Source organism: Leclercia adecarboxylata, from assembly GCF_035787115.1.
Taxonomy (GTDB): domain Bacteria; phylum Pseudomonadota; class Gammaproteobacteria; order Enterobacterales; family Enterobacteriaceae; genus Enterobacter; species Enterobacter adecarboxylatus_E.
The window spans coordinates 114,938-171,933 of record NZ_JALKTL010000004.1 but is presented as its reverse complement, the minus strand read 5'-3'; the positions used below and the strand labels follow the sequence as shown (position 1 = coordinate 171,933).

Below are 56,996 nucleotides of genomic sequence, written 5' to 3'. Positions count from 1 at the left end.
GATGGATAATGCCGGGATACAAGAGACCCGACTCTTTTAATCTTTCAAGGAGCAAAGAATGCTGATTCTGACTCGTCGAGTTGGTGAGACCCTCATGATTGGGGATGAGGTCACCGTGACAGTTTTAGGGGTAAAAGGCAACCAGGTACGTATTGGTGTGAACGCCCCTAAAGAAGTCTCTGTTCATCGTGAAGAGATCTACCAGCGTATCCAGGCTGAAAAATCCCAGCAGTCCAGTTACTGATATTATCGCGTCTCGCTGTCTGGCGAGACGCAACCTCTCTGATTCTCCCTTCTTAAAGTTACCCTTTTGTTTCGTTTGCTCTGTTTTTAACCACTCTCATATCCTTTACTTCGGCAAAATCCATCGTTCTTACTGTAGAAGAGTGCGGAAATAGGCGTAAAATCCGTTTATAAAACACCCTCTTTGCGGGTTTTACATGCGAATTGCCTGCGATTTGTGCAAACGATAAAAGCTTGTGGAAAATTGTTTGACTTATAAGTCCCAGAAAGTAATATATGCGCCACGCAGCGACGAGAAGCTCTTAACGAGTTACTCGAAGCACTCGAAAGAGGCGTTGTGTGGTGAGGTGGCCGAGAGGCTGAAGGCGCTCCCCTGCTAAGGGAGTATGCGGTCAAAAGCTGCATCCGGGGTTCGAATCCCCGCCTCACCGCCATTTTGCATCCGTAGCTCAGCTGGATAGAGTACTCGGCTACGAACCGAGCGGTCGGAGGTTCGAATCCTCCCGGATGCACCATATTATCCGAGATAACAGTCGTGCTGTTGTTTCATGGCTTGCGAGATAATCGCAAGCACCAGGGAGGATAACGTTGCTTCAGCAACGGCCCGAAGGGTGAGGCGCAGCCGAGTAATCCTCCCGGATGCACCATCTATTACTTCATATTGCTTTCGAAGTGATATGAGTATCGAGTAGTACAGTAGTAATCCTGATGCATCCGTAGCTCAGCTGGATAGAGTACTCGGCTACGAACCGAGCGGTCGGAGGTTCGAATCCTCCCGGATGCACCATCTTTTACTTTGTGTTGCTTATGAAGCAATACCGAGTATCAGCAGTAACAGCAGTAAATCCCGATGCATCCGTAGCTCAGCTGGATAGAGTACTCGGCTACGAACCGAGCGGTCGGAGGTTCGAATCCTCCCGGATGCACCATATTCTCCGAGATAACAGCTAAACTGTTGTTTCATGGTCTGCGAGTCAATCGCAACCACCAGGGAGGATAGCGTTGCTTTAGCAACGACCCGTAGGGCAAGGCGCAGCCGAGTAATACTCCCGGATGCACCATCTTTTACTTTGTGTTGCTTATGAAGCAATACCGAGTATCAGCATTAACAGCAGTAAATCCCAATGCATCCGTAGCTCAGCTGGATAGAGTACTCGGCTACGAACCGAGCGGTCGGAGGTTCGAATCCTCCCGGATGCACCATCTTCTCCGAGATAACAGCCAGACTGTTGTTTCATGGTCTGCGAGATAATCGCCAGTACCAGGGCGGATAACGTTGCTTCAGCAACGGCCCTAAGGGCGAGGCGTAGCCGGGTAATCCTCCCGGATGCACCATCTTCTCCCTCATTGTTTATTCCTTCAACGTTCCGTCAGCAATCCTCTTCTCTTCCAGCGACAAAATCCCTTGTTTACGATAAAGTAACGCTTTGTAATCCTTTCGCGAGAGCACGATGTACGCACAGTATGACGGTTTGATTTTCGACATGGATGGCACCATCCTGGATACCGAGCCAACGCATCGCAAAGCCTGGAGTGACGTTCTGGGTCGTTACGGTATGCGTTTCGACTTACAGGCCATGATTGCCCTTAACGGATCTCCAACCTGGCGTATTGCGCAGGCCGTGATTGAACTGAATCAGGCCGATCTCGACCCGCATCTGCTCGCGCGGGAAAAAACCGATGCGGTAAAAGCCATGCTGCTGGACACCGTGCGTCCTTTGCCCTTAATCGATGTGGTGAAAGCCTGGCACGGGCGTCGTCCTATGTCCGTCGGGACCGGCAGTGAAAGCGCTATCGCCGAGGCACTGCTCAATCACCTTGGCCTGCGCCACTATTTCTCTGCCGTAGTCGCGGCCGATCATGTTAAAAATCATAAGCCTGCACCAGACACCTTCCTGCTTTGTGCAGAACTGATGGGAGTGCCGCCCGCGAAGTGCGTCGTGTTTGAAGATGCCGATTTCGGCATTCAGGCGGCGCGTGAGGCCGGTATGGCTGCGGTGGATGTTCGCCTACTGTGAGTGACGCGCTGTCACTCGCTTCATTATTCGCCAGCAGTTTCTTAAGCGCCACGATCCTTCCGGGAAATTCGGAAGTGGTGCTGGTGGCGATGCTGTTGTCCGGCGTGAGTCAGCCGTGGTTGCTTGTGTTAATAGCAACAATGGGTAATAGCCTTGGGGGGCTGACTAACGTTATTCTTGGGCGTTTCTTTCCGCTACGCAAAACGTCGCGCTGGCAGAAAAAGGCAGTCGGCTGGCTAAAACGCTATGGCGCTGCCACGCTTTTACTAAGCTGGATGCCGGTAATCGGTGATTTACTGTGCCTGCTGGCGGGATGGATGCGCATCTCCTGGGGGCCCGTGCTCTTTTTTTTATGCCTGGGCAAAGCGTTGCGCTACATTCTTGTAGCGGTTGCAACTTTGCAGGGCATGACGTGGTGGCACTAATTGGACTGTTTGTGACCAGAAACCATTACAATTATGCTAAATAAAATGATTTTGACAGGCGGGAGGTCGAATTGATCCCGGACGTATCACAGGCACTGGCCTGGCTGGAAAACCATCCTCAGGCTCTGAAGGGTATTCAGCGCGGTCTTGAGCGAGAAACGCTGCGCGTTAACGCAGATGGCAGTCTTGCAACGACGGGCCATCCACAGGCGTTAGGTTCAGCGCTGACCCATAAATGGATCACCACTGATTTCGCCGAAGCGTTGCTCGAGTTCATTACGCCAGTAGACGGCGAAATTGACCACATGCTGAAAATCATGCGTGACATTCATCGCTACAGCGCCCGCAATCTGGGTGATGAGCGGATGTGGCCGCTGAGCATGCCTTGCTATATCGAGCAGGGGCAGGATATTGAACTGGCGCAGTACGGCACGTCCAATATTGGCCGTCTGAAAACGCTCTATCGCGAAGGGTTAAAAAATCGCTATGGCGCGCTGATGCAGACCATTTCTGGCGTGCACTATAACTTCTCATTGCCGATGGCATTCTGGCAGGCGAAGTGCGGCGAAACGGATAAAGAAGCGATCTCCGCAGGCTATTTCCGCCTGATTCGCAACTACTATCGTTTTGGTTGGGTCATCCCGTATCTGTTTGGCGCATCGCCGGCGATTTGCTCTTCTTTCCTGCAGGGCAAACCCACTACGCTGCCGTTTGAGAAAACCGACTGCGGCATGTATTACCTGCCGTACGCCACCTCCCTGCGCCTCAGCGACCTGGGTTATACCAATAAGTCGCAAAGCAATCTCGGAATCACGTTTAACGATCTGCACGAGTATGTGGCAGGATTGAAGCGGGCGATCAAAACGCCGTCAGAAGCTTACGAAGCGATCGGTCTTGAGAAAGAGGGTAAGCGCCTGCAAATCAACAGTAACGTTCTGCAGATTGAGAACGAACTGTACGCGCCTATCCGTCCGAAACGCGTTACGCGCAGCGGTGAAACCCCGTCAGATGCCTTACAGCGCGGCGGCATTGAGTACATTGAAGTGCGTTCCCTGGATATCAACCCGTTCTCGCCGATTGGCGTGGATGAGCAGCAGGTACGCTTCCTCGATCTGTTTATGGTCTGGTGCGTACTGGCGGATGCGCCGGAAATGAGTGCTGACGAACTCCTCTGTACCCGCACGAACTGGAACCGGGTGATCCTCGAAGGGCGCAAACCAGGTCTGACGCTGGGCATTGGTTGTCAGACGGCACAGTTCCCGCTGCAGCAGGTAGGTAAGGATCTGTTCCGCGATCTCAAACGCGTCGCTCACACGCTGGATAGCGTGTACGGTGGCGATGACTATCAGCAGGTATGCGATCGGCTGGTCGAAAGTTTTGATAATCCGGACCTGACATTCTCGGCACGCATTCTGCGTTCTATGATTGATCAGGGAATCGGCGGAACCGGACGTGCGCTGGCGGCAGAGTATCGCGATATACTGCTGCAGGAACCGCTGGAAGTGCTTACCGAAGCTGATTTTGCTGCTGAGCGCGAAGCGTCACTGGTGCGTCAGAGTGAGATTGAGGCGGAGGATACAGAGTCGTTTGCTGAATATCTGGCGAAACACGGCTGACAGAAAAGAAAAAGGCCACATCGCTGTGGCCAAAATAACATCTCTGAAGAACAGAGATGATGATAACAAATGCGCGTCTTTCATAGAGTCAGACTCGCGTTGAACAGAAGAGTTCATTATTTTTTAAAAAAATCACTATCGGAGGTGACGTATGCCGTTATTAGATAGCTTTACTGTCGACCATACCCGTATGGAAGCACCTGCTGTACGCGTTGCGAAGACCATGCATACCCCGCACGGCGACACGATCACCGTTTTCGACCTGCGTTTCTGCGTACCCAACCAGGAAGTGATGCCGGAAAAGGGCATTCATACTCTGGAACATCTGTTTGCCGGTTTCATGCGCGATCATCTGAACGGTAACGGCGTTGAGATCATCGACATCTCGCCGATGGGCTGCCGTACCGGTTTCTATATGAGCCTGATTGGTGTGCCTGAAGAGACGCGTGTGGCCGATGCCTGGAAAGCGGCCATGGCTGACGTGCTGAAGGTAAAAGAGCAGAACCAGATCCCGGAACTGAACGTATACCAGTGCGGCACGTATCAGATGCACTCTCTGGAAGAAGCGCAGGATATTGCGCGTCATATTCTTGAGCGTGACGTTCGCGTTAACAGCAATGAAGCGCTGGCGCTGCCTAAAGAAAAACTGCAGGAACTGCACATCTAGCAAATTACCCGGCCCTCAGCAAGGAGTGTGCCGGGTAATATTACTTTCTTTATAAATTCCTAAATGCCTGTCTCTCGTTGTGCATCCCTCTCTTTGTCTTTATTATTGAAACAACGCATGATAGTTATTTATATATATTATATCTATGGATGATATGTTGACGTTCATTCACTGTAATTATGAATGCGTTAATATTTCATGGAATGGATAATAATTCAGAGGGATTTATGAAACTTTATTTTAGTGGCGCCGCGATTCTTTTTTCCGCTCTTCTTTTGTCTGCATGTAGCTCTAAACCCGTCACGACCCCTATCGCTAAAGCGCCTGCGGAGCGCAAGCAGGAGGTGCAGTGCTATCAGGAGTTTTCGGCGCTGCAAAAGCTCGACCCGGTAGCTTATGAAGCCTACCGTAAGCAATTCGATAACATTAATAAAAACTATAAAATCTACGAGGCGAATAAATCTCTTGTTGATGAAAATGCATCGGAAGTTATGCTAACGGAAATCAACAAAAAGCTTTCGCTGGTATGCGTAAGGATCCGCAATACGGTTTATACCAACATGATGAACCGTGCCAATGAAATGAATAAGTTATGAATAAATATTTTAGCGCAGCACTGTACTGCGGATTGTTATTATCGGGCGGCAAAACCTTTGCAGCCGGAACGGATTTGTTGGAACGTTTGAATAATGAAAAAATTATCGGCAACGATTCAATAAATCCTTTTATCGCCTCTGAAACTTCTGCAACGCCTCCTGCTGCGGCAGCGGGTGAATCTCTCACGCAGGGGACAAAGCCTGCTCAACCAGTGCCCCGTACTGTTTCCGCGAAAAACGACAAGGCGACCGGGACAAACAAGGTAAAAATTGCTCGCCTGACCGAGGCGCTAAGCCAGGCCAATGCCACTATCGCCGGATTAGATAAGCAGCTAAGCGCAGTGGAGAGCGAAAAGGCACAGCTGGAGCAGGCGGTGGCCCACGAAAAAGATCGCGTGGCAGAAAAGGAGCAGGCGCTCGCCCGGCTTAAATCGCAACCAGATGGCAGCGCGCAAAAGCTTGCTCTCGAAAGCCTGATTGCGACGTTGCCGAAGACGGCTGGTATCGATCAACAAAAGCACGCCGAGCTGGCGGAACAGCTTAGTCAGGCTAACGCGCAACGCGCTGCGCTGAGTAAAGCATTGACCGACCTGCAGACGCAGAAGAACGCGCTGGATGCGCAACTCGCCGCTCTCAAGGCAAGCAGCGACAAGAGCAGCAGCGCGGCAAAAGAGATCGTTGCCTTAAAAGCGCAGCTCTCCACCCTGAATCTGCAAAAAGCCACCGCCGAAACCCGGGTGGCTGAACAGGAGAAGCAACTCAACAGCGAAAAGGCTAAATCTGAGAGTACGCAGAAACAGCTTGAGGACGCCAAAAAAGCGATTGCCTCGCAGGAGTCCCTGCTGGCAGTGCAGAAGAGCAGCGGCGAAAGTGGTAAAGCACAACTCGTCAAAACCCTGACCGACCTGCAGACGCAGAAAAAGGCGCTGGAAACCCAGCTGACCGCACTGAAAGAGACCGGCGAGAAAAACGCTACCCTCACAAAAGCATTGACCGAACTGCAGACGCAGAAGAACGCACTGGACGCTCAGTTGGCCTCCCTGAAAGCAGCCAGTGAGAAAAACGCGGTCCTTACCAAAGAGCTGACAGATTTACAGACGCAGAAAAAGGCGCTGGAAACCCAACTGGCCGCGCTGAAAACGGCTAATGAGAAAAGCGCCACGCTGTCCAAAGAGCTGACAGATTTACAGACGCAGAAAAAGACGCTTGAAACCCAACTGGCCGCACTGAAAACGGCTAATGAGAAAAGCGCCACGCTGTCCAAAGAGCTGACAGATTTACAGACGCAGAAAAAGGCGCTGGAAATCCAACTGGCCGCAATGAAAGAGACTGGCGAGAAAAATGCTGCACTGACCAAAGCACTGGCCGATATGCAGACGCAGAAGAACGCGCTGGATGCGCAGCTCGGCGCCCTTAAGGCAAGCAGCGATAAAAGTGGCAGTGTGGCAAAAGAGGTCGACGCCTTAAAATCACAGCTTTCAGCGCTGAATCTGCAAAAAGCTAACGTTGAAACCCGGCTGGCTGAACAGGAAAAGCAGCTCAGCAGCGAAAAGGCCAGAGCTGAAGTTGCGCAGAAACAGCTTGAGGACGCCAAAAATGTGATTGCTTCTCAGGAATCCCTGCTGGCGATGCAAAAAAATAAGACCGGCATTGAGAAAGAGCAGAGCAGTGCACAGCTGGCAAGCGTCGGGAAAGAGGCTGCGGAGCTGAAAAAGCAACTGGAACAGTTACAGACGCAAAGCGCTTCGCTTGAGGAAAAGCATAAAACGCAAAGTGCCACGCTGGCAGCGCTGACGGCCGAAAACCAGAAGTTAAAGGAGAGTCAGGCCGCGGCAGGAAAAGAGGTTGCGGATACGAAGCAGGTGAAGATCGATAAGACGGCGTCAAAAGATACCCTGACAAGCTACGCCATCGGCACCTGGTACGGTGATATGGCAGGGCATGAGAAGACAAAGCTGGATGGCCTTAAGAGAAAACTCGATCTCCACGCCTTTATGCAGGGCTTTAACGATAAGGTGACTAATAAGCTCCAGCTTGCACCAGCCGCACTGTCGAAAGAGCTGACCGGGCTCGATCAGCTGCAGAAAAAACAGTTTGACGCGCTGCAAAGCCAAAACGATAAACAGAGCAAAGCGATCATGTCGAAGGCTGCCAATGAGAAGGGGGCCAGGAAACTGCCTGATGGCGCTATCTATAAGATCGTTAAGCAGGGAGAAGCGCCTCTGATCAACAACAAGAGTGAAATCATTACCGAGGTGGATGAAGTGCTTGGCACCGGGAAAGTGATGTCCAGTAATGAAGTGCGTGCCAGCCGGGTGAAAGATTTACCGCCGCTGTTCCAGACGGTAGTGAAAAAGCTGGGGCTTGGTGGGGAGGCAAAAATCCATATTCCGGCGAAGCAGGCATACGGTGAATCGGGGGTGCCCGGTTTAGTGCCGCCCGGCACGGTCTCTATCATTACGATTAAAATTATCGGCATTAAGTAGCCTGACCCCCGACATAAAAAAACGGATCTGCATGCAGATCCGTTTTTTCTTTTCAGGCGCTTAGTGCGCGCCACCGCCTCCGCCACCGGCGCCAAACGGCGGTTTAGCAAGCCAGATTAGCCCCAGCAGTACGAGGAATACGCCAGCCGATAACCAGAAGATCTCATTGGCTGAAATAATCAGACCCTGAGCGGTGATCTGCTGTGCTATCCAGCCCGAAGCCTGCTGTTCGGTCATGCCCATTCCCTGCAGCTGGCTATAGACTTCCTGTGCCTGGGGATTGAACACGTTCACCGACTCGGTCAGCTGCGCATGGTGCAATGATTCCCGGTTGGTCCACATGGTGGTGGTCATCGAGGTGCCGATGGAACCTGCCAGCGTACGCATAAAGTTCGACAGGCTGGAGGCCGCCGCCATTCGTTCCGGCGGCAGGCCAGAGAGCGTAATAGTGGTAAGCGGCATAAAGAAGCAAGCCACCGCAAAGCCCTGAATAAACTGCGGCCACGCGGAGGCGCCAAAGTCCATGCCCGGCTCAAAGGTATACGCACGCCAGTAGAAGCACACCGCATACATGATGAAGCTGAAGGTCACCAGTCGGCGCATATCAAGCTTGTGGGCAAAGCGGCCAATAATCGGCGACAGCAGAACCGGGATCACCCCGACGGGGGCCGATGCCAGCCCCGCCCAGGTGGCGGTATAGCCGTATACCTCCTGCAATAGCTGCGGCAGCAGAACAATGGCGCCGAAGTAGAGCATATAAGCCAGGCTGATACATAAACAGCCTATGGTGAAGTTGCGCGACTTAAACAGAGACAAATCAACTATCGGATTATCGTCGGTTAGCTCCCAGACAATCAGGAAACTTATCGCCACCACCGCTACGACCGTCAGCACGATGATCTCCTGGGAGGCGAACCAGTCCAGCTCTTTCCCGCGGTCGAGCATGATTTGCAGACTGCCGATACCCAATACCAGCAGCGCCAGCCCCACGCCATCGATGCGCCGTTGCTCGGTGCGGGTTTCCCGGCCACGCAGCGACTGCAGGGTCAGCAGCACCACCACGGCTCCGATCGGCACGTTGATGAAGAAGATCCAACCCCAGTGATAGTTATCGCTGATATAGCCGCCCAGAATCGGGCCACAAATCGGTGCGACAATTACCGTCATCGACCACAGCGCCAGAGCAATTGAGCGCTTGGCTGGTGGGTAGTTGTTCAGGAGCAGACTTTGCGATAACGGGATCAGCGGCCCGGCGACAACCCCCTGAATCACGCGGAAGAAGATCAGCATGTTCAGGCTGCTGGAGACGCCGCACGCCCACGAAGCAAGCACGAAGGCGATGGTAGACCAGAGGAAAAGTTTCACTTCCCCGACGCGCTTTGCCAGCCAGCCGGTGATGGGAATAGAGATGGCATTCGCCACCCCAAACGAGGTAATCACCCATGTTCCCTGGCTCAGTGACGAGCCAAGGTTCCCGGCGATAGTCGGGATCGCCACGTTTGCGATGGTGGAGTCCAGCACCTGCATGAATGTCGCCAGCGACAGCGCAATGGTCATGATGACCAGCTGCGCTCCCTCCAGCGGTTTTTGCGGTTTTTGCTGCTGCATAACGCTCACCTTCGGATTAACCGGCGTTCGCTTTCACGATGTCGTCGATCAGCTTATTCACAGGCTCAAGGCTGATCTCGCGGGCATTACTTTCATAGGCCGGGTTCGAACGCGCCTGATTCGCCAGCATCTGACCGTCACGGTTAGCGGTGTCGACCGTCACCAGCGTGGAGAGGCCAATACGCAGCGGATGATCCGCCAGTTGTTTCTCATCCAGCTCGATGCGCACCGGCAGACGCTGAACCACTTTGATCCAGTTCCCGGTGGCGTTCTGCGCAGGCAGCAGGGAGAAGGCGCTGCCGGTACCCATATCCAGACCGACGACTTTACCGGTGTATTTCACCTCGTCGCCATAGATATCGCTGACCACGGTTGCGGTCTGGCCGATACGCATATGCGCCAGCTGCGTCTCTTTGAAGTTGGCATCAACCCACAGATTGGTCGCCGGCACGACCGCCATCAGCGGCGTGGTGGAGCTAATCTGTGCGCCAGGCTGTACGGCGCGACGGGAAACGTAGCCGGTCATCGGGCTGACAATTTTGGTACGCTCCAGCGCCAGCCAGGCGTTGCGCACTTCGGTCGCCGCCTGTTTTACCGCCGGTTGCTGATCGAGAGTGGTATCCAGCACCATCGCCTGGTTGGCGTTGTACTGCTGAAGGGCTACATCCAGCTGGGCCTGCGCGCTGGCTACGGCGTCACGGGCGTGTTGCAACTCTTCACGGCCAATCAGATTGGCGGTACCCAGGGGGACACGGCGATTGAGGTCGCTCTGAGCCTGGGCCAGGGCGGTTTTCTGCACGTTAATACTGGCCTGCAGCTGTTTGCTGTTGATCATCAGCTGACGGGTCTGACGCACGCTGGAGGCCAGCTCGGTCTGCGCTTTTTCAAACGCCTGCTGAGCATCGGTTGGATCCAGCGTCACCAGCACGTCGCCTTTTTGCACAAAGTCGGTATTGTCAGCCCAGACTTTCGTCACGCTGCCCGACACCTGCGCCATAATCTGAACCTGGTTCCCTGCCACGTACGCGTCATCGGTCTCTTCAATATGACGCAGTACTAAAAACCAATAGATCCCATATGTCACGGCAATGATAATAAAGAGCAAGGTCAGCAGCAGAAGGGCGCGCTTGCGTTTGCCTTTCTTATTGTTGACCGGTTGCTGCGGGGTTGTGTTCTCCGCATTTGCGCTCATGTTGTTCTCCACGATCTTATTATTTCACATCGGCTGAGCCGACCTGTTATCAGAAAGGCCAGCAGTATGACGTGCTGGCCTGACGGTTTTCTTATTAATCTGGATTTTGGAGCGTGTCGTCGCGTTAGCGCAGCGCCTCAAGAACAGCGCCATCTTCATCCATCTGATCCAGACGGGTGAGCAGCTTGCGGGTGATTTGCTCGAGCTGATCTTTCTCGGTGCTACTTAAAGACGACCAGAGTTGATGCAGACAATTGTGCTGAGGTGGGAGCACCTCGCGCAGGAATTCGTGACCTTTTTCGGTCAGTTGCAGGTGCAGACAACGGCGGTCGTTGTCGCTTTCGCGGCGCTCAATCCAGCCACGTTTTTCAAGCTCATCAGCAATACGGGTCGCATTGGTACGAGACGAACCCAGCGCGCAACTCAGCTCTGAAGGCTGAATGCTGTGATTTTCCTGAGACTCCAGCGTAATCAACGCCATAAACAACGTCTCGTTAATCCCTTGAGCTTTCAGCATTTTATTGCGATTTTCCAGCAGCTTACCCTGCATGTGCATGCAGAGACGCGTTAACAGGATCTCCTGATACGGGAAATCTGCATAGCGACTGGCGCGGAACTTAAGCATTTGTTCAATGGGCGTAAACGAACTATCCATTTGGGCATAACCTCATTAATTACAGCCGATATAGTAACGACAGTGACAAATAATGTAAATGAATTATTTGTGCGGATAAAATCCACAAGACAAATTTCACCGTCATCAAGAGCCGGGTTGATCCGTGACCCGGTAAGCACAGAAAAAGGGGGGAGGGCGCTGGCAAAACGGGGGTGAGTCATCAGGCGTAAGCTATTCATGCGGTATTCTAATATATTACCCACATAAAAATTTTCGGTAGAAATGATTTCTTAACCTTAACAGACTGAGGGGCTTCTTAACACCCTGAGAAGCCCCAATCTTATGTAAACCTTATTGTATCGCTTCCTGACGATGGTATCCGCGCCACCAGACCAACAGGTTAAGCAGCGCCATTACCGCCCCGACCGCACACACGCCCGTCCAACCGGCATGTTGCCACGCCGAGGCTGAAATGAGTGACCCGGCCGCACCGCCAATAAAGTAGCTGGTCATATACCCGGCCGTCAGGCGGTTACGGGCATCCGGCTTGACACGGTAAATCACGGTCTGATTGGTGATATGCACCCCCTGGACAGTCAGGTCGAGTACCAGGATCCCGACAATCAGCGCCAGTACCGAGATGTGCCCGTACCAGATAGCCGCCCAGGAGAGCAGCAGCATCACCAGCCCGGTGGTGGTGGTGAGATGAGATTTCCCCTTATCCGCCAGTCCCCCTGCTGGGCGTGCGCCCAGCGCACCGGCAGCCCCGGCCAGACCAAACAGGCCAATCACCCCTTCGGAATAGTTAAACGGTGGAGAGGCCAGCAGGAAGGCCATTGAGGTCCAGAGAATGCTGAAGTTAGCGAAGGTAAAACAGCCAAGCAACGCCCGGGTACGCAGCAGTTTATCCTGAGTGAACAGGCTAAAAACGGAGCCCAGCAGTTGCGGGTAGTTGAGATGCGTTTCCGATTTCACCTTAGGCAGGCCGCGCCACAGCGCCAGGGCCATCACTACCATCAGCACCGATGCTACCCAGTAAACAGTGCGCCAGCCGCCGATGCCCGCCAGCAAGCCCGCAACGGTACGCGCCAGTAAAATCCCCAGCAGCAGGCCGCTCATAATAGTGCCGACCACCTTGCCGCGCTTATCCGGTGAGGCGAGGGTGGCGGCAAGCGGCACCAGAATCTGCGCCACTACTGAGAACAGGCCGGTCAGGGCGGTACCAAGGATCATCATGGTCAGCGACTGGCTGGAAGCGGTGATTAACATCCCGCCCGCGGCCAGTAGCGTCATGGAGACAATCATGGCCCTGCGCTCGAACATATCCCCCAGCGGCACGAGGAACAGCAGGCCAACGGCATACCCCAGCTGGGCGGCGGTAACGATAAAACCGGCCGAACTTGCCGAGAGCGAGAAATTGCGGGCAATGGTTTCCAGCAGCGGCTGGGCGTAGTAATTACTGGCGACTGCCAGGCCGGTTGCCACAGACATCAGCAGGATAAGTGCTGGGCTAAGTCCTTGAGTTGTTTTTGTCATTAGGTTTTTGAAATCATTAGTTGAGTGATTATTTTTTCAGAAAACATAATAACGGATGAAGAAGAAAGGAGGGGAGTTGTTGAGTGATGGATTGTGCGGTCTAAGAAACAGAACCCCTCACCAGGCCCTCTCCCCAAAGAGGAGAGGATGTCATCGTTCCCTCTCCCCTTTGGGGAGAGGGTGAGGGGACACAGCGCGCAATGACTTACTTCTGCGCGGCCAGCGCCTCATTTACCCACGCATCAAACTGCTGCTGGTGGGCTTTGATCCAGCCATCGATATGACCCTGCACATCGGCCTCAGATGACTTACCGGCATGCATCATCGCGTTCTGCGCATTGATATCCGCCAGCGGCAGCTTCATAACCGAGAACAGCTTCGCCGCCGCCGGGTTTTTCTCGGCCCAGTCTTTGTTGGCCACAATGTGCATGGTGTTCACCGGGAAGCCGTAGTTCATGCCGTTAGGCAGTTTGGTGTCGATATCCTTCTGCTCGCCCGGCAGGGAGGAGAACGGCACCTGCAGCCAGACCACATCTTTACCCGGCTTCAGCACGTCACTCACCCAGTACGGCGTCCAGGTGTAATAGATAACCGGCTTGCCCTCTTTAAAGCGCGCGATAGTGTCTGCCATCATCGCCGAGTAGTTGCCATGGCTGACATCTACCGTTTTCGCCAGGTCGAAGGCTTTGTTCTGATGATTAATCACCGCTTCGCAGCCCCAGCCCGGAGAGCAGCCCATCATGTCGGCTTTGCCATCCCCGTTGGTATCGAACAGTTTGGCAATCTTCGGATCTTTCAGCTGCTCAATATTGGTGATGTGATACTGGTCGGCGGTTTTCTTGTCGATCAGGTAACCCTGAGCCGCACCGGTCACGAAGGTGCCCTGGCGGTAGAACTTCTTATCGCCGCCCGCGGCGCTATACATATCGTCATGCAGCGGCTGCCAGTTCACGGCGGTAAAGGTGGCATCGCCAGACGCAATCGAGGTATAGCCAACGTTATAATCTACTTCGCTGGGCTTATTAACCGTATAACCCAGCTTCTCCAGCGCCCGGCTGACCAGCCCGGTCTGGAATGACTCTTCGGAGATGGTGCTCTGGACCGGTTGCACGGTAATGCCGGTACCTGGCAGATCGGCAGCAAAGGCGCCGGTGGAGGCAAGGGTGGCAAACGCTGTGGCAAAAATAATGTTATGTCGCATCGTTGTTCCTTATTTTGATTTTGTGAATGGGCGGGTAAGCAACCCGACAGGGCCGGTGGTGTACCAGCGACGGTTGCCGCGACTGCGTGAATCACGACCGACAGCCTGGGTCAGGCGGTCAAGGATGATGGCGAGGATCACGATCCCGACGCCGCCGACGGTCGCCAGGCCCATATCGAGACGGCCAATGCCGCGCAGTACCATCTGACCCAGACCGCCCACGGCGATCATCGAGGCGATGACCACCATCGACAGGGCCAGCATCAGGGTCTGGTTCACCCCCGCCATAATGGTGGGCATCGCCAGCGGCAGCTGAACTTTAAACAGCATCTGGCGCGGGCTGGCGCCGAACGAGCGCGAGGCTTCGATCAGATCAGCAGGCACCTGATTGATTCCCAGAATGGTCAGACGCACAATCGGCGGCAGGGCGAAGATAATGGTCACGACTACGCCCGGCACGTTACCGATGCCGAACAGCATCACAATTGGCACCAGATAAACAAACGCCGGCGTGGTCTGCATCGCATCCAGCAGCGGTCGGATAATTTTTGCCGCCCGCGGGCTGCGCGCCAGCCAGATCCCCATCGGCAGGCCGATCACGACGCAGAAGAGCAGGGCGGTCAGCACCAGGGCCAGGGTGATCATCGCCTGCGACCACGCGCCAATGGCACCGATGGCAATCAACGAGATCAACGTAGCAATCCCCATCCCCGCGCTGCCAAACTGCCAGGCAATCAGCGAGAACAGCACAATGGCGACCGGGGCTGGCATCCCCAGCATCAGCTGCTGGAAGCCATTGAGGATATAATCCACCGGCACGCGGATCCCCTGGAACACCGGACGGAAGTGGGTTACCACCCAGTCGATCCCCTCTGTCACCCAGCTGTCGAGCGGGATCAGGGTTTTATGGAACGGATCCATAATGTTGAAATGTTCCGGGGCAGGCGCCGGAGCGCTGGTCAGCCAGTCAGCCGCGCCGCCGTCGGTGGGAGCTGGCGTGGAGGAACCCCACGCATCAGCGGATTGCGCCGCGCTGTCCGCGGCCTCGGTGGTACCCCACGGGTTAGATTGATCAGCCATTGTTTGCCCCCTCGCGATCTAAAGCCTGCAGCAACATGCGTTTTGAAATGATGCCGACGTACTGTTGTTCCTCTCCGACTACCGGCACGGCGCACGGCGCCTGGCCAACGTGGGAGAGCAACTCGCTGAGCGGCGTTTCGGCGTCCACGGCAAGTGGCGCGTCAATTAACGCCGCATCGATCCCCTGATTTTCGCCGAGGGCGGTTTTCAGGGAGTCGATGGAGACAACGCCGACAAATTTATTGCCGCGTTCAACCAGATAACCGTATTCACGGTCTTCGTCCTGCAACAGCTTCAGCGCCGAGCGTGGGCCGAAACCTGGCGTTTTACGGATAATGCCGTTTGGCGTCCGGCGGGCAATGTCTTTGGCGCTAAACACCTGGCTAATATCCACGCCGCGGAAGAAGGTGCGCACATAATCGTTCGCCGGATTATTGAGAATTTCATCCGGGGTGCCCACCTGAACCACTTCGCCGTTTTGCATAATGGCAATGCGATCGCCAATTCGCATGGCTTCATCGAGGTCATGGGAAATAAAGACAATGGTGCGCTGATGTCGCGACTGCAGTTTTACCAGCTCATCCTGCATCTCGGTACGAATTAATGGGTCGAGGGCCGAGAAAGCTTCATCCATTAATAATATATCGGGGTTGATCGCTAATGCGCGGGCTAATCCCACGCGCTGCCGCATACCGCCGGAAAGTTCATCCGGATACGCGTGAGCGTAATTTTCCAGCCCCACCTGACGCAGTGCATCGAGCGCTTTTTCCTGGCGCTCATTCGCGGGTACGCCCGCTAATTCCATACCAAAGGCGGTGTTATTTAACACCGTCATATGCGGCATCAGAGCGAATGACTGAAACACCATCGCAATCTTTTTTCTGCGCACCTCGCGGAGCTCGGCGTCCGATATTTTGGCAATATCAACGCCGTCAATCAGCACCTGCCCGCGGGTGGGTTCAATCAGGCGATTGAGAAGGCGAACCATAGTGGATTTACCCGAACCGGATAACCCCATGATGACGAAAATCTCGCCTTCTTCAATGGCCAGACTGGCGTCTTTAACGCCAAGCGACAGCCCGGTTTTTTCCAGAATTTGTTCTTTTGACAGACCTTTTTCAATATATTTGAAAGCTCTCTGCGGATGCTCGCCAAATACTTTGTAGAGATTTTTCACTTCTAATTTAATTGCCATGCAATAAAGATTGTCCCGTTATTTATTTATGTCGATATCGTTACCAGTAAAATAATAAGCAGGCCATACCCTATCATACTCAGGCTCTGAGACAACCCTTGCGCCGCGCGTGGCGGGATTTTTGTCGTGATTTGAATGTATGTAATGCCGCTGTATTTCCCATGAGATAAGGGCTGAGCGGGAAATGAATTTTTTTGATATTTTTACGCTGCGGATGGGAAATTTCGCCTGAATCGCAATGATTCAGGCGAATATGACCACAGAATTACAGCGTAGATCACACAGAAATATTTGTCAGAAATTCAGGAAATATATATTGCAGTACCTGCCCGCCTGTTCCACTTAAAAATCCCAGTCTTCATCTTCGGTCTCAACCGCTTTGCCCATGACATAGGACGATCCTGAGCCTGAGAAAAAGTCGTGGTTTTCATCACCATTCGGCGAGAGCGCGGCGAGGATCGCCGGGTTTACCTGGGCCATCTCCGGCGGGAACAGCGCCTCGTAGCCAAGGTTCATCAGCGCCTTGTTGGCGTTGTAGCAAAGGAACGCTTTAACATCCTCTTCCCAGCCCGTTCCGGCATACAGCTCTTCTGTGTAGCTGAGCTCGTTATCGTACAGATCCATCAGCAGATCCAGCGCAAAGTTTTTTAACGACTCGCGCTCCGCTTCGCTGATTTTCTCCAGCCCTTTCTGGTACTTATAGCCAATGTAATATCCATGCACCGCTTCATCGCGGATGATGAGCCGAATCAGATCGGCGGTATTGGTCAGCTTGCCGCGACTGGACCAGTACATCGGCAGCCAGAAGCCGGAATAGAAGAGAAACGACTCCAGAAATACGCTGGCAATTTTCTTTTTTAATGGCTCATCGGCGCGATAATGTTCCAGCACCCGCTGGGCTTTGCGCTGCAACGAGACGCTCTCTTCGCTCCAGAGATAAGCCGCATCCACGTCTCGGGTCTGACAGAGAGTCGAGAAAATTGAGCTGTAGGATCGGGCATGCACCGCCTCCATAAAGCTGATATTCGACATCACCGCCTCTTCGTGGGGCGTCAGCGCATCGGCAATAAGTGCCGGCGCCCCCACCGTATTCTGTACCGTGTCGAGCAGCGTCAGCCCGGTAAAAACGCGGATGGTGAGCTGCTGTTCGGTGTGGCTTAAGGTCTCCCACGCCGGAACGTCGTTCGACAGGGGCACCTTTTCCGGCAGCCAGAAGTTGCTGGTCAGGCGATTCCACACCTCCAGATCTTTATCATCTTCAATCTTGTTCCAGTTAACGGCGTGAACCCGGGACAGTTTCATGCTCTCTCCTTACAGCGCGCAGGACACGCAGCCTTCTGTTTCGGTACCTTCCAGCGCAAGCTGGCGCAGGCGGATGTAGTACAGGGTCTTGATCCCTTTTTTCCACGCGTAGATCTGCGCTTTGTTGATGTCGCGGGTGGTGGCGGTATCCGGGAAAAACAGCGTCAGCGACAGCCCCTGGTCGACATGTTTTGTCGCCTCGGCGTAGGTATCAATAATTTTTTCCGGACCAATGTCATAGGCGTCCTGATACAGGGCCAGATTTTCATTGGTCATAAAGGGGGCGGGGTAGTAGACGCGCCCGGTTTTTCCCTCTTTGCGGATCTCAATTTTCGACACAATCGGGTGAATGCTCGAGGTGGCATGGTTGATGTACGAGATCGAACCGGTGGGCGGCACCGCCTGCAGGTTCTGATTGTAGATGCCGTAGTGCATCACGTCGTCACGCAGCTGCTGCCACATCGCGCGCGTCGGCAGAGTAACCCCGGCGCGGGCAAACAGCGTGCGCACTTTTTCGGTTTTCGGCTGCCAGTCACCGCTAAGGTACTGGTTAAAGTACTCTCCGCTGGCGTAGCGCGACTGCTCAAAGCCCGCAAAACGCTGCCCCTTTTCCCGCGCCAGCATCATCGAGGTATGCAGGGCATGCCAGGTAATGGTGTAAAAATAGAGGTTGGTGAAGTCCAGCCCCTCCGGGCTGCCGTAGGCAATCCCTTCCCGCGCCAGGTAGCCGTGCAGATTCATCTGCCCCAGACCAATGGCGTGGGATGCGGCATTACCGGCCTCGACCGACGGCACGCTACGGATATGGCTCATGTCCGATACCGCCGACAGGCCGCGCACTGCGGTTTCGACGGTGCGGCCAAAGTCAGGAGAGTCCATGGTATGGGCAATATTCAGCGAGCCCAGATTGCAGGAGATATCGTGCCCGGTGCGGGCATAGTCCAGATTCTCGTCATAGGTTGATGGGCTGTTAACCTGCAAAATCTCCGAGCACAGGTTGCTCATGTTGATGCGCCCGGCAATCGGGTTGGCGCGGTTGACCGTGTCCTCAAACATAATGTACGGATAGCCGGACTCAAACTGGATCTCGGCCAGTCGCTGGAAGAAGTCGCGGGCGTTGAGGTATTTCTTACGAATACGCGTATCTGCCACCATCTCATCGTACAGCTCGCTCACCGCCACATCGCCAAACGGCTTGCCGTAGATGCGCTCGACATCGTAAGGAGAAAACAGCGCCATCGCGGCATTCTCCTTTGCCAGCTGGAAGGTGATATCCGGGATCACCACCCCCAGGGAGAGAGTTTTAATGCGAATTTTTTCGTCGGCGTTTTCACGTTTGGTATCGAGGAAGCGAAGAATGTCCGGGTGGTGAGCATTCAGATAGACCGCCCCCGCCCCCTGGCGCGCGCCCAGCTGGTTGGCATACGAGAACGCATCTTCCAGCATTTTCATCACCGGGATCACCCCGGAGGACTGGTTTTCGATGCGCTTGATGGGCGCTCCCGCTTCCCGCAGGTTCGAGAGCAAAAAGGCCACCCCACCGCCGCGTTTTGAGAGCTGCAACGCGGCGTTCACCGCCCGGCCAATCGACTCCATGTTGTCTTCAATGCGCAGCAGAAAACAGGAGACCAGCTCCCCGCGCTGCGCCTTGCCGCAGTTGAGGAAGGTAGGCGTGGCGGGCTGAAAACGCCCGGCGAGCATCTCATCCGTCAGCTGGCGGGCCAGAATTTCATCCCCCTGCGCCAGGGTCAGGGCGACCATCACCACCCGATCCTCAAAGCTTTCCAGGTAGCGCTTGCCGTCAAAGGTTTTCAGCGTATAGCTGGTGTAAAACTTCCATGCGCCGAGGAAGGTCTGGAAGCGAAAGCCGCTGGCATGGGCGTGGGCAAACAGCGCCAGCACAAAGCTGGGATCGAAGCGCGCCAGCACGCGGGGATCGTAATATCCCTCGCTCTGCAGGTAGTCAAGACGCGCCTGCTGGCTGGCAAAGGACACGCTGTTTGGGCGCACGTGGGCGTTAAAAAAGGCGTCCACCGCCTCATGATCTTTGCTGAACTGGATCTTCCCGTCACCATCGTACAGGTTGAGCATGGCGTTCAGGGCATGGTAATCCTGCGAGCCCTGCATTACGCGTTCTGCGGTTGTCGTTGCCAAAATTCGTTCACTCCTTTACGCACGTTGTCGACGTCCTGCTGGGTCCCCATCAGCTCAAAGCGATAGAGGTAAGGCACGCCGCACTTTTGTGAGATGACATCCCCGGCGCGGCAGAACGCATCGCCGAAATTACGGTTACCGGCGGCAATCACTCCGCGGATAAGCTGCCGGTTATGCGGATCGTTAAGAAATCTGATCGCCTGGCGGGGTACAGCCCCGGCCGTTCCGCCGCCGCCGTAGCTGGGCACCACCAGAATAAAAGGCTCGTCCACCTGGATCCGCTCCCGCTCGTTCAGCGGGATCCGCACGGCGGGAAGCCCGAGGCGCACGATAAAGCGGTGCGTATTTTCCGAGCTGCTGGAGAAGTAGACGAGCAGGCTCATGCGCGGGCGGCCTGCGCAGGCTGCGGCAGCCGGTTGATCAGGTCCGGTCGGAACCCCGACCAGCTGCTCTCCCCGGCAACTACCACCGGCAGCTGGCGGAACCCCTGGGCTTTGAGGGTCTCTGCTGCGTCCGGAACCAGATCCACGTTCACCAGTTCGAAGCTCACGCCGCGGCTCTCCATAGCGCGTTTGGTGGCATGACACTGCACACAGTCGTTACGAGTGTAAATAATAATGCGCATGATTCGTATTTCCATCTAGAATAGGGCTCCGGCGCGATTTAACGCGCCACCGGATATCTGTCTTGCTAAAGGGAATACTAGATGTAGTGACCAAAAGTTTCAACCATACAAGATATGGGAAAATCAGATAGGTTTTCTGCCGGTGATGAGCTCAACGGGGGAGGGGCGGCTATCGCTTATGAAAAAAGAAAACCCCAACACCGCAGGGCATTGGGGTCGAAGGAAACAGATCGGAGACGGGCGTTACTTACGCAGGGCGAGCAGCGCACCAATGAAAATCCCGACGGCGGCAACGGTACCGACCGCACACATCGGTCTTTCACGGATAAAGGTGTTAGCACAGCTTATGGCATCGCAGGCAGCCTGCTTGCTGGTCGAGCGACCATGAAGACGCGCACGGGTTTCACGCAGCAGCGACTGCGCTTTACGTCTGGCGTCGTCCGCTTCGCCCTTCGCATCCGATCCCCACGATTTCAAAACATTTTCCAGCGTATCCGCTAATTTCCTGACATCGTTATGGATATCCTGTGCATCATCATCAACATCGTTTCGGTTTGATCGGCTAAACATACAATTCTCCCTTGAATTTGCGGTAATAAACAGTTTAGACCACCTTTTTAATATCTGAAGCCGGTCACGGCTTATCAGGTCGTTTATGGATTTTTCTGAAAGCGCTGCTAATGATGAATACGGTAAGGTTGCCCGGCAGGAAATGATAACGAGGAAAGAATATGTATTTACGACCCGATGAGGTTGCGCGCGAACTTGAAAAAGCGGGATTTACCGTGGATGTGGTAACACAGAAAGCATACGGTTATCGTCGTGGCGATAATTATGTTTATGTGAACCGGGAAGCCCGCATGGGGCGCACTGCGCTGATCATTCATCCGACGTTGAAAGAGAGAAGTCTTTCCTTCGCGGAGCCTGCTTCAGAGATGAAAACCAGCGATCATTATCACCAGTTCCCGCTCTACTTAGGGGGTGATAATCAGGAACATTATGGTATTCCGCATGGGTTTAGTTCCCGCATGGCGCTGGAACGCTTTCTGAAAGGCCTGTTTGGCGACTCGCAATAACGACGCGACTGGCTTTCGCCAGTCGCCGTGTCTTACGCTTTGGCCTGATGATACTGGCTCACTTTAAACAGACGTCGGCAGTAATCGAGGAAATAGCCATACGCCGCGCCCATCAGCATTGAGACGACAATATTCGAACTCACTGCGGCGGCGATCTGGTGCCAGTCTGCCCCTACCGTTAATAAAATCGCGACATAGACAGGTGACTGGAAGGTGACATATGCCACTACGTCGGCCAGATTTTTCATCCAGCCTGTAGATGAGTGGCGGCGAGCCAGACGCATCACCGCATCACGGTAGAAACCGTACGGCCATGCAATAAGAATGTTCACCGGGATGGCCACCAGTCGGGAAGAAAGTGACTGCTCAAAGGACATTCCAGAGAGGAATATTTCAATCAGCATGTTCACCACCGAACAGTAGACCACCATTGCAAATGTGTCCGCTACAGCGTGGCGCAGGCGAGACTGCCGTGAGAACATGTTCTGACTCCTGAGATATTACGATGACGAGGCTAAAGCGAGTTTGGATAGTGCTTTAGTTTGCTTTATTTTTCGTGTATAGCGTATCTCTCTGCATTGAAACTCTCAATTAGCGATAAATTTTTATTTATCGGCTTTTTGTCCGTAAAATTCTCTAACCGAACCGGTTTTGCCAGAACCGCGTTATTTTGTCTGTGCTTTTCTTTTTTATCATTTAAAAACAATCGCTTAGGTTTTTGTCTTTCCGTTTCTGGCATGAGCTGTGTTGAGATGCCGAAAAGAGGCCCTTACGATTGCGGATTGTGTTGTTAAATGAGTGTGAAGCAGCGTAAAGTTCTGGTTTTGGGGTTTTTTGTTTTATGCGATATATATGAATGGGTATTCGTTTTTTGGCCGGAGCGTATCCAGACCAGGAGCAGGAGAGAGCAGACAAAACTAAATAAAGATTAAACAACTTTTCGTAATAAATCATACAAACTCAGAATAGACGCTATTAATATATTCTTTAATCGTTCTTATTTGACCTGAATTATATTTTCGTGCGGTATCGTCTGGATGTTCATAAACAAATGAATTACCATGAGCCGGTATTGATTATTTAAGCGACTTTGAAAAGGTTTTCATATTATATGACTTCAATGTTACACAATCTTAATAATATTCGTTCGCTGCGTGCCATGGCGCGTGAATTCTCTTTGGATGTGCTGGAAGATATGCTCGAAAAGCTGCGCATCGTCACTGAAGAAAAACGTAACGAGCAGGCAGAAGTTGAACAGCAGCGTGCCGAGCAGCAGCAGAAAATTAGCGCCCTGCTGGAGATGATGAAAGCCGACGGTATTTCAGCCGAAGATCTGCTGGGCTCAGACCTGCTGAGCAACAACGCGCAGCCGAAAAAGCGCAAAGCGCGTGCCGCAAAATATCGTTTTACCGATCTTGATGGTACAGAAAAAACCTGGACCGGTCAGGGTCGTACACCAAAGCCTATCGCCCTTGCGCTGGCCGAGGGAAAATCACTGGATGATTTCCTGATTTAATCGGTACGAACCGGGCGGAATAACGCCGCCCGGCAGCCTCTGCCCTCAGCAGACGCCAAAATCGCCATCTTCTTTATACAGCGCCACATCCGCTGCTTTCAGGGTGTATTTATCTCCCTGTTCGTTACTTGCCTGCACCGCCACAATCTGATCTTCATGCACTTCGATGACTTTAAGTTTCGGCCCGCCCATGCGCGGTTGTACGAGATCGCCAACAGAAAACATAGTTACCTCCTTATGATGGATGAGCTCCGAGCTTAGCCCAGGCGCAGGCCGCGGTACAGCGCCGCAGGTGGATTACCCCTTAATCGCCAGCCTAAGCCTGTGTAAAGAGGGTAAAAGAGGGTAAAACTTCGCGCCAGCGCTGGCAGCTGTGCGTAGACTCACTACGCTTAAAGGGAAAACCTCTTTTTTTACAAAGACCTGACTGCTTGTATGGAGAATCTATGGGTTTCTGGCGTATCGTAATTACCATCCTGCTCCCTCCGCTTGGCGTGCTGCTGGGCAAAGGGTTTGGCTGGGCCTTTATCCTTAACGTCATCCTGACGCTGCTGGGCTACATTCCTGGCCTGATCCACGCGTTCTGGGTGCAGAGCCGCGGCTAGTCGCGCCACAGCAGATCGCTGTAGATCCCGGTCAGCACCCCCTGGGGAGCAAACTGCTGTTTGATCCAGCGGGTGACCAGACCGGTAGCCGCATGCTGCGTGGCGAGCAGCATGCGCGAATCCTGACGCGGGTTATTGATGCGCCGCGTCACCAGCAGCCCCGCCTCTACCGCCTCCCTCGCCATATGCTCCGGTAAAAAACCGATCCCTTCGCCCAGAATCTGGCACTGGCACTTGGTGTTGAAATCCGGGACCAGGATCGCCTCCTGGCCGTGCAGCAGCCAGCCCACTTTTTTATTAATGGTATGCGCCGTGTCTTCGACCATGATGTTGGGATACAGACGCAGCTGGCTCTCGGCCAGCGGCTCCGGAGCCAGCGCCAGCGGATGGTCCGGGGCGATGGCAAACACCCAGCGAATGGCGCCGATCTCGGTGTAATCGATACCGCCGCCGTCCAGCAGCGTGTCCGGTGCGCCAATGGCGATATTCGCCTGGTTATTGATGATCGAATCCCAGACGCCGTTGTACACCTCGGTGGTCACCGCGATCTGACAGGTCGGGAACTGTTTTTTCAGCACCTGCAGCAGCCGGGCGGTGTGGCGCGGGGTATAGAGCAGCTGGTTGATGCAGATCCGCACCCGGGTCTCAATCCCCTGGGAGATGGTGTCTATCCCGCGTTTGATGGCATAGAAATCGTTCAGCAGGTCTACCGCCTTGCGGTAGAAGTAGAAACCCGATTCGGTGAGTTCAATGCTGCGGGTGTTGCGCACAAACAGCACCACGTCGAGGCCGGTCTCCATGCGCTTGATGGTGTAGCTGATGGCCGAGGTAGTCACCCCCAGCTCTGCGGCGGCTTTGCTGAAGCTGCCAAAGCGGGCTGCGGTAGTGAATGCCAGCAGGTTCTCTTCGGTAAAGATGGAATTCATATCATGGCTCCAGGTACCCATCAGTTTTGAACATATTTTAACAACGCGGTTACAACTCATTTGAAGCCGATCACAGTTCTGTCAATTAACTGCGAGCCGCGCCGGATAAGGGCTGAGTAAACATAAGCAGAATGCAGCCTGAGGAGTTAAAACGCGGTAAAACATAAGAAAAAGATTGCACGGACGCACATTTTGACCGGACTGTTAAATTTATCTCAACAATGAATTGCCTGTCGATGAATCATTTTTAAGCGGATTCTTTTCTGACCAGGCCGTTGCTATGCTCAGTCCATCAGAAAGGAAAATCAGGAGTGTGGATATGTCCAGCAATGAACTCGTTACCGAATTTCTGTTAGCCGCCGAACAGGGAAATGCCGACGCATTAAAAGCCTGTCTGGAAAAAGGGGTGGATATTAACGCCGCCAACCGGCAGAAAAGAACCGCCATTATTATTGCCAGCCTGAATAAACATTATCCTTGTGTGGAACTGCTGATTGCCGCCGGGGCGAATATCGACCAGCAGGATCAGACCTGTTTTAACCCGTTCCTGATAAGCTGCCTGACCAACGATCTTACCCTGCTGCGCCTGGTTCTGCCGGCCAACCCGGATCTCGACAGGCTGACCCGCTTTGGCGGGGTGGGGATCACCCCGGCCAGCGAGAAAGGGCATCTGGAAGTGGTGCAGGAGCTACTGGCCCATACCGACATCAACGTTAATCACACCAATTTTGTTGGCTGGACCCCGCTGCTCGAAGCCATTGTGTTAAACGACGGCGGCCCTCGCCAGCAGGCAATCGTTAAGCTGCTGCTCGACCACGGCGCCAACCCGCACATGACCGACAAGTACGGCAAATCCCCCCTCGAACTGGCGCGGGAAAAAGGCTTCAGCGAGATTGCCGACCTGCTGATCGCCGCCGGCGCGTAATACCCCGGCCAGCCGTTTCGCGCTGGCCTGAAATATAAATAGCGCTTTCCATCATGCCTTCACGCGTGATGTGGCCCCCTTTTGCCCGCATTCAGGAGGACCTAATGCCCACCAAAATCGTTATAAAAAAGAACACGTATTTTGATTCTGTTTCGCTGATGTCGGTTTCCACCAAAGCCAATAAATTGCCGGGCGTCGAGCAGGCTTTCGTGGCAATGGCGACGGAAATGAACAAAGGCGTCTTAAAAAACCTCGGCCTGCTGACACCGGAATTAGCCGACGCTAAAAACGGCGATCTGATGATCGTTATTAAAGGTGAGGCCGCTAACGACGAAACCCTGGCCGCCATCGAGGCGCTGTTCACCCGCAAGGAGAGTGCGGGCAGTCACGAAGCGCGCTACGCCACGCTCGCCAGCGCGAAAACCCATCGCCCGGACGCAAACCTGGCGGTGATCTCAGTCAACGGCACCTTTGCCGCCCGCGAGGCGCGCCAGGCGCTGGAGAACGATCTCAACGTGATGTTGTTCTCGGATAACGTCTCCCTCGATGACGAACTGGCGCTGAAAACGCTGGCCCATGAGAAAGGGCTGCTGATGATGGGGCCGGACTGCGGCACCGCCATCATTAACGGCGCCGGGCTGTGCTTCGCCAACGCGGTACGCCGCGGTCCGATTGGGATTGTGGGTGCCTCCGGCACCGGCAGCCAGGAGCTGAGCGCGCGCATTCACGAGTTCGGCGGCGGTATCTCCCAGCTGATCGGCACCGGTGGTCGCGATCTCAGTGAGAAGATCGGCGGGCTGATGATGCTGGACGCCATCGCGATGCTGGAGGCGGACGACGCCACTCAGGTGATTGTGCTCATCTCCAAGCCCCCTGCGCCTGCGGTGGCAGAGAAAGTGCTGGCCCGCGCCCGCGCCTGTCGCAAACCGGTAATCGCTTGCTTCCTCGGTCGCAACGACCCCCCCGCCGATGAAGAGGGACTCCAGTTTGCCCGCGGCACCAAAGAGGCGGCGCTGAAAGCGGTGCTGCTTACCGGGATCAAAAAAGAGTCGCTGGATCTGCATCCGCTTAACTGGCCGCTGATCGAAGAGGTGCGCGCTCAGTTAACCCCGCAGCAGAAGTACATTCGCGGCCTGTTCTGCGGCGGCACCCTGTGCGACGAAGCGATGTTCGCCGCGCTGGAGAAATACGACGACGTCTGGAGCAACATCCAGCCGGATCCGACGAAACGCCTGCGCGACATCAACGTCAGCCAGGCCCACACCTTCCTCGACTTTGGCGATGACGACTTCACCAACGGCAAACCGCACCCGATGATCGACCCGACCAACCGCATCAGCCGCCTGCTGCAGGAGGCGCGCGATCCGGAGGTAGGCGTGATCGTCATGGATTTCGTACTCGGCTTTGGATCCCACGAGGATCCGGTGGGCGTCATGATCGAGGCGATCAAAGAGGCGCAGGCGATCGCGAAAGCCGATAACCGGCCGCTGGCGATCCTCGGCTACGTGCTCGGCACCGACCAGGATACCCCGTCCCTGAGCCAGCAGTGCGGGCTTCTGACCGACGCAGGCGTGATCTGGGCCAGCAGCAGTACCAACACCGGATTACTGGCACGTGAATTTGTCTTCAAAGGAGAGAAAGCCTGATGACCACCTTATTTAACCAGCCGCTGAATGTGATTAACGTCGGCATCGCGATGTTCAGCGAGGATCTGAAGAAGCAGCACGTGCCGGTCACCCACCTCGACTGGACCCCGCCGGGGCAGGGCAATATGCAGGTTGTTGAGGCCCTCGATCGGCTGGCAGAAAAACCGCTGGCGGAAAAAATGGCCGCCGCCAATAAGATTGCCCTTGAGCGCATTATTCAGTCCCATCCGGTGCTGGTGGGCTTCGATCAGGCGATCAACGTGGTGCCGGGCATGACCCGCACTACCATCCTGCACGCCGGTCCGCCGGTGGCATGGGAGAACATGTGCGGGGCGATGAAAGGGGCGGTAACCGGGGCGCTGGTGTTTGAAGGATTAGCGAAGGATCTGGACGACGCGGCACGGGTGGCGGCCTCTGGCGACATTACCTTCTCGCCGTGCCACGAGCACGACTGCGTGGGCTCGATGGCAGGCGTCACCTCGGCGTCGATGTTTATGCACATCGTCGAAAACAAAACTTACGGCAACCGGGCGTTTACCAACCTCAGCGAACAGATGGCGAAGATCCTGCGCATGGGCGCCAACGACCAGAGCGTCATTGACCGCCTGAACTGGATGCGCGACGTGCTCGGCCCGATGTTGCGCGACGCCATGAACATCATCGGTGAAATCGACCTGCGCCTGATGCTGGCCCAGGCGCTACACATGGGTGACGAGTGCCACAACCGCAACAACGCGGGCACCACGCTGTTGATTCAGGCCCTGACGCCTGGGCTTATCCAGGCGGGCTACCCGGTGGAGCAGCAGCGAGAAGTGTTTGAGTTTGTCGCCAGCAGCGACTACTTCTCCGGCCCGACGTGGATGGCGATGTGCAAAGCCGCGCTGGATGCCGCCCACGGCATCGAGTACAGCACCGTGGTCACCACCATGGCCCGTAACGGCTACGAGTTTGGCCTGCGGGTCTCCGGCCTGCCGGGGCAGTGGTTTACCGGCCCGGCCCAGCAGGTGATTGGCCCGATGTTCGCGGGCTACAAACCGGAAGATTCCGGGCTGGATATCGGCGACAGTGCCATCACCGAAACCTACGGCATTGGCGGTTTCGCCATGGCGACGGCCCCGGCGATTGTCGCCCTGGTGGGCGGCACGGTGGAGGAAGCCATCGACTTCTCGCGCCAGATGCGGGAGATCACCCTCGGCGAGAACCCGAACGTCACCATTCCGCTGCTCTCGTTTATGGGCATTCCCACCGCCATCGACATCACGAAAGTCGCGGGCAGCGGCATTCTGCCGGTGATCAACACCGCCATTGCCCATAAAGACGCGGGCATCGGCATGATTGGGGCGGGCATCGTTCACCCGCCGTTTAGCTGTTTTGAAAAGGCGCTGTTGACCTTCCGCGATCGCTACTTCTTATAAGGTAAGCATCCATGAAAAGCATGAAACTGGAGTGGAAAAGAGGTGACTGGGCGGCGTATTTCGGGTTGATGACCAACAACCTGACGAACCTGCTGACCATGATGGGGCTGCTCATTTTTGTCGTCGGCATCCCGAAAGAGATTGTTTATGGACGTATTGCGCCAGCCTTCGGGCTGGCGGTACTGGTGGCGAGCGTCTGCTATGCGTGGTTTGGCCTGCAGATGGCGCGCCAGACCGGGCGTAACGACGTCACCGCGCTGCCGTCGGGGCCGAGTGCGCCCTCGATCTTCACCGTCACTTTTCTGGTGCTGATGCCGGTCTATCAGCAAACCGGCGACGCCGACTTCGCCATCCAGATTGGTCTGGTGTGGTGCTTTGTCGAGGCGATGATCCTCGCAGGCGGTTCGTTCCTCGGCGAGACCATCCGCAAGATGATCCCGCGTACCGTGCTGCTGTCGTGCCTCTCCGGGCTGGGCCTGCTGTTGCTGGCGATGAACCCAATGCTGCAGGCGTTCGAAGCGCCGACGGTCTCCTTTATCGTGCTGCTGCTTATCTTCATTAACTGGTTTGGCAAAAAGCCGATCTTTGCCCGCATCCCCACCGGCCTGCTGCTGCTGATCGCCGGTACCGCGCTGGCATGGATCTCCGGCCTGCAAAGCCCGGAAGCGATCAAGGCCTCGATGTCCTCCTTCGGCTTTAACCCGCCGGAAGTGCATATCGACAGCTTTATGCAGGGCCTGCCGCACGCGCTGCCGTACCTGGCCTCTGCCGTGCCGCTGGGGCTGGCGAACTACATCTTTGATCTGGAGAACATCGAAAGCGCCCACGCGGCGGGGGATGAGTACCCGACCCGCAAGGTAATGCTGGCGAATGGTCTCTCCTCCATGCTCGGTTGCCTGATGGGGAACCCCTTCCCGGTGACGGTCTACGTCGGCCACGCGGGCTGGAAAGCGATGGGGGCGAGCATCGGCTATACGCTGGCCTCTGGCGTGACCATGTTCATCGTGCCGCTGTTCGGGCTGGGGGCCTTTATGCTCGCCATCATCCCGATGACCGCCATCGTGCCGATTCTGGTGTTTATCGGCGTGGTCACCGCCAACCAGGTGGTGAGGGAGACGCCCAAAGTGGAGGTGCCCGTCATCTTTATCTGTCTGTTCCCGTGGATCGCCAACTGGGCGCTAACCATGATGAACAGCGTGATGGGGGCTGCGGGGACCAGTGCGGCGAAGATCGGCACCGACGTGCTGCACAGCAAAGGCATTTACTACGAAGGGCTGATGCATCTGGGTAACGGCGCGCCGCTCGCCAGTATGCTGTGGGGCTGTATCGCCATCTTCGCCATTATCAATAAACCCCTGCGCGGCGCCGTTGCCGCTGCCGTCGGTGCGCTGCTGGCGCTGTTCGGGGTGATCCATGCCCCGGTGGTGGGCTTTGCGGAAGGCAGCTCGCTGACCTTCGTGCTGGCCTACCTGATGATGAGCGGCATGTTTGTGGTGAAGCATTTTCTCGACAGCCGGGAAGTTGCGAGCGCTGCGGCACCGGTTTCTGAATCCTAAAACATTACCCCTCACCCCAGCCCTCTCCCCATAGGGGAGAGGGTGTAATCGTACCCTCTCCCCTATGGGGAGAGGGTTAGGGTGTAATCGTACCCTCTCCCCTATGGGGAGAGGGTTAGGGTGAGGGGCCCAGACCGCACAGTTTAAGGAAACAACATGAAAGAGCTCATGGTCGTTGCCATCGGCGGCAACAGCATTATCAAAGATAACGCCAGCCAGTCGGTTGAACATCAGGCGCAGGCGGTAAAGGCGGTGGCAGAGTCCGTACTGGAGATGCTGGCATCGGACTATGACATTGTGCTCACCCACGGCAACGGTCCCCAGGTGGGGCTGGATCTGCGCCGGGCGGAGATCGCCCACGAGCGGGAAGGGCTGCCGCTCACCCCGCTGGCGAACTGCGTGGCGGACACCCAGGGCGGCATCGGCTATCTGATCCAGCAGGCGCTCAACAACCGCCTGGCCGCCCGCGGCGAGCAGAAAGCGGTGACGGTGGTCACCCAGGTCGAGGTGGATAAAAACGATCCCGGCTTTACCCATCCGACCAAGCCGATCGGCGCGTTTTTCAGTGAAGCCCAGCGCGACGAACTGCAACAGGCGCACCCGGACTGGCATTTTGTTGAGGATTCCGGCCGGGGATACCGCCGGGTAGTGGCCTCGCCGCAGCCGGTACGCATTGTCGAAGCCGACGCCATCAAGGCCCTGACGCAACAAGGCTTTGTGGTGATTGGCGCGGGCGGTGGCGGTATTCCGGTAGTGCGTACCGAACAGGGCGACTACCAGAGCGTGGATGCGGTGATCGACAAAGATCTCTCCACCGCGCTGCTGGCCCGGGAGATCCGCGCCGACGTGCTGGTGATCACCACCGGAGTGGAGAAGGTATGCATCAACTTCGGCAAACCCAACCAGCAGGCGCTGGAGAGCGTCAGCGTGGCGCAGATGCTGCGTTACAGGGAGGAGGGGCACTTCCCGGCGGGCAGCATGCTGCCAAAAATTGATGCCAGCCTGGAATTCCTGCGCCACGGCGGCAAGCGGGTGATCATCACCTCGCCGGACTGCCTGCCCGCAGCGCTGCGTGGTGAAACCGGCACCCATATTGTGGCTTAAACCCGTCGGGTACGAATACTTTAGTAAAAGGAAGAGACAATGAGTGAAAATAAAAGCCGCCGGGAGTTTCTCAGCCAGAGCGGCAAAATCGCTACCGCCTGCGCCCTGTTTGGCACCACCGGCTCCGTCGCGTATGCTGCTGACACAGCAAAACCGACCTGCGAGACGGGCAAACCGATGAACATCACCGCGACACACTACTATCTGGACAACGTGCTGCTGGAGGCCGGGTTTAACGTCGACGGCGACGTGGCGACGAGCACTCGCACCGAGCTGAAAACGCTGGAGATCAAGGACGGCAAAATCGCCGCGCTGCTCGACAACAAAAGCCACGCCGACGCCACCCTGCCGCACTACGATGGCGGCGGCAAACTGCTGTTACCGGCGATGCGCGACATGCACATCCATCTGGATAAGACCTTCTACGGCGGCCCGTGGCGCTCGCTCAACCGCCCGGCGGGTACCACCATTCAGGACATGATCCGCCTGGAGCAAAAGCTGCTCCCGGAGCTACAGCCCTACACCCAGGAGCGCGCAGAGAAGCTGATCGATCTAATTCAGTCGAAAGGTTCCACCATCGCCCGCAGCCACTGCAATATCGAACCGGTTTCCGGGCTGAAGAATCTGGAAAATTTACAGGCGGTATTAGCCCGACGTCAGCCCGGCTTTGCGTGTGAAATCGTGGCCTTCCCGCAGCACGGGCTGCTGTTGTCCAACGCTGAAAAGCTGATGCGCGAGGCCATGCAGGCGGGGGCGCACTACGTGGGCGGGCTGGACCCCACCAGCGTCGACGGCGCGATGGAAAAATCCCTCGATCTGATGTTCCAGATTGCGCTGGATTACGACAAAGGGGTGGATATCCATCTGCACGAAACCAGCCCGGCGGGCGTGGCGGCGGTGAACTACATGGTGCAAACCGTGGAAAAAACCCCCGAGCTGAAGGGCAAGCTGACCATCAGCCACGCCTTTGCCCTGGCAACGATGAACGAGCAGCAGGTGGATGAGATTGCCACCCGCATGGCGGCACAGCAGGTGACCATCGCCTCCACGGTGCCGATTGGCACCCTGCATATGCCGCTCAAACAGCTGCGCGACAAAGGCGTGTATGTGATGACCGGCACCGACAGTGTGATCGACCACTGGTCGCCGTATGGCCTCGGCGACATGCTGGAAAAAGCCAATCTGTACGCCCAGCTCTATATCCGCCCGAACGAGCAGACGCTTTCCCGCGCGCTGGGCATCGCCACCGGTGACGTGCTGCCGCTGAACGACAAAGGCGAGCGCGTATGGCCAAAGGCGCAGGATGCCGCCAGCTTTGTGCTGGTCGACGCCTCCTGTTCCGCCGAGGCGGTGGCGCGCATCTCTCCGCGTACCGCGACCTTCCATAACGGCAATCTGGTGTGGGGTACGGTGGGTTGAGACGTCCCCTTACCCCAGCCCTTTCCCCACAGGGGAGAGGGTGTAAGTTCCCTCTCCCCATTGGGGAGAGGGTTAGGGTGAGGGGTATACTATGGACCACATTCTCAAAGAGGGATCTGCCATGGCACAAAACATCTACGACAACCCGGCGTTTTTCGAAGGCTACGCCCAGCTTCCGCGTTCCATCCAGGGGCTGGACGGCGCACCGGAATGGCCTGCTCTTAAGGGCATGTTGCCGGACTTAACCGGTAAAACAGTTATCGATCTCGGCTGCGGCTACGGCTGGTTTTGCCGCGTGGCGCGTGAGTTGGGCGCGACTGACGTCACCGGGGTTGATATCTCCGAAAAGATGCTCGCCCGCGCGGCTGAACTCACGGACGACGAACATATTCACTACCAACGCAGCGACCTGGAATCTCTGGCGCTCACAGAGAGCAGCGTCGATCTGGTTTACAGTTCCCTGGCGCTGCACTATCTGCCGGAGCTGGACACCCTGTTTAACAAAATCCAGCGCGCGCTGAACCCCGGCGGCAGTCTGGTCTTTTCCATGGAACACCCCATCTACACCTGCGCCTCGCGCCAGGGCTGGCTGAGCGGCGAGAACGGCGAGCGGTTCTGGGGCGTAAATCAGTATCAGAACGAGGGGCAGCGCGTCAGCAACTGGCTGGCAGACGGGGTGATCAAGTACCACCGCACGCTGGGCACGACGATTACCACGCTGATTAAGGCCGGACTCACGCTTGATGAGGTCAATGAATGGGGGCCAACACAGGCGCAGATTGATGCCTGGCCTGCGCTGGCCGAAGAGGCTGAACGTCCGATGCTGGTGCTGATTTCAGCCCGTAAGGCTCAGTAACCCACCTTATACACCCGCCCGCTCTGCACCCCTTCCACGCTGCGGCGATAGGCCTGCGCCACGCTGGCTGCGGGCACGCTTTCAAAGCCCGGGAAGAAGCCGTCGTAGGCTTCAGCGGATTCGGTGAGCACCGTCGGGCTAATCAGGTTGATGCGGATCCCGCGCGGCAGTTCGCAGGCGGCGGCGCGGACAAAGCCTTCCAGCGCGACGTTTACCGTGGTGGCATTCACCCCCTGGGCGATGGGCTCGTGGGCAACAATGCCGCTTATCAAAGTGATCGACCCGCCTTCATTCAGATAGTGCTGCCCGGTGAGCGCCAGCCGCACCTGGCCCAGTAATTTGTCCTGCAATCCCTGGTTAAACTCGCTGTCGGTCATGGTCGACAGAGGACCAAAGTGCAGCCCGCCGCTGGCAGAGACAATTGCGTCCACCGGGCCGATCTTCTCAAACAACGCCTGCACGCTGGCCTGGGAGGTGATATCTACCTGACGATCGCCTTTTGTACGACCCACGCGAATGACTTCATGACGACGACTCAGCTCCTCTGTAACGGCCTGACCGACCGTACCGCTGGCACCAATAATGACGATTTTCATAGCCGACTCCTCTGTGTTGTGAGCCTTGATTGTTTAACAAACCGCAGAGCGGATAAACTGGGCTAAAGTTAGATCATTATTAACCAGAGGTTTGCAATATGGATAAGCTTCGCGGCATGGAGACCTTTATCGCGGTGGTGGAGAGCGGCAGCTTTACCGGTGCCGCCGCCAGGCTTTCGATGTCGGCGGTGATGGTTGGAAAGTATATCGCCTGGCTGGAGGCGCAGCTTGGCACGCGGCTGCTGGAGCGCAATACCCGCCGCCAGAGCCTGACCGACGCCGGGCGGGTCTGGTTCGAAGAGGCAAAGCGGGTCATTGAGCAGGTCGCCATCGCTGAACGTTCGGTGGAGCGTCTGCGTACCGCGCCCGCGGGCACGCTGCGGGTGACTGCGCCCACCTCGTTCGGCGGGTGCGTGATTGCCCCGCTGACCGCCACCTTTTTGCAGCGTTTCCCGGAGGTGCGCGTCGAGCTGGATCTCACCAACCGGAGGGTGGATCTGGTGGAGGAGGGGGTAGATCTGGCGATCCGCATTGGCGACATCCACACCGAGGATCTGGTGGCGAAATATCTCTGCCCGTACCGGATGGTGATCTGCGCCGCGCCCGACTACTTAGCCCGCCACGGCACGCCGCAAACGCCGGACGATCTGGTGGATCACCTCTGTCTCTCCCACACCGTCTGGACCGCGCGCAACGAGTGGCGGCTGCCGGGCATGGAGGGGGAGGTGCGCTGGAAGCGCGATGCGATCCTGCGCTGTAACGACGGGTATGGACTGCGGATGGCGGCGATTGCCGGCGCGGGATTGCTGTTGCAGCCGGAGGTGCTGGTGGCGGACGAGCTGGCGAATGGACGGCTTATACGCGTTTTAGAAGGTTGCACACCACAACCCCGACCGGTGCATCTGTTATGGCGTCAGGATCTACGTCCGTTGCCGAAACTCACTCAATTTATTGCACATATCATGCAACAGGCACCGTCTTTCCCCTCTCCCTTTCAGGGAGAGGGTCGGGGTGAGGGTCAGAAGCGATAACCGACGCCCACATTCCAGCCGTCGATGCCGTAGTCGTCGCCCAGATCAGCCGTGGTGCCTTCGTAACCGACGTGGATCGCCAGCTCAGGCGTTGGGTTAAACTGCACGCCCGCGCCGTAGGCGAAAGAGGTGGATTTCTCATCGATGCCGTCGCGCTGGGTATAGTTGTCGCCGCCGTTCACCCAGGTGGTGTGGCCGTCTGCTTTCACGCGTGCCACGCCGCCCAGCGCATACAGGGAAACGAAATCATTCAGGCGATACGCCGGGCCTGCCATCAGGGAGTAATATTTCACTTCGATGTGATTTTTAATGGAGTCGGACGCGAGATAATAATGCTCGTCCTGATCGCCGCTCATATAGGTGAATGAGCCCACCAGGCTTACCGGAGAATCCCACTCGTAGCGATACTGAACGTTCACGCCGCGGATATTTTTGAAGTCTTCAACATTACTCTGCGCATAACCCACAGAAACGGTGTGATTATCCGCCAGAGCAGCGCCGCTTGCCAGACTCGCCGCAACGCATACCGCCAGAGTCATTTTTTTCATTTTCCGTAATCCTTGTTGTCATTTTTTATGTGTAATGCCATATATCCCCAACCATCAGGCTGGAGATATTCCACTGCAAATTAAGGCGATAAAATTGTTGGTTTTTTTGGTGGGGGATGAAATAGGGAATAATCTTAAAGGCCGGAATAGTCCTGGAATTTGCCTCCCCTATATTGGTAGGGCGTGATGCTTACTCATCATATTTAAGGCTGATGCTTATTTTCTCTGCGGGTATTTCAACGGTGATATCGCAACCTGTCCAGGGTGCTTTACCATTGGTCATATCATTCTGAATATAATAGTCCCTCAGGTTAACTAACAGAAGACGTAAATGGTAACTGGCGAGCTTATCCGGAACAAACCAGTCCTGGTTATCCTGTTGATCAATATAGTCATATTCATACTCGCATGACTCGCCATCGAGGGCTAATTTTGCGCGAGCAATGATTTTCTTCGCCTCAGCAGGACCGGCATCAACCAGTAATTGAGCAATTTTATTATGCAGATCGTCTAAGTCGATCATTTATTTGTCCTGAAGTTTTATTTAGTGCGAGATTATTATCTGTTAATCAGCATACTTAAAATCAATTGTAATTCTGAGCGTTTCAACATCGACCGTTATTTCGCAGGCATGCCAGAACGAAGGCTGTTGTGAGGAGATGTTATTGACAAAAAATGTCCTCAGCTCAACCAGAAGATCCATCAAACCCGCACTGGCTTGCGCACCAGCTGAAAACCAGTTTGTTTCACCTGACAGGCTATCCACGTAGTCAAATTCACTTTTGCAGTGGTCACCTTCAGGCGACAACTCTGCACGCATGATAATTTTTGCGGCATTATCGGGTGCGGCGGAGACTAAGAGGGATCCAATGTCATTATAAATATCCTGGGAGTGGCGCATAGTTTCATCCTGAGGTGGCAAATCGTATTAATTAGGACAAAGGCCGGTCGGCGCTTTAAGCGGGCCGCACGCATCGTAGCCGTAAACCTTGTAGCCTTTACTTTTCATGCAGCCTGAGATTTTATCGTTTCTTGCCACCACCTCCTGAAGCGTTTCCTCCGGGCGAGAGCTGCCGCCGTTCCAGCTGCCATCGTCAAGATTGGCGTTTTTGGGTACGCCACAGCTGTAGAGATCTTTTTTACGCTGTTCATTATCGGTGTAACCGCCTGCACCCGGCTTCTGAAACGTTTGCGCATAGCGGACATATTGATAGTCGGTTGAGTCCATATTGCCGACAACACAGCCGCTGAGCATGAAACAGAAAAGGATGGGGAATATTTTCATTTGCGACTCCCTGTGATTGATAGCCATTACCTTGTCAAAATGAGCAGGCATTTTCCGCGTCAGTGCTGCAATGATGTTGCCTTCAATTATGTATAAAGACTATCGTCATAGGGCGCTTCAGCCAGAATATTTTGAATTTCATTTCGTGCTTCCGACTCCCATGCTGGGTTCATATTTGCCATTATTTCAATAAATTTTGGAAAAGCGATGCGTCGTCCATCCTTGCCTTTAATCCGATGCGCTAACTCATACTGGTAGGCAATCTGACAGGCAAATTCGGACATAATCCAGTAAAGCAGCGTATTCAAAGAGTGAGTAACTTTTCGCGAAAGCTCATAACCTCTTTCTGAATAAATATAATTATATGTATTGTTTTCGAATGAAATATAGGGAGTGCCACCGCCAACGGGAGCAGAACAAAGATTCACTGAATGTTTTGGAAAACCTGCTCGTAAAATGATTTCATCAACTTGTTTTTGTATTTCATTAATATTGGCTAACATATTAGTGAACCTCATTGCACACTATTTTAACGTTAACTGGATGTTGCTACCATCAGGAACATCTCTTATTTGCAATGCAATATTGGCTCTTGCTTTCATTGCTACTGTCGATTTTTCTAAGTAAAGATTATCTTGCTCATATTTGCCACCCACAACAAACGGAATTTTGGGGGCCAGGCGATAGCCCGCAGGTATTGAACCATACTTCTTCTGCCATGCGTTTGCCAGTGGGAAGCCTGTTAAGACCCCATAGTCTTCAAGAATTTGTTTACACCATTCATTGATATCTGGTGCAAGGTAATCAAAAGAGCCCGTCTCAGGATCGAAAGTGTATATTCCATCTTCTTTTATACAAAATTGACCGCCAAAAACATCTTCAGCGAAGAAGAGGGCGTTACGAGCAAGATCATCGTAACAATCAATCCATAAGCTATTATCATTCCAGTCGATGAGGCCGATCTCTTCCCCGTCTGTCTCAACAGGGAAAACATGTAGAGCTGACTCGAAACCATAAAATCCGTTTCGTTTATTTAATAAATTAATTAAATCCTCAATCAGAGGATAATCATGAAAAGCTGAAGGTGGTTTTTTGCCCCTTTCCCGAGGAAATATTACCGCTGCAAACGAATAAGAGCTTTTCCAAAAATATAGACATTTTTAGTTCTCATATTTAAAGTCAATGTTAATCCTGAGTGTTTCAACGTTTACCGTTACCTCACAGCCCTGCCAGAACGGCTTTTCGAGTGATTGAACGTTATCAACGAAAAAATTCCTCAGTTCGACCAAAAGATCTAAAAGTCTTGCACTGGCATCCGCTGTTTCAGTAACCCAATGCTGGTTTCCCTGTTTATCGACATAGTCATAAGTAAACTCACCGCAGTCGCTTTCAGATTCTAACTTTGCGTTCAGAATGATTTCTACCGCATCCTCAGGCGCGATCGAAAGCAATACCGCACCAATATCATTATAAATATCCTGGGATTCACGCATCATTCCTCCTGTCGTGAACAAAAATCTAAAAAAACCCCTGCGAGAGCAGGGGGTCAGGAAAGAAGGTTAAACAGGTCTCGTCTGAGCTGATGGAGATCATCGTTTTCACTCATCAAAACATTTTCGTTTCTGTACAGTACCCCGGCGTTTTTGGAGCACTGCTTCACAGATGCTCCAAAAATCATCTTTTATGGCGCCAGGGAATTTCAGGTAAAGTAATTACCTTAATTGCCATCGATCCAGACATCTTTCACCCAGGCGGCTAAATCAGGCCACTGATCTTCACTATCCCCATCGCCAGTCCAGTATCGGACACGACCTTGTTGATCTAAACAATAATAACTGCCGTTATCTTCACATATGGGTAACCACGATTCAGGTACGCCAACTTCCTTTGCCTCATTTATAGCCGTTAATAACTCGCCATAGAATTTTTTGTCTTCTGTGACCGACAACAGTTCGATTGTTCCGTAATAGATATTGCCAACTTCCTTAAGCAGTTTCTTGTAGTCAGGTGAAAAAGAAAAGCCTGTCTCTTCTTCATATTTAGAAATAAGATCGTCATCCGGCAAAGGGATATTGGTTCTCTCGTTCCCGGATACTACCTTTAACTCTTCAATAACATTATTCAGGCTGTTAGTCATACTGTCACCTATTTGAAATCGTTAGCTCGCTGCTTCCAGTAATCAGCGCGCCATCTGTTGAATTGTGCACGATTTATACCAGAAGGTATGCTGTTATCGTTAATGTGAATAGTACTATGGTTATCCTTGTGGAAGCTTTGCGTCACTTCCGCAATAGGCCCATCCTGACTTTGCAGCATATGGTGCAGGTTTACGGGTTTCCCATCTGTGCCAATGGGAGCACGTCCTCCCTGCATCAACTCAAGATTTGTTTTCCCTGACTTAGGATCAATATAACCAGGGTCAAACAAATCATTACGCTGATAGACTTTATTTCCTTTGAATACAACAGGATCTGCGGTCCAGAATTTTCTCTCCTGGCCAAAGTATTTAGCAGAACTAACATCATTTCCAGCTTTTACAATCAGTTTAGACGCAGTATCGAGATCGCCTTGTGCCAGTGCCTTCTCTGCTGCTTTAAGTGCTTTCCCTGCTCCGTCTCCCACCCCCGGGAAAATCGCGATGACAGCGGCCAGATAATCCACTGCTGATTCCGCTTCCGCAAACCCTTTGATATCGCCGATGATGGGGACAAAATCGACCCCAAATAAAGCTGCGTCTTCCAGCGCTTCCCGACGCTCGGTGTACATTTTAACCGAGCAGGCTTCGGCGCTCATCCCGGCACAGTTTTCGCGCTTATAGCGTTCATTTTCGGCCTTCACCTGCTCTTCGGCCACTTGCTCGGTGGTTTTACCCTGCGCCAGTGCCGCGGCGATGTCGCCAAGGGAGTTATTCTCAACCGTCGTCTTACCCGCCTGTGCCCCCGCCACAGCAGACGCAGAGCTGTCGCCCACCAGCCCACCGGATAAGCCCGCCGCCAGCGTCGCCAGCGCAGAGACCGTCTGCTTCTGCGTTTCATCCAGCTCATCGGCAGATTTATCGTACATCTCTTTGGCAATCATCCCCACCAGCTCGCCCGTGGCGGCACCGGCGGCGCCCGCCAGCGCGTTTTGCCCCTGGGCGGCGGCCAGCGCGGCGTTGACCACCGCGTGGGCGGCGACTTTGCCCTCGTTGCTCAACCCGCTGCGGTGACCAATGACATCCGCCAGGTACGGCGCGGCACCGCCCGCAAGGGCCGCGCTGAGATCGCTCCCGGCCAGCCCCTGAACCGCTGCCGTCGCCGCCTGAATCGCCCGCTGATACTCCCCGCCGGTGCCAAAGCCGGAGGCATTCATCGCATCGTTGTACGCCGTCTGGTAGATCTGACCGTTAATGTCTTCCAGGGTCGCGGTCTTGCCCGGGTTGGCTTTTTCCCACGCCGCTTTCGCCTCCTGCAGATCCTGCGCGTTGACGTTTTTCAGCTTCTCTTTCGCCGCGTTGGTGGCGCGGATGCTCCCCTCGGTGCGGGCAATATCCGCCACCTGATTACCAATCTCGCCGATCAGCTGCGCCTGCTGGAGCCGCTCCTGCTCTTTCTCTTTGTCGAAGATAGGGGAGAGGGTCTGGTTGGCGTGCTCCACGTCGCGGCTGAGCTGGTTCACATCCTGAACCTGACGATCCCGATCGCGGACAATCAGGGTACCGTCCGATACCGCGGCGCGCGTGGTGCTGCTGTCATGCCCGTCGCGGTTGGCGCCCACCAGCAGGCCGTTGGCCATATTCCCGGCAAACTGGCTGCCGATGCTGCCCCCGGTGCTCATGCCTACGCTCTGGTGTTCCACCTCGAAGTCGGCGCGGTTTTCAATATCGCTGAAGCCAATGGTGCCGGTATCGAGACGGTTTTTATCGGCGGTAGCCGTCGAGCCAATCACCGCCCCGTTGAGCTGGGTATGCTCGCCCACGGTGACGTCGTAGCCACCTTTGCCCGCGAAGATCCCGGTCTGCTCCACCACCGAGTCGTAGTTGCTGTGCATCTTGTCGCGGCTGAGGTTGACGCTGGCCGAGCCGGTCATGGAGCCGATGCTGAAGCTCCCGCCCGCGCTGGCGTTCTGCTGTTTCGAGTCGTAGCGATCGCTGTCCTGCCCGGAGGTGAGGGTCAGGTTGCGGCCAATGTTCGCTCTCACCGTTTCGCCGCTCACCTGCGCCCCGGTCAGGGTGGCGTCACGTCCGGTCAGGAGATTCACCTGGCGGCCCGCGTCCAGGGTGGTTTCGCTGTGGGTGGTGCCGGTGCCGCTCTCGTTGCCCTTGCCGCGGTTGACGCTGGCGGAGATGTTCAGACCAAAGCCACCGGAGCCGTATCCGATGCCCACCCCGACGCTGCCGCCCTTGCTCTCGTTTTTGCCGTCCAGCAGCTGGGTGTTTTGCGCCGAGCGCAGATAGAGATCGCGGTTGGCGGCGAGGGTCAGATCGTTGCCCGCTTTCAGCTGGCTGCCGTCCACGGTCAGGTCCCCGTCGGCGCCGCGCGCGCCGCTGCCGGTGGCGACAACGCTGAGATCGCGCCCGGCGTTAAGGGTGCTGCCCTGAGCGGTGTTCTGCTCGCTGTACTGGGTGGATTTCGACGACTGGCTGCCGTAGGAGAGGCTGATACCCACGGTGTTGGTGTTTGATTTGTCTGCCCCGAGCGCCTGGTCCATCCGCGCGGCCTGGGCGGCCTGCACGCCGGAGAGCGCCGCCTTCACCCCCTGCAACGCCTGCAGGCGACCGCTACCGGAGGATTTCGCCTGCTGCGAGGCCTCGACGGCGCTGTTCAGCGCGCTGCCGACGGTGCCGGAGAGCGCCAGGGTCAGCCCGGAGGTTTTCTGCTCCACCTCGTGGGTTTGCTGGCTGCGGTTGTTTACCGCCGTGATGTCGACGTTTTTACCCGTGAGCATCATGTCCTGACCGGCCACCAGATCCGAGCCGCTTACCGTCAGACGATCTCCCGCCCGCAGGGTCAGGTCGCCGTTGACGCTGCCCACGGTGCTGCCCGCCTGGGTCGCGTCCGCCCCGGTATCGGTGGTTTTGATGCTCCGGGTGCCGACGCTAAAGCCGATCCCGCCCGAGCTCATCAGCCCCGATTTTTTCTCCTGCTTCTGGTGCAGCTCGTTATTGCGTTCGGCCTGGGTCTCCACGCTCAGGTTGTTGCCCGCCAGCAGGGCGACATCCCCGGTGCCCGCCACGTTGCTGCCGCGCACGGTGAGATCGTTTCCGGCGGTGAGGTTAACGGTGTCGCCGTTCAGCTCGCTGCTCTGCACCGTCTGACGGGCGATCTGGTCATGGGTGGTGGTAGTCGTTTTCGACAGCCAGCCGTTACCGCCCACCACTTTGTGCCGTTCGTCCAGATCCTGGGTATTTTCCCCTGCCGTCAGGGTCAGGTTGTTCCCGGCGCTGACGTTCAGCGCCTGCCCGGCAGAGAGGGCGGCGGCGCGGGCGTTGAGATCATTCCCGGCTGCCAGGGTCACGTCGCCTTTGCCGGTCACCTCGCTGCCCACGCTGTTGGTCTGGCCCTGTTTCAGGCTGTTGTCGCCATCCCACACCAGGCTATCGCGGCTGGCGGTCTGGAGATCGTTGAGGGACATATCCCGCCCGGCTACCAGCTGCGCGTTGCCGTTCTCGCCGCCGGCAATCACCTGCGCCCCGGTGAGGGTGATATCCCGCCCGGACTGCAATGCCAGCCTGCCGTCGTCACCCTGCACGTAAATGCCGGAGACGCTGTCGATGGTGGTGCGGGCGAAGCGGTTCTCACCGTTCACGCTGTCGGCACTGAGGGTGGTGCTGGTGAGATTGATGTCGCGTCCGGCGCTCGCCAGCACGCTGCTGTCGCCCACGATGGCACCACCGAGGTTGTTGATATCGGTGCGGGCGTTCAGGTTGACGTCGGCCCCCTGAATCGTCCCGGTCTGGTTGGTGATGTTGTCACCATCCAGCTGCAATACCTTGCGCCCGGCTATCGTCCCGCGGTTAAACAGGTCGCCGTTGAGCTTGATGGAGACGTTGTTCCCGGCAATCAGCGCCCCGGAGCCGTCGATATCCCCCGGTTTCACTTTGGCGTAGACCTGCGGCACCAGCACGTTCCCGGTGGAGCCGTCCGGCATCGTCACCCGGGTGTTGACCAGCCAGACGATATCCCCGGTCAGCAGCGCCATCTGCGCAGGCGTCAGCGCCACGCCAATCTTCAGGTCGTACTGCTTGCCGAAGGTGATGCCGCGATCCATCAGCGCCTTGTACTGCTCTTCGTCGTTGCTGTAGCCGTCCAGATAGCGCTGGCCGGTGATGCCAATCACCTGCTCGCGGATCAGGCGCTGCTCGTAGTAGCCATCCCCCAGCCGTTTCAGCGTGTTGTCGCCATCGGCGGTAAAGGCGTTCTGCATATAGTCGCTGCCGAGCCACTGGCGCTCGTTGGTAAAGCGCGGGTCGGTCTCCACCAGGTACGGCACCTCCGCCGACGGGTTCACCTTGAACAGGCTGTTGTCTGGCAGGGTGGTGTTGGGGCCGATAATGCGGATCGCACCCTCGGCCGGGGTTACTTCAAACTGCTGTCCGGCAGGCGGAGTCACCGGCTCGCCCGGGGAGACGGTCTGCTGCGGCGCGGGTTTCACCCCGGCAGCCTGACCAATGGTCACCTCGGTGCCCGGCAAAACCTGCGGGGTGATGCTGATGCTGCTGCCCGCCACGCTGCCGTTGCTGACCAGCTGGCCCGGCTTCAGGAAGATGGTCTGAATGGTGGTGGGCGGAGTGTATGCCGTGCGGTCGCGCCCCTGCTCATCATCGCCCTTGTGGCGAATACGGTAGTAGTGGGTGACGGTGCCTTCATCGGTGGTGTAACGCTTGCCGGGCACGTCCTCGTTCTGCACGCTGCCCATCTGGTCAATGGCCAGCGTACCGCCTGCGATCACCTGGCTCTTGTCGTTAAACAGCTTGTCGCCGGTCATCAGCAGGTTGCCCCCGGCGAGGATCTTCGCCGGGTCGCTCTCTTTGATGCGCGTTTCGTCAACCGTGCGGGTGTAGTCATACTGGTTGAAGTTGTCGTTATTGGCGCCGCTATCTTCTGGCGTATTCAGGTTACGCAGCCCGTCGGAGGAGTTGTCATCCACCCAGACGCCTTTCTCTGTCGAACTCCAGCGATTGGTTGAGCCGGAGTGCTGATAGTCGGTGAGCTGCTCCTCGGACACCCGCACCACTTCGGTGGAGAAGTGGTCGTTGATGTTGTTGATCTGCCCGGCGGCAATCGCCATATCCCCGGCGGACTCGATGGTCGAGCTGTGGTTATTAAGGGTTCCGGCGCGGCCGGTAACGGCGCCGTTATCATCCAGTGCGCCGCCGATGCTCATGCTGCCCGCGCTGTAGATCAGGCCGTGGTCGGCGTTGTTCAGGGTCTGCACGCCCAGGCTCACCTGCTCGCGACCGGCAAGGGTCGCCGCGGTGCCGTTTTCGGCGAGGTTGTTAAAGGTGGCTGCATTGATGCCCACCGCATCGCCGTAGATCCGCCCGGTGCCGGTGTTGGTCAGGGTGTCGGCGTTGATGCGGGTAGCGATCCCGTCGATCAGGCCTCTGTTCAGCAGGGTGCCTGTGGTGGTCAGGGTGGTGCTTCCGGCGTTGATTTCGCCGCTGGCGAGGTTATTCAGGTTCGCGCTCTGCACGTCCAGCGCGCTGCCCGCCATCAGCTGGCCGCTGTTGGTGAGATCGCCCCCGGTGGTGAAGGTCAGGTTGCCGTTGGCGAGCGTGGTGCCGCTGTTGTTCACATCGCTGTTGCTGTGAAGGATCATATCCCCAAGCGACAGCAGCTGACCGCTGGCGTCCAGCGAGGCCGCATCTACGCTCAGCGTTTTACCCGCTTTGAGCGTGCCGCCTGCGTTCAGCAGATTCAGGGCGCTACCGCTGAGAGCCAGGGTATCGCCCGAGGCCAGCACCCCCGCGCCGTTGTTCAGCACGCCGTCGTTATCAATATCCAGTGTGTTATTCGCCAGGATGCTGCCGCGCTGGTTATCCAGACTCCCGGTGTTCAGCGCCAGGCTCTGGCCCTCCAGCCCCTGGTTTGCCCCGAGCGTACTGGTGTTAACAAATTCCAGGGCATTCAGGGTCACGCTTTTGCCGCTGCGGATCAGCCCGGAGACGTTATTCACCGCACCTTTAGCGCTGTCGAAGAGCAGATCCCCCACCGACTGGATCTGCCCGCCGCCGTTTTGCAGATCGGTGGTGTGCAGGGCGGTATCGGCCTCGCCAATGATGCGCCCGCCGCTGCGGTTATCAAGGTTCGTTGCCGCGATATCCGCCGCGCCGCTCGCCGCCAGGGTGCCCGCCTGGTTGTTCACTTTGTCCGCCGAAAGGTTTAGCGCCCCCAGGCTGTTAAGGGTGCCTGCGCGGTTATCCAGCGTGCTGGTGGAGACGTTCACGCCGTCGCCCTGCACCACGCCGCTCTCGTTGATGAGCTGCGTGGTGCCCAGCGACAGGCTCTTTGTCGCCGCCAGCTGCCCGGAAGTGTTGTTCAGCGTGCCGCCGTTGAAATTCAGGCTGTCGCCGGAGAAGGTAGTGCCCTGGCGGTTATCCAGCAGATCGCCGGAGAGTGTCATGGCTCCGACCGATTTCAGCGCGCCGCCGCTGTTGCTGAGCCTGTCGAAACCGGCGGTTAACGTCCGGTTAGCGCCAATCTGACCGTCGGTGTTATCGATAACGCCCGCGTTGAGGCTAAAGTCGCCGTCGCTCGCCAGGAAGCCGCGCTGGTTATTCAGCGCGCCGCTCTCAAGGCTAAGGGATCCCTGAGAGAGCAGGGCGCCGTCGCGGTTATCAAACGCGCCGCCGTTGAGGGCCAGTGTCGCGCCGTCGGCGACGATCACCCCCTGCTGGTTGTTCAGGCTTCCGGCAGTAATGCGCTGGGTTTTGGCCGCCTCGATGCGGCCTCTGGCGTTGTTCACCGCCTGCTGGCTGGCAATCTCGCCGTCACCCGCGCCCGCTGAGATCAGTCCCTGCTGGTTGTTTACCGTCCCGGCGTCCAGCCGGGTGTTGCCCGCCACCGCCACGATCTGCCCGGCGGTGTTGTCGATGTTGTCAGCCTTGAGCTGCACGCCGTTTGCCGCGCCAATCTGCCCCTGCTGGTTATTGAGGGTGCCCGGCAGCGCTACCGTCAGGGTACTGCTGCCGCGCTGGACGATATTGCCTTTCTGGTTGCTGAGGTCGTGGGCGCTGACGCTGATGGTCTCCCCACCCAGCGTGCCGCCGTTGTTATTAAGCATTTTGCCGGTACGGAGAGTCAGTTCGCTGGCGTTAACCTTTGCGCTGGCGGTGTTCACATCCCCCGCGCCGCCGTCCAGCAGCAGGCGTTTGCCCTGGGTCTGGCTGCCGCTGACGTCCACGCCCTGGCCGCGGGCGCTGAGATTGCCCCCGGCCAGAGTTTGCCCGTGCGCGCTCAGCTGGCCGCGGGTGCTAATTTCCAGATCGCCCGCATCGGCGAACGTGCCGTCACTCTTCACCCCGGCAGCGAGCACGCTCTGCTGGCTGCCGGTGAAGCTGCCCGCACTCACCCGGACGTTGTTCGCGGCGGTCATCACGCCGCTGTTGTTCACTTCCCCTGCGGTTTGCAGGCTGGCGCTCTCTGTGGCCCGCAGGGTGCCGCTGTTCTCGATGCGCCCGTCAGCGGAGATCGTCACGCTGCCCGCCTGGGCGCCGATGGCCCCGGCGTTACGTACCCCGACGCCGCGCTCGGTGCCCACCATGCGGATCTTGCCCGCGTACATGCCGCCGAGGCTGGCCACGTCCACCGCCAGCTGCGGGCGGGTGGCCGGATCGTCGCTGCCTTTTTCGACCGTTTCGTGGGCGGCATCCACCCTGTTGCGCCCGGTAGTGACCTTCAGATCCTTAGCCCACAGCCCGGCATTAACCTTCACCGAACGGGCGATGATGTCGGTGTAATCCGCGCCTGAGGTGTCCATCCCCGCGCCCTCGACCACCACTTCGCCGCGCTCGACGTTAAAGCCGGTCAGCGCGCCGTCTTTCATCTGCGGCTGGCCGGTGGTGAGGGTGGCGCGGTTGGCGTTGATAAAACCGCAGCCGCTACAGGTAATGCCTGACGGGTTGGCGATCACCACCTGGGCTTTTTTACCGGCGACTTCGATCATGCCGTTCAGCTTGCTCGGGTCGCGGGAGCTGACCTCGTTGAGGATCACTTTGGCTTCGCCTTTCGCCAGCCAGGGGTTGCCCGCCACCATGCCGCCCAGGCTGGTCTGCACGTTTTTGTGCGAGTTGTTAAGGATCGCTCCTTTCTGGTCCACGTCGAACCGGGTGTAGTTGTTACGGGACACCCCGGCGCTGGACGGGGTCTGGATATTGACCTGCGGCGTGCCGTTGGCGCTGTTAACAACCGTCGGCTGCTGGTTTTTTGGCGCACCGGCATCGGCCACGATGTTAGCCTGCGCCGTCTGTACCGCCCCCATCGCCAGCCACAGGCTAAAGCTTAAGGCGCTCACCCTGCCGATAAGCTGGCTGTGGGTATGACCGATGCCGGAAGAACGGGACGAACCGGCGCGGCCGGAGCGGGCGATATCCGCCACCACCATCAGCATGCCGCGCGCTTTGTTAAAGACAATTTGGTACAGGTTCTTATTCATGGTTCATTCCTTTAAACGCTTCCGGCAGGCTCACAGCGAGCGGGTGATTCTGTTGCCACGCTCTGGCGTGGTGTCGGCTGACGCGGCTGCCGTGGAACAGCATCACGCGCTTGCCACGCTCCGCGCCCCGGTGATAGAGCGCGCGACAGACGTGGTCGGGGAAGATGTCGCGGCGCATCAGGGTGTACATCGCGGCGGTGTGGCCAAACGGAGCGATCCAGTCGCAGAACCAGATCCTGTCCCCGCAGTCCCAGTCCGCTTCTTTCATTTCGATAGCAGGACGGGTGAGGTAGCGGGCTTCCGCCTCCTCGTTCAGCCAGGCCCAGCTCATGAAAAAGACGGGCCGCCCGTTTTCGCTCGCCAGCACGTACTGGCCGCGCTTGACGATCGGCAGCAGCAGGGTGGGCAGGGCGTGCAGGGGCGCGTCCCGGTGCATCGGGGAGTGCATCCACAGCCAGACGGTGGCCCCCAGCACCTCGGCCTCACTCTCTTCGCCGCCGAGGATCAGCGGCGCTTTAATATCCAGATTGCCGACGCGCATCACCAGCTCCAGTTGAGGTTAAAGCCGAGCGTCAGATCGCTGGTTTCAAAGCCGTCCGGCTTCGAGAACGGCGTCCCGGCGAACAGGTCGTAGCCGGTGTTAAAGGCGTTGCCGCGCAGGCCCGCCACGCCGCCCGCCAGGTGTTTACCTACCTGGAGATCGGAACTGTAACCGCCCACTTCGCCATAGTCGGCGCCCAGATAGAACTCCTGATTCGGCAGCGGCGTGCGCCAGGCCACGTCGTTACGCACGTACCAGCCGTGGCTGGCGCTCAGGGTGCGTTCGCCGTCAAAGCCGCGCACCGTCCAGCGGTTGCCAATGGCGAACTGATCCTGCGGCGTCAGCGGCGTGTTGCTTACCTGGCGCAGGTACTGCACGTTGTAGCGGAAGTTTTGCGTGCCGATGGCAAAGGGCAGGTCGAGCTGGGCGTTCAGCAGGGTGATTTTGCCAAGCGCGGTGGCATCGCCCCAGTACTCTTCCGGCGCAGGTTGGGCACCGAACCAGCGGGTGCCGCGCTGATAGCTGATGCCCGCATCCAGCGTCGCCTGGCCGATGTAGTGGCGATGATCCAGCCCGATGCGCCAGGCGGCGGTCTGACGGCGCTGGACGCCCACTTCCGTGTCGTCGATATAGTTGCGCGTCTCCCGGGCCAGCACGTCGTAGGTAAAGGTGGTTTTTTGCGAGCCGCTGCGGTGCAGCACCCGGCTGAGCTGAACGTCGAGGTTTTTACTCTTACCGCTGTAGCGATAATCCTCGTTCAGCCCGGCGACGGTCTGGTGGTAGTCATAGTCGCTGCCGGTGACACCCAGCATCCAGTAGCCAAACGGCACCGAGTAGTGAGCGGTGACGTTTTTGCTGCCTTTGCCGCCCTTGTCGTTCAGATCGTGGCTGGCAGAGACATAGAGCAGATCGCTGAGCGAGAAGGGGTTATCCAGCGACAGGGTCACGCCGCCCTGGTAGCGCCCGGTGGTTTCGGTGCCGGCATCGTCCAGCGACAGGCCGATACGCCACATTTTGCTCTGCTTGCGGGTAATCACTACGTCGCTCTCGCCCGGGTTTTCACCCGGCAGCAGCTCCATACTGGCCTCAACCGTTGGCAGGCGCTGCAGGTTTTCCAGCCCCTGTTCAATATCGCGCAGATCCAGCAGCTCCCCTTCGTGGGCCGGGAAGGCGCTGTAAAGCTGGATATAGTCGTCGCTCTCTTTCGTCAGCTTCACGTGGCGAAGGGTGCCCGGCACGATGGCCAGCTTCAGGGTGCCGCTCTTCAGATCCTGCGACGGGGCCAGCACGCGGGTGGTGATCCACCCGTGGTCCACGATGCGGTTTTGCATCGTACTCATCAGCAGGTTAATCCCTTTGCCGCCCAGACAGCGCCCCTGAGCCTGATTAGCGATGCGCTGTAGCGGCACCCAGTGGGGCAGAGCCTCCTGACCGCTCAGCTCCACGCGGTTAATCGAGAAGCAGGGGGATTCGGTGGGAAAGGCGATTTTGCCGAAACCGGAGGAGGGCTCAGAAAGACGCACGTCCGGGACCGGCGGGGTTAATTGCTGCTCTAATGCTCTCTGGCGCTGCTGCTGAATAATAAATTGATTATCGGGCGGCGCCGCCTGGGCAGAGAAGATTACAGGCAGACCAGCGGCTGTCGCTATTATTATGGCGAGTTTGTGTCGGGCTTTCATCGGCGAATCCGTGCTGTGTAAGCAAAAAGAAGACAATGTGAATTTGTGTAAAATTGTTTAAGTATTACGAGGGGAAGAAAAGGGGGATTAATCCTAAAGCCCGGAATTATCCGAGTTTAAGGCTCCTCAAATCTGGTAGGTTAAAGCGCGGAGAATATAGCCTGAGCGTTTCTCATGGATATCGGGAAATATCCACGAGAAACTTAAGTGAAATTTATGACTATTTTTGAATGCGGTCGACACGAACCACCGGCGGAGAGGATTTTTTATCCAGACTGCCGTTAATGCTGATCATATTATCGGGCTGGACGGTACGGCCATCAAATACGGCCTGCGGAATAATGGTATCGATAGTGCCGGTTTTATCGCGGAATTTAAATTTATCGCCGCCGGAACCTTCAATAAGATTACCGCGCAGGGAGATTGTGGCCCCGTCGTGCATCTCTTTGGCCTGCTCCACGGTCATGATTCGGGCATCTTCCGCCCCGCGATAACCATCATCCAGCGCGTGCGGCGGTGGAGGAGCAGTATCTTTCTTCAGTCCACCATTATCATCGGCCCAGGCGGCCGGAATTATAAGACAACACAATAAGGGTGCGACGGATAATTTCATACAGCCTCCTTGGTTTAGCCTGCTTGACAGATTAAGCCTGGTTGCTATTTTTTATTTTGCAAACAGGAACAGTCTTAATCAAATTTATCGATAAAAATCATCTGGCTGCATAATATTAATTAACGAGACGGTGAGGTGATAAATGGCAAAAGCAAACCCTCCTGAATTACCCGGCGTCAAACAAAGCCATGCTGCCCTGCAGTTTGAATACGATGCGCACCGCTTCGGTTTTATGCTGTTATTACTCATTATTGCCGCTGCGCTGTTGGGGCTTTTTTCTGGCGGCTATTTTAGCGAAGCGACAAAAAGTAACGCTCCGGGTAATGTGCAGGTGGAGTATGAGCGTTTTGGACGCCTGCAAACCCCCGTTGAGTTGAAAATTCGCGTGCCAGAACAGGGCGCTACGCCGCTGACGCTGCGTATCGGCGGAGAATATATGGAACGGATGCAAACCGATAATATCTGGCCGCAGCCCGACGAAATGTACAGCGAGGGCGGGGAAATTGTGTTGGTTTATCAGGAACCGCGCAAGGACTTTACCGTCTGGCTCTATACTACTCCGCATCGCCCCGGTAAAACGCATACTACTGTTACGGTAAATAATCAGCCGGGCCTCTCTTTCTGGCAATTTATCTATCCCTAAGGCAACACCATGGAAATGATACTCAGGGCGGTGGCGATTTATCTGATTTTACTGGTGGTATTTAAAATCGCCGGCAGGCGGGCGCTGCTGCAAATGACCAGCTTTGACCTGATTTTGTTATTGATTATTAGTGAGGCCACGCAACAGGCGCTGTTGGGAGATGATTTTTCCGTAACCGGCGCCATGCTTACCATTATTACGCTGGTGGTGGTCGATATGCTGTTTGGCATGGTGAAGAAATATATTTCCGGTGCAGAATCGGCCATTGACGGCTCCCCGGTTATTCTTGTTATTCACGGTGAACTGCAAAAAGAAAAATTAAAAAAGGTCGATGTCTCCTGCGACGATATCCTGATATCCGCCCGGCAAAATCATGGCATCACCACTCTGGAAGGAATTAAATACGCCATACTTGAACGTAATGGTCATATTTCGATTATTCCCGAAGAGAGTGCATCATGAAAGAAAATGTCTGGAACCAGGCCAAAACAACAAAGGAATTAACCCGCCAGGTATCAACGGTCCTGATCGATCTGGGCTGGCTGCTCACCACGGCGGAGTCCTGCACCGGAGGCAACCTGGCCTCTGCGCTGTGCGCCGAGGAGGATACCGCCGCGTTCTTTGGTACCGGCGTGGTTACCTTTAACAACGAAGCCAAACACAAGGTACTGGGCGTCAGCAATACCACCCTGGAAAAGTACACCGCCGTCAGTAGCCAGACGGTAGGCGAAATGGCCGAGGGGGCGCTGAAGCTGGCCGATGCGGATATCAGCATCGCGATTAGCGGTTACGCCGGGCCGGACGGGGGCGATGACGGTACCCCCGCGGGTACCGTCTGGTTTGGCTGGTGTTTTCGCGGTGAGGTGACTACCGCCGTGCAGCACTTCACCGGCGAATGTGAAGACGTGATTGAGAAAGCGGTGCGTTATTCGCTTTCGGAACTGTTGCGGCAGATCCCGCACTGGAAAAAGCAACTGCACTAAGGAGCGACGATGAGCGTTGTGGTGATCACCGGGGCGACGGCTGGCGTGGGCAAGGCCACGGCGCTGCGGTTTGCCGGGGCAGGGTATGACGTGGGGATCATCGCCCGCGATGATCCCAGCCTTGAGGCGGCGCAAGCCGAAATTGAGCGTTATGGCGTGAGGTGCCACGCGGTGAATGCCGATGTGGCTGACGCGTCGGCCATCATGGCAGCGGCGAATGAGTTTGAGCAGCAGCTTGGGGCGATTGACGTATGGATCAATAACGCCATGTGCGGGGTACTGGCCCCGTTTCGCACCCTGAACGACGACGAGTTTCGCCGGGTCACGGACGTCACCTATCTGGGCTACGTTAACGGTACCCGGGCGGCACTGGCCGTGATGACTCCGCGCGATGCCGGGCAGATTATTCAGGTGGGCTCGGCGCTGGCCTACCGCTCCATCCCGCTTCAGTCCGCCTACTGCGGGGCGAAGGCGGCGATCCGCGGTTTTACCGACGCGGTGCGCACCGAACTTATTCACGAGCGTATCAACATCCAGCTGTCGATGGTGCAGATGCCGGGGCTGAATACCCCGCAGTTTGACTGGGCGCGCAATAAATTCGCCTTTGCCATGCGCCCGGTCGGGCCGGTTTACGAGCCGGAGGTGGCCGCCGAGGCGATCTTCTGCGTCACCCGGCGTCCGGTACGGGAGCTGTGGGTCGGGCGCAGTACCCTGCAGGCGATTATTGGGCAGTTTCTCTTCCCTAACCTGCTGGATCGCCTGATGGTGAAAAAGGCGTGGGAAGGGCAGATGACCAATGAACTGAACGCCAGCGATCGCCAGGATTACCTCTCCGGGCCGGTCAGGGGCATGCATCAGGTACATGGGCGTTTTTCCAGTGAATCCCGAACCCGGGCGACGGCCATCACCTCCGGCGTGCCGGGCAAAGTGCTGCTGGGTACTGCGGCGCTGGCCGGGCTGCTGCTGGTCGGCAAACTTATCACCCGGCGGAAATAGGTAAACAGCAACGCCCGGCGAGGCTGCGCGGGTGCGGCCTGATGCCCTCACCCCGGCCCTCTCCCACAGGGAGAGGGTGCAGACACTAAAAACGGCAACCTGGGTTGCCGTTTTGCCTTTACCTTTGCTTAATGATAGCCCTCCGTATCCGTGACCTTGCCGCGAAACACGTAGTAGCTCCAGGCGGTGTAGACCAGAATCAACGGGATGATCAGCAGGGTGCCCACCAGCATAAACAGCTGGCTGGACGGCGGCGCGGCGGCGTCCCAGATGGTGATGCGCGGCGGGATAATGTTGGGCCACAGGCTGATACCCAGCCCGCTAAAGCCGAGGAAGATCAGCCCGAGCGTCAGAATAAAAGGCATGGTGTGGCTGTGCGGGTCGCGGGTAAGCCGCCAGATCCACAGCCCGCATATCCCCACCAGCAGCGGCACCGGCAGGAAGTAAAAGAAGTTTGGCAGCGTGAACCAGCGGTCGGCCACGTACTGCCAGCCGAGCGGCGTCCAGACGCTCACCACCGCCACAACCGCCAGCAGCGCCAGCAGCACGCGGCGGGTCAGATCGCGCATATGGTTCTGTAACGCCCCTTCGCTTTTCATAATCAGCCAGGTGGTGCCCAGCAGGGTATAGGCCACCATCAGCCCCAGGCCGCAGAAGAGATTGAAGGGGGTCAGCCAGTCCAGCGACGAACCGGCAAAGCGGCGGCCTTCAACGTCAAAGCCGTTAATCATCGCCCCCACCACAATGCCCTGGCTGAAGGTTGCCAGCAGCGAGCCCCCGGCGAAGGAGTAATCCCAGAAGGCGCGGTGCGACGGTGTGGCTTTAAAGCGAAACTCAAAGGCCACCCCGCGGAAGATCAACCCGATCAGCATGGCGGTCAACGGGATGGTGAGGGCGTCGATAACCACCGCATAGGCCAGCGGGAAGGCGCCAAACAATCCGGCCCCCCCCAGCACCAGCCAGGTTTCGTTTCCATCCCATACCGGGGCGACGCTGTTGACCATCACGTCACGCGCCTGGGGGTCACGCTCAAAGTAAAAGAGCATGCCGATACCTAAATCGAAACCATCCATGATGATGTACATCAGGGTGGCAAAAACGATGATGGCAAACCAGATAACTGAGATATCGACGCCCATTATGGTTTCTCCTCTTCCGGAACCGGTTCTGCCGCAGAGAGCGGGCGTGCGGGCCTGCCGTCGGTCTTCACTGAGAGGTTGTCGGTAGGCTGCGGCCCCTTCTTAATCAACCGCACCAGGTAGACTAACCCCACGCCGAACACCGAGCAGTAGACGACGATAAACGCCAGCAGGCTGATGCTCATTTGCAGCGTGCTGTGCAGGGACACCGCGTCAATGGTGCGCAGATAGCCATACACCACCCACGGCTGGCGGCCTACCTCGGTGGTGATCCAGCCCGCCAGGATCGCCAGCACGCCGGCGGGCCCCATGCTGAGGGCGAACCAGTGGAACGGGCGGGAGTGGTAGAGCCGACGGCGATGGCGCAGCCAGAGGCTGACGACCCCCATCAGGATCATCAGCATCCCGAGGCCTACCATCACGCGGAACGACCAGAAGACGATCAGGGAGTTGGGTCGCTCGTCTTTTGGGAAATCTTTCAGGGCCGGGACCTGCTTATCGAGGCTGTGGGTGAGGATCAGGCTGCCGAGCGCCGGGATCTCCAGCCCGTACTTCGTGCGCTCCTCCTCCATATCCGGCACGCCGAACAGCAGCAGCGGGGTGGCTTCGCCAGGCGGGTTTTCCCAGTGCCCTTCGATGGCGGCAATTTTCGCCGGCTGGTGTTCGAGGGTGTTCAGGCCGTGCATATCGCCAACCAGCGCCTGGACCGGGGCGACCAGCAGCGCCATCCACAGCGCCATTGAGAACATTTTGCGTACCGCCGGGGTGTCATTGCCGCGCAGCAGATGCCAGGCCCCGGATGCGCCAACAAAGAGGGCGCTACTCAGGAAGGCGGCAATGGACATATGGATCAGGCGATACGGGAAGGAGGGGTTAAAGATGATGGCGAACCAGTCCTCGGGGATCACCTGGCCGTTCTCGATGCTGAAGCCCTGCGGGGTGTGCATCCAGCTATTGGAGGCGAGGATCCAGAAGGTGGACATCAGGGTGCCCAGCGCCACCATGCAGGTGGCAAAAAAGTGCAGGCCGGGCCCGACCTTGTTCCAGCCAAACAGCATAACCCCGAGGAAACCCGCTTCGAGGAAGAAGGCGGTTAATACTTCATAGGTGAGCAGCGGGCCGGTGACGCTCCCGGCAAACTGAGAGAAGCCGCTCCAGTTGGTGCCAAACTGGTAGGCCATCACCAGCCCGGAGACCACGCCCATGCCGAAGTTAACGGCGAAGATTTTTAGCCAGAAGTGATACAGCGAGCGCCAGACGTCGTTTTTCGTTCTCAGCCACATGCCCTCCAGCACCACCAGATAGCTGGCAAGGCCGATGGTTAAGGCCGGGAAGATAATATGAAATGAGACAGTGAAGGCAAACTGAAGCCTGGCGAGATGAAACGCATCGAGTTCGAACATCGTACTCTTCCCCTGTCAGCGAAAAGCCCCGTATAAAACGGGGCATCATGGTACGGCTGTTATTGCGGGCGGGGTTACGGTTTTTTCTTACCGGCACCCAGCTCAGCGCCAGTGAGCGGATCGGCTTTCGGATCCGACTCGGTGCGTTTCGCCATCGCTTTAAGCATGGCGGCCTGCTCTTTAGAGAGCTTGACCCCGGCGCTACCGTCGCCGCCATCAACGGCGGGTTGCGGATCGGCAACATACTCAAAGTTTTCATCGCTGTTCCAGCTACCGCGAAGATCGTCACCTGCAGACATATTGTAGTAGGTGGTGGCATATTGTTCGATTGGCGGCAGTTTCCCCGGCGGGAAATTATTGCGAATCGACTGCAATGCCTTCTCAAACGAGAGCTGGTGCGCGGCTTCACGGGTCATCAGGAACGCGAGGGCATCTTTAACCCCCACATCGTCAGTGACGTTGATCAGACGTTCGTAGATGATTTTCGCGCGCGCTTCCGCCGCGATATTCGATCGTAAATCGGCGGTGGCTTCCCCAATGGTGTCGACGTAGGCGGCGGTCCAGGGCACGCCCGCAGAGTTGGTCAGCGACGGCCCACCGCCGTACAGCAGGGAGGTGATATGGCTGTCGTTACCGTTGGCCGTCAGCGAGCGGTACAGCTCCGCTTCGCTTTCCGTCCCCTCCGCCAGCTCGCCTTTGGCGCCTTTATTCAGCATGCCTACCAGCGTACCGATGATCTCAAGGTGGCTGAGCTCTTCGGTGGCAATATCCATCAGCATCTCTCTGCGGCCCGGATCGTCATCGCCCAGCCCCTGAGTGAAGTAACGGCAGGCGGCGGCCAGCTCGCCCTGAGGGCCGCCAAACTGTTCCAGCAAAAGGTTCGCGAGGCCCGGATTAGGTTCGGCCACGCGAACGGTGTATTGCAGCTGTTTTACGTGTCTGAACATAGGCTCCCTCTTGCGTTATTTTTTCGCTTCCACGCCTTCTGCGTCTGAACGCAGCAGGAACTGCTCAGTGGTGTCAGGGATATGCTGGATAAGCCAGTCGGCCATGCGCTGTTCTTCCGCGAGGATAGATTCGATGGCAGGCACTGATGCCACGTCACCGGCTTTTTTCGCCGCGGCCAGCAGAGAGGTATAGCAGGCGATTTCGAACTGCTCGAAAACGTAGCCGCTAATAGAGCCTTTCACAATCTCGTCCGACGTCATAATGCCGCCGACAGACTGACCGAACGCCATCATTTTGCTCATGGAGTCTTTCAGCATCGAGCGGGAAATATCATTCCGGTCGAGGATCTCTT

General features: G+C 56.5%; 53 protein-coding genes and 5 tRNA genes (1 of these 58 cut by a window edge). 27 read left to right on the top strand and 31 right to left on the bottom strand.

Going from position 1 to position 56,996, the window contains the following annotated elements; genetic code table 11:
* The first annotated feature begins 58 nt into the window (after positions 1–58).
* The 12 genes from csrA to MXM41_RS14640 all read left to right on the top strand — a co-directional run bounded on the left by csrA (position 59) and on the right by MXM41_RS14640 (position 8,051).
* Entirely contained in the window at positions 59–244 is a 186-nt protein-coding gene (csrA, locus tag MXM41_RS14695) for a carbon storage regulator CsrA (protein WP_000906486.1), read from the top strand.
* A gap of 340 nt (positions 245–584) precedes the next feature.
* Positions 585–677, top strand: a tRNA-Ser gene (locus MXM41_RS14690).
* Between the two features lie 4 nt (positions 678–681).
* A tRNA-Arg gene (locus MXM41_RS14685) sits at positions 682–758 on the top strand.
* 195 nt (positions 759–953) lie between these two features.
* Positions 954–1,030, top strand: a tRNA-Arg gene (locus tag MXM41_RS14680).
* Between the two features lie 65 nt (positions 1,031–1,095).
* Positions 1,096–1,172, top strand: a tRNA-Arg gene (locus MXM41_RS14675).
* A 197-nt stretch (positions 1,173–1,369) separates the two neighbouring features.
* A tRNA-Arg gene (locus MXM41_RS14670) sits at positions 1,370–1,446 on the top strand.
* 248 nt (positions 1,447–1,694) lie between these two features.
* Positions 1,695–2,261 carry a fructose-1-phosphate/6-phosphogluconate phosphatase gene (gene yqaB, locus MXM41_RS14665; protein ID WP_325932721.1) on the top strand — a complete coding sequence of 189 codons (567 nt, stop codon included), beginning with the start codon at positions 1,695–1,697 and terminating at the stop codon, positions 2,259–2,261.
* Positions 2,258–2,686 carry a YqaA family protein gene (locus tag MXM41_RS14660; RefSeq protein WP_325932720.1) on the top strand — a complete coding sequence of 143 codons (429 nt, stop codon included), beginning with the start codon at positions 2,258–2,260 and terminating at the stop codon, positions 2,684–2,686. The genes yqaB and MXM41_RS14660 overlap by 4 nt, the downstream gene beginning before the upstream one ends.
* A gap of 71 nt (positions 2,687–2,757) precedes the next feature.
* Complete coding sequence (gene gshA / locus MXM41_RS14655; RefSeq protein ID WP_325932719.1) at positions 2,758–4,302, top strand: glutamate--cysteine ligase; 1,545 nt, start codon at positions 2,758–2,760, stop codon at positions 4,300–4,302.
* 151 nt (positions 4,303–4,453) lie between these two features.
* Positions 4,454–4,969 (top strand): S-ribosylhomocysteine lyase, encoded by a 516-nt coding sequence (luxS, locus tag MXM41_RS14650; RefSeq protein ID WP_325932718.1) that lies wholly within the window; start codon positions 4,454–4,456, stop codon positions 4,967–4,969.
* A gap of 227 nt (positions 4,970–5,196) precedes the next feature.
* Entirely contained in the window at positions 5,197–5,565 is a 369-nt protein-coding gene (locus MXM41_RS14645; protein ID WP_325932717.1) for a hypothetical protein, read from the top strand.
* A 212-nt stretch (positions 5,566–5,777) separates the two neighbouring features.
* On the top strand, positions 5,778–8,051 hold the full coding sequence (locus MXM41_RS14640) for an FKBP-type peptidyl-prolyl cis-trans isomerase N-terminal domain-containing protein (RefSeq protein ID WP_325932716.1): 2,274 nt from the start codon (positions 5,778–5,780) through the stop codon (positions 8,049–8,051).
* 60 nt (positions 8,052–8,111) lie between these two features.
* Here MXM41_RS14640 and emrB read toward each other — a convergent pair whose 3' ends face one another.
* From emrB to MXM41_RS14580, 12 genes are all read right to left on the bottom strand, one after another.
* Positions 8,112–9,659, bottom strand: coding sequence for a multidrug efflux MFS transporter permease subunit EmrB (gene emrB / locus MXM41_RS14635; RefSeq protein WP_325932715.1), 1,548 nt, complete (start codon positions 9,657–9,659; stop codon positions 8,112–8,114).
* A gap of 16 nt (positions 9,660–9,675) precedes the next feature.
* On the bottom strand, positions 9,676–10,851 hold the full coding sequence (emrA, locus tag MXM41_RS14630) for a multidrug efflux MFS transporter periplasmic adaptor subunit EmrA (protein WP_325932713.1): 1,176 nt from the start codon (positions 10,849–10,851) through the stop codon (positions 9,676–9,678).
* Positions 10,852–10,975: 124 nt separating this feature from the next.
* The gene (emrR, locus tag MXM41_RS14625) at positions 10,976–11,506 is read right to left on the bottom strand and encodes a multidrug efflux transporter EmrAB transcriptional repressor EmrR (protein ID WP_325932712.1); all 531 of its coding nucleotides are present in this window, start codon (positions 11,504–11,506) and stop codon (positions 10,976–10,978) included.
* 312 nt (positions 11,507–11,818) lie between these two features.
* Positions 11,819–13,003, bottom strand: a complete 1,185-nt coding sequence (locus tag MXM41_RS14620; RefSeq protein ID WP_325932711.1) for an MFS transporter — start codon at positions 13,001–13,003, stop codon at positions 11,819–11,821.
* Positions 13,004–13,208: 205 nt separating this feature from the next.
* Positions 13,209–14,204: a glycine betaine/L-proline ABC transporter substrate-binding protein ProX gene (gene proX, locus MXM41_RS14615; RefSeq protein WP_325932710.1), complete on the bottom strand. Its 996-nt coding sequence runs from the start codon at positions 14,202–14,204 to the stop codon at positions 13,209–13,211.
* A 9-nt stretch (positions 14,205–14,213) separates the two neighbouring features.
* Positions 14,214–15,284, bottom strand: a complete 1,071-nt coding sequence (gene proW, locus MXM41_RS14610) for a glycine betaine/L-proline ABC transporter permease ProW (RefSeq protein ID WP_325932708.1) — start codon at positions 15,282–15,284, stop codon at positions 14,214–14,216.
* The gene (proV, locus tag MXM41_RS14605; RefSeq protein WP_325932707.1) at positions 15,277–16,479 is read right to left on the bottom strand and encodes a glycine betaine/L-proline ABC transporter ATP-binding protein ProV; all 1,203 of its coding nucleotides are present in this window, start codon (positions 16,477–16,479) and stop codon (positions 15,277–15,279) included. Before proV ends, proW begins: the two co-directional genes overlap by 8 nt.
* A 342-nt stretch (positions 16,480–16,821) precedes the next feature.
* A complete protein-coding gene (gene nrdF, locus MXM41_RS14600) occupies positions 16,822–17,781 on the bottom strand; it encodes a class 1b ribonucleoside-diphosphate reductase subunit beta (RefSeq protein WP_325932706.1) in 960 nt (319 codons plus the stop codon).
* Between the two features lie 9 nt (positions 17,782–17,790).
* A complete protein-coding gene (gene nrdE, locus MXM41_RS14595; RefSeq protein WP_325932705.1) occupies positions 17,791–19,935 on the bottom strand; it encodes a class 1b ribonucleoside-diphosphate reductase subunit alpha in 2,145 nt (714 codons plus the stop codon).
* Positions 19,908–20,318, bottom strand: a complete 411-nt coding sequence (nrdI, locus tag MXM41_RS14590; protein ID WP_325932704.1) for a class Ib ribonucleoside-diphosphate reductase assembly flavoprotein NrdI — start codon at positions 20,316–20,318, stop codon at positions 19,908–19,910. The genes nrdE and nrdI overlap by 28 nt, the downstream gene beginning before the upstream one ends.
* Complete coding sequence (gene nrdH, locus MXM41_RS14585; protein ID WP_325932703.1) at positions 20,315–20,575, bottom strand: glutaredoxin-like protein NrdH; 261 nt, start codon at positions 20,573–20,575, stop codon at positions 20,315–20,317. The genes nrdI and nrdH overlap by 4 nt, the downstream gene beginning before the upstream one ends.
* A gap of 228 nt (positions 20,576–20,803) precedes the next feature.
* Positions 20,804–21,130, bottom strand: a complete 327-nt coding sequence (locus MXM41_RS14580) for a DUF883 family protein (RefSeq protein WP_325932702.1) — start codon at positions 21,128–21,130, stop codon at positions 20,804–20,806.
* A 161-nt stretch (positions 21,131–21,291) separates the two neighbouring features.
* Here MXM41_RS14580 and MXM41_RS14575 point away from each other — a divergent pair, with 161 nt between their 5' ends.
* Positions 21,292–21,636, top strand: a complete 345-nt coding sequence (locus MXM41_RS14575) for a DUF2002 family protein (protein WP_325932701.1) — start codon at positions 21,292–21,294, stop codon at positions 21,634–21,636.
* Positions 21,637–21,668: 32 nt separating this feature from the next.
* Here the strand turns inward: MXM41_RS14575 and alaE are convergent, their stop codons facing one another.
* Complete coding sequence (alaE, locus tag MXM41_RS14570) at positions 21,669–22,118, bottom strand: L-alanine exporter AlaE (RefSeq protein WP_325932700.1); 450 nt, start codon at positions 22,116–22,118, stop codon at positions 21,669–21,671.
* Between the two features lie 629 nt (positions 22,119–22,747).
* On the opposite strand from alaE, the gene stpA reads away from it, so the two are divergent.
* Positions 22,748–23,152, top strand: a complete 405-nt coding sequence (gene stpA, locus MXM41_RS14565) for a DNA-binding protein StpA (RefSeq protein ID WP_325932699.1) — start codon at positions 22,748–22,750, stop codon at positions 23,150–23,152.
* 45 nt (positions 23,153–23,197) lie between these two features.
* Here stpA and MXM41_RS14560 read toward each other — a convergent pair whose 3' ends face one another.
* A complete protein-coding gene (locus tag MXM41_RS14560) occupies positions 23,198–23,377 on the bottom strand; it encodes a hypothetical protein (RefSeq protein WP_325932698.1) in 180 nt (59 codons plus the stop codon).
* 221 nt (positions 23,378–23,598) lie between these two features.
* On the opposite strand from MXM41_RS14560, the gene MXM41_RS14555 reads away from it, so the two are divergent.
* Positions 23,599–23,757, top strand: coding sequence for a YqaE/Pmp3 family membrane protein (locus tag MXM41_RS14555; protein WP_039030008.1), 159 nt, complete (start codon positions 23,599–23,601; stop codon positions 23,755–23,757).
* Here MXM41_RS14555 and MXM41_RS14550 read toward each other — a convergent pair.
* Positions 23,754–24,683: a LysR substrate-binding domain-containing protein gene (locus MXM41_RS14550; RefSeq protein WP_325932697.1), complete on the bottom strand. Its 930-nt coding sequence runs from the start codon at positions 24,681–24,683 to the stop codon at positions 23,754–23,756. The genes MXM41_RS14555 and MXM41_RS14550 overlap by 4 nt on opposite strands.
* A 319-nt stretch (positions 24,684–25,002) precedes the next feature.
* On the opposite strand from MXM41_RS14550, the gene MXM41_RS14545 reads away from it, so the two are divergent.
* The 7 genes from MXM41_RS14545 (at position 25,003) to MXM41_RS14515 (ending at position 33,604) form a co-directional block, all read left to right on the top strand.
* Positions 25,003–25,608, top strand: a complete 606-nt coding sequence (locus MXM41_RS14545; protein WP_325932696.1) for an ankyrin repeat domain-containing protein — start codon at positions 25,003–25,005, stop codon at positions 25,606–25,608.
* 104 nt (positions 25,609–25,712) lie between these two features.
* Positions 25,713–27,254 (top strand): acyl-CoA synthetase FdrA, encoded by a 1,542-nt coding sequence (fdrA, locus tag MXM41_RS14540; RefSeq protein ID WP_325932695.1) that lies wholly within the window; start codon positions 25,713–25,715, stop codon positions 27,252–27,254.
* Positions 27,254–28,669, top strand: coding sequence for a DUF1116 domain-containing protein (locus tag MXM41_RS14535; RefSeq protein WP_325932694.1), 1,416 nt, complete (start codon positions 27,254–27,256; stop codon positions 28,667–28,669). The genes fdrA and MXM41_RS14535 overlap by 1 nt, the downstream gene beginning before the upstream one ends.
* 11 nt (positions 28,670–28,680) lie before the next feature.
* A complete protein-coding gene (locus tag MXM41_RS14530) occupies positions 28,681–30,225 on the top strand; it encodes a xanthine permease (protein WP_325932693.1) in 1,545 nt (514 codons plus the stop codon).
* Between the two features lie 156 nt (positions 30,226–30,381).
* On the top strand, positions 30,382–31,329 hold the full coding sequence (locus tag MXM41_RS14525) for a carbamate kinase family protein (RefSeq protein WP_325932692.1): 948 nt from the start codon (positions 30,382–30,384) through the stop codon (positions 31,327–31,329).
* A gap of 39 nt (positions 31,330–31,368) precedes the next feature.
* Positions 31,369–32,748 carry an amidohydrolase family protein gene (locus MXM41_RS14520; protein WP_325932691.1) on the top strand — a complete coding sequence of 460 codons (1,380 nt, stop codon included), beginning with the start codon at positions 31,369–31,371 and terminating at the stop codon, positions 32,746–32,748.
* Positions 32,749–32,869: 121 nt separating this feature from the next.
* Positions 32,870–33,604, top strand: coding sequence for a class I SAM-dependent methyltransferase (locus MXM41_RS14515; RefSeq protein WP_325932986.1), 735 nt, complete (start codon positions 32,870–32,872; stop codon positions 33,602–33,604).
* Here the strand turns inward: MXM41_RS14515 and MXM41_RS14510 are convergent.
* The gene (locus MXM41_RS14510) at positions 33,598–34,200 is read right to left on the bottom strand and encodes a short chain dehydrogenase (RefSeq protein WP_325932690.1); all 603 of its coding nucleotides are present in this window, start codon (positions 34,198–34,200) and stop codon (positions 33,598–33,600) included. The genes MXM41_RS14515 and MXM41_RS14510 overlap by 7 nt on opposite strands.
* A gap of 98 nt (positions 34,201–34,298) precedes the next feature.
* On the opposite strand from MXM41_RS14510, the gene MXM41_RS14505 reads away from it, so the two are divergent.
* The gene (locus MXM41_RS14505) at positions 34,299–35,231 is read left to right on the top strand and encodes a LysR family transcriptional regulator (RefSeq protein ID WP_325932689.1); all 933 of its coding nucleotides are present in this window, start codon (positions 34,299–34,301) and stop codon (positions 35,229–35,231) included.
* Here the strand turns inward: MXM41_RS14505 and MXM41_RS14500 are convergent.
* From MXM41_RS14500 to MXM41_RS14450, 11 genes are all read right to left on the bottom strand, one after another.
* On the bottom strand, positions 35,219–35,779 hold the full coding sequence (locus MXM41_RS14500; protein ID WP_325932688.1) for an Ail/Lom family outer membrane beta-barrel protein: 561 nt from the start codon (positions 35,777–35,779) through the stop codon (positions 35,219–35,221). The two genes, MXM41_RS14505 and MXM41_RS14500, sit on opposite strands and share 13 nt — an antisense overlap.
* 190 nt (positions 35,780–35,969) lie before the next feature.
* Entirely contained in the window at positions 35,970–36,302 is a 333-nt protein-coding gene (locus MXM41_RS14495) for a hypothetical protein (RefSeq protein WP_325932687.1), read from the bottom strand.
* A 42-nt stretch (positions 36,303–36,344) separates the two neighbouring features.
* Positions 36,345–36,680, bottom strand: a complete 336-nt coding sequence (locus MXM41_RS14490) for a hypothetical protein (protein WP_325932686.1) — start codon at positions 36,678–36,680, stop codon at positions 36,345–36,347.
* Positions 36,681–36,707: 27 nt separating this feature from the next.
* Positions 36,708–37,064 carry a hypothetical protein gene (locus MXM41_RS14485; protein ID WP_325932685.1) on the bottom strand — a complete coding sequence of 119 codons (357 nt, stop codon included), beginning with the start codon at positions 37,062–37,064 and terminating at the stop codon, positions 36,708–36,710.
* A gap of 86 nt (positions 37,065–37,150) precedes the next feature.
* Positions 37,151–37,567, bottom strand: a complete 417-nt coding sequence (locus MXM41_RS14480; RefSeq protein ID WP_325932684.1) for an Imm63 family immunity protein — start codon at positions 37,565–37,567, stop codon at positions 37,151–37,153.
* A gap of 657 nt (positions 37,568–38,224) precedes the next feature.
* Positions 38,225–38,557: a hypothetical protein gene (locus MXM41_RS14475; RefSeq protein ID WP_130588318.1), complete on the bottom strand. Its 333-nt coding sequence runs from the start codon at positions 38,555–38,557 to the stop codon at positions 38,225–38,227.
* Between the two features lie 224 nt (positions 38,558–38,781).
* The gene (locus MXM41_RS14470; RefSeq protein WP_325932683.1) at positions 38,782–39,201 is read right to left on the bottom strand and encodes an SMI1/KNR4 family protein; all 420 of its coding nucleotides are present in this window, start codon (positions 39,199–39,201) and stop codon (positions 38,782–38,784) included.
* An 8-nt stretch (positions 39,202–39,209) separates the two neighbouring features.
* Positions 39,210–47,699 (bottom strand): hemagglutinin repeat-containing protein, encoded by an 8,490-nt coding sequence (locus MXM41_RS14465; protein WP_325932682.1) that lies wholly within the window; start codon positions 47,697–47,699, stop codon positions 39,210–39,212.
* On the bottom strand, positions 47,692–48,240 hold the full coding sequence (locus MXM41_RS14460) for a toxin-activating lysine-acyltransferase (RefSeq protein ID WP_325932681.1): 549 nt from the start codon (positions 48,238–48,240) through the stop codon (positions 47,692–47,694). The genes MXM41_RS14465 and MXM41_RS14460 overlap by 8 nt, the downstream gene beginning before the upstream one ends.
* Positions 48,240–49,919: a ShlB/FhaC/HecB family hemolysin secretion/activation protein gene (locus tag MXM41_RS14455; RefSeq protein ID WP_325932680.1), complete on the bottom strand. Its 1,680-nt coding sequence runs from the start codon at positions 49,917–49,919 to the stop codon at positions 48,240–48,242. The genes MXM41_RS14460 and MXM41_RS14455 overlap by 1 nt, the downstream gene beginning before the upstream one ends.
* A gap of 220 nt (positions 49,920–50,139) precedes the next feature.
* Entirely contained in the window at positions 50,140–50,532 is a 393-nt protein-coding gene (locus MXM41_RS14450; protein WP_325932679.1) for a YdeI family stress tolerance OB fold protein, read from the bottom strand.
* Positions 50,533–50,674: 142 nt separating this feature from the next.
* Between MXM41_RS14450 and MXM41_RS14445 the strand changes: the two genes are divergently transcribed.
* Genes MXM41_RS14445 through MXM41_RS14430 form a run of 4 tightly spaced genes read left to right on the top strand, consistent with a single transcriptional unit; the run spans position 50,675 to position 53,154 of the window.
* Entirely contained in the window at positions 50,675–51,175 is a 501-nt protein-coding gene (locus tag MXM41_RS14445; protein WP_325932678.1) for a hypothetical protein, read from the top strand.
* 9 nt (positions 51,176–51,184) lie between these two features.
* Positions 51,185–51,637, top strand: a complete 453-nt coding sequence (locus tag MXM41_RS14440; protein WP_325932677.1) for a DUF421 domain-containing protein — start codon at positions 51,185–51,187, stop codon at positions 51,635–51,637.
* Entirely contained in the window at positions 51,634–52,158 is a 525-nt protein-coding gene (locus MXM41_RS14435) for a 2-oxo-tetronate isomerase (RefSeq protein WP_325932676.1), read from the top strand. The genes MXM41_RS14440 and MXM41_RS14435 overlap by 4 nt, the downstream gene beginning before the upstream one ends.
* Positions 52,159–52,167: 9 nt before the next feature.
* Positions 52,168–53,154: an SDR family oxidoreductase gene (locus MXM41_RS14430; protein WP_325932675.1), complete on the top strand. Its 987-nt coding sequence runs from the start codon at positions 52,168–52,170 to the stop codon at positions 53,152–53,154.
* Positions 53,155–53,282: 128 nt separating this feature from the next.
* On the opposite strand, the gene cydB is transcribed toward MXM41_RS14430, so the two are convergent.
* From cydB to MXM41_RS14410, 4 genes are all read right to left on the bottom strand, one after another.
* Complete coding sequence (gene cydB, locus MXM41_RS14425; RefSeq protein ID WP_325932674.1) at positions 53,283–54,293, bottom strand: cytochrome d ubiquinol oxidase subunit II; 1,011 nt, start codon at positions 54,291–54,293, stop codon at positions 53,283–53,285.
* On the bottom strand, positions 54,293–55,696 hold the full coding sequence (locus tag MXM41_RS14420) for a cytochrome ubiquinol oxidase subunit I (RefSeq protein ID WP_325932673.1): 1,404 nt from the start codon (positions 55,694–55,696) through the stop codon (positions 54,293–54,295). Before MXM41_RS14420 ends, cydB begins: the two co-directional genes overlap by 1 nt.
* A gap of 74 nt (positions 55,697–55,770) precedes the next feature.
* Positions 55,771–56,643 (bottom strand): manganese catalase family protein, encoded by an 873-nt coding sequence (locus tag MXM41_RS14415; RefSeq protein WP_325932672.1) that lies wholly within the window; start codon positions 56,641–56,643, stop codon positions 55,771–55,773.
* A 15-nt stretch (positions 56,644–56,658) separates the two neighbouring features.
* Positions 56,659–56,996, bottom strand: partial view of a ferritin-like domain-containing protein gene (locus MXM41_RS14410; protein ID WP_325932671.1) — the 3' portion only. It continues 169 nt past the right edge of the window; 338 of the gene's 507 nt are visible here — the last part of the coding sequence; its start codon lies beyond the right edge, outside the window; its stop codon occupies positions 56,659–56,661.

Bases quoted from the DNA above. Each gene is read 5' to 3' on its own strand.
- MXM41_RS14510 (WP_325932690.1), bottom strand. From the start codon at position 34,200: ATGAAAATCGTCATTATTGGTGCCAGCGGTACGGTCGGTCAGGCCGTT.
- luxS (WP_325932718.1), top strand. From the start codon at position 4,454: ATGCCGTTATTAGATAGCTTTACTGTCGACCATACCCGTATGGAAGCA.
- MXM41_RS14620 (WP_325932711.1), bottom strand. From the start codon at position 13,003: ATGACAAAAACAACTCAAGGACTTAGCCCAGCACTTATCCTGCTGATG.
- MXM41_RS14415 (WP_325932672.1), bottom strand. From the start codon at position 56,643: ATGTTCAGACACGTAAAACAGCTGCAATACACCGTTCGCGTGGCCGAA.
- emrA (WP_325932713.1), bottom strand. From the start codon at position 10,851: ATGAGCGCAAATGCGGAGAACACAACCCCGCAGCAACCGGTCAACAAT.
- MXM41_RS14470 (WP_325932683.1), bottom strand. From the start codon at position 39,201: ATGACTAACAGCCTGAATAATGTTATTGAAGAGTTAAAGGTAGTATCC.
- proW (WP_325932708.1), bottom strand. From the start codon at position 15,284: ATGGCTGATCAATCTAACCCGTGGGGTACCACCGAGGCCGCGGACAGC.
- MXM41_RS14495 (WP_325932687.1), bottom strand. From the start codon at position 36,302: ATGATCGACTTAGACGATCTGCATAATAAAATTGCTCAATTACTGGTT.
- emrR (WP_325932712.1), bottom strand. From the start codon at position 11,506: ATGGATAGTTCGTTTACGCCCATTGAACAAATGCTTAAGTTCCGCGCC.
- MXM41_RS14490 (WP_325932686.1), bottom strand. From the start codon at position 36,680: ATGCGCCACTCCCAGGATATTTATAATGACATTGGATCCCTCTTAGTC.
- nrdF (WP_325932706.1), bottom strand. From the start codon at position 17,781: ATGAAACTGTCCCGGGTTCACGCCGTTAACTGGAACAAGATTGAAGAT.
- MXM41_RS14465 (WP_325932682.1), bottom strand. From the start codon at position 47,699: ATGAATAAGAACCTGTACCAAATTGTCTTTAACAAAGCGCGCGGCATG.
- MXM41_RS14535 (WP_325932694.1), top strand. From the start codon at position 27,254: ATGACCACCTTATTTAACCAGCCGCTGAATGTGATTAACGTCGGCATC.
- MXM41_RS14475 (WP_130588318.1), bottom strand. From the start codon at position 38,557: ATGCGTGAATCCCAGGATATTTATAATGATATTGGTGCGGTATTGCTT.
- stpA (WP_325932699.1), top strand. From the start codon at position 22,748: ATGACTTCAATGTTACACAATCTTAATAATATTCGTTCGCTGCGTGCC.
- MXM41_RS14645 (WP_325932717.1), top strand. From the start codon at position 5,197: ATGAAACTTTATTTTAGTGGCGCCGCGATTCTTTTTTCCGCTCTTCTT.
- MXM41_RS14420 (WP_325932673.1), bottom strand. From the start codon at position 55,696: ATGTTCGAACTCGATGCGTTTCATCTCGCCAGGCTTCAGTTTGCCTTC.
- MXM41_RS14480 (WP_325932684.1), bottom strand. From the start codon at position 37,567: ATGTTAGCCAATATTAATGAAATACAAAAACAAGTTGATGAAATCATT.
- MXM41_RS14485 (WP_325932685.1), bottom strand. From the start codon at position 37,064: ATGAAAATATTCCCCATCCTTTTCTGTTTCATGCTCAGCGGCTGTGTT.
- MXM41_RS14450 (WP_325932679.1), bottom strand. From the start codon at position 50,532: ATGAAATTATCCGTCGCACCCTTATTGTGTTGTCTTATAATTCCGGCC.
- MXM41_RS14575 (WP_325932701.1), top strand. From the start codon at position 21,292: ATGTATTTACGACCCGATGAGGTTGCGCGCGAACTTGAAAAAGCGGGA.
- MXM41_RS14515 (WP_325932986.1), top strand. From the start codon at position 32,870: ATGGCACAAAACATCTACGACAACCCGGCGTTTTTCGAAGGCTACGCC.
- MXM41_RS14580 (WP_325932702.1), bottom strand. From the start codon at position 21,130: ATGTTTAGCCGATCAAACCGAAACGATGTTGATGATGATGCACAGGAT.
- emrB (WP_325932715.1), bottom strand. From the start codon at position 9,659: ATGCAGCAGCAAAAACCGCAAAAACCGCTGGAGGGAGCGCAGCTGGTC.
- fdrA (WP_325932695.1), top strand. From the start codon at position 25,713: ATGCCCACCAAAATCGTTATAAAAAAGAACACGTATTTTGATTCTGTT.
- MXM41_RS14430 (WP_325932675.1), top strand. From the start codon at position 52,168: ATGAGCGTTGTGGTGATCACCGGGGCGACGGCTGGCGTGGGCAAGGCC.
- MXM41_RS14545 (WP_325932696.1), top strand. From the start codon at position 25,003: ATGTCCAGCAATGAACTCGTTACCGAATTTCTGTTAGCCGCCGAACAG.
- MXM41_RS14440 (WP_325932677.1), top strand. From the start codon at position 51,185: ATGGAAATGATACTCAGGGCGGTGGCGATTTATCTGATTTTACTGGTG.
- MXM41_RS14560 (WP_325932698.1), bottom strand. From the start codon at position 23,377: ATGTTTTCTGTTGGCGATCTCGTACAACCGCGCATGGGCGGGCCGAAA.
- proX (WP_325932710.1), bottom strand. From the start codon at position 14,204: ATGCGACATAACATTATTTTTGCCACAGCGTTTGCCACCCTTGCCTCC.
- nrdI (WP_325932704.1), bottom strand. From the start codon at position 20,318: ATGAGCCTGCTCGTCTACTTCTCCAGCAGCTCGGAAAATACGCACCGC.
- MXM41_RS14445 (WP_325932678.1), top strand. From the start codon at position 50,675: ATGGCAAAAGCAAACCCTCCTGAATTACCCGGCGTCAAACAAAGCCAT.
- nrdH (WP_325932703.1), bottom strand. From the start codon at position 20,575: ATGGAAATACGAATCATGCGCATTATTATTTACACTCGTAACGACTGT.
- alaE (WP_325932700.1), bottom strand. From the start codon at position 22,118: ATGTTCTCACGGCAGTCTCGCCTGCGCCACGCTGTAGCGGACACATTT.
- MXM41_RS14435 (WP_325932676.1), top strand. From the start codon at position 51,634: ATGAAAGAAAATGTCTGGAACCAGGCCAAAACAACAAAGGAATTAACC.
- MXM41_RS14500 (WP_325932688.1), bottom strand. From the start codon at position 35,779: ATGAAAAAAATGACTCTGGCGGTATGCGTTGCGGCGAGTCTGGCAAGC.
- MXM41_RS14555 (WP_039030008.1), top strand. From the start codon at position 23,599: ATGGGTTTCTGGCGTATCGTAATTACCATCCTGCTCCCTCCGCTTGGC.
- MXM41_RS14455 (WP_325932680.1), bottom strand. From the start codon at position 49,919: ATGAAAGCCCGACACAAACTCGCCATAATAATAGCGACAGCCGCTGGT.
- proV (WP_325932707.1), bottom strand. From the start codon at position 16,479: ATGGCAATTAAATTAGAAGTGAAAAATCTCTACAAAGTATTTGGCGAG.
- MXM41_RS14460 (WP_325932681.1), bottom strand. From the start codon at position 48,240: ATGCGCGTCGGCAATCTGGATATTAAAGCGCCGCTGATCCTCGGCGGC.
- MXM41_RS14505 (WP_325932689.1), top strand. From the start codon at position 34,299: ATGGATAAGCTTCGCGGCATGGAGACCTTTATCGCGGTGGTGGAGAGC.
- MXM41_RS14525 (WP_325932692.1), top strand. From the start codon at position 30,382: ATGAAAGAGCTCATGGTCGTTGCCATCGGCGGCAACAGCATTATCAAA.
- MXM41_RS14520 (WP_325932691.1), top strand. From the start codon at position 31,369: ATGAGTGAAAATAAAAGCCGCCGGGAGTTTCTCAGCCAGAGCGGCAAA.
- cydB (WP_325932674.1), bottom strand. From the start codon at position 54,293: ATGGGCGTCGATATCTCAGTTATCTGGTTTGCCATCATCGTTTTTGCC.
- MXM41_RS14530 (WP_325932693.1), top strand. From the start codon at position 28,681: ATGAAAAGCATGAAACTGGAGTGGAAAAGAGGTGACTGGGCGGCGTAT.
- yqaB (WP_325932721.1), top strand. From the start codon at position 1,695: ATGTACGCACAGTATGACGGTTTGATTTTCGACATGGATGGCACCATC.
- MXM41_RS14550 (WP_325932697.1), bottom strand. From the start codon at position 24,683: ATGAATTCCATCTTTACCGAAGAGAACCTGCTGGCATTCACTACCGCA.
- csrA (WP_000906486.1), top strand. From the start codon at position 59: ATGCTGATTCTGACTCGTCGAGTTGGTGAGACCCTCATGATTGGGGAT.